The organism is Acinetobacter sp. AKBS16 (assembly GCF_002899995.1).
GTDB lineage: Bacteria > Pseudomonadota > Gammaproteobacteria > Pseudomonadales > Moraxellaceae > Acinetobacter > Acinetobacter baumannii.
In genome coordinates, this window is sequence record NZ_POYH01000062.1 from 1 (window position 1) to 43,088 (window position 43,088).

The window sequence follows — 43,088 nt, forward strand, 5'->3', positions numbered from 1 at the left end:
TAATATATTCAGGGTTAAAACTATTTTTTACTGCACCGTATGGAGAGCGAACACCAACCAGCCCCGTTGCAAACTGATCGAGGTTGGTTTTACCAACCACAATCGCCCCTGCTTTTTTTAGCTTGGCAACTACGGCAGCATCTTGTGTCGCTAAATATTGAATCTCTTTACAGGCAGCAGTAGTGTGAAATCCAGCAACATCTATATTATCTTTAACTGCAAATGGCACACCGTATAGTGGTAAGTCAGCAATATTCTGGTCTTTTAAAATATCAATTTGCGATTGAATCTGCTCGTTCGATGCAATTTCAATCCATGCATGGTCATCATTTTTAGTTTCTGCAACGTAACTAATCAAATCTTCAAGATAGATTTGCCCGTTTTGATATGCTGTTTTCCAGTCTTGAATTGTCCATAAATTTTTCAACACGCTACTCCTCATTTAGTCATTTTGCTGTATAGGCGGCATGACGGCATCCATCAGTTCTAGATGTCCTTTGATTACCCCTTTCAGCACAATAAATTGCTGGCTAATTTGTCTAAGCTCAGAACTCGCGCCCTGCATTAACATGACTTGCAATATCTTTTGTTGGTCGAGCTGAATATGAAGTGAACTAATCACCTGTGCTAAAAACTGTTGTTGTAAATCAACCAATTGATTACGCAAGGTCATTTGGCAAGCGTCATAAAGCAGCGTCAATGTGCCCACCATGACTTCATTGGCCTGTGCTTGCTCTGCAATCAGGTGTTTATTAATCATGTCGACAATGGCTTGCGAGCGACTTTCATAGTTCTGCTCGACAATTTTTTGGTCGAGCGCGTTGAGGGTCGATTCAGGTACGGTAATACTGATTCGAGCAAGCTTTTGTTTTGCCACAGTCTTATCCTTTTGTTTTAGGCAGCTGATTGTTTTGTTTGATATATACGCCTGCGCGTACGCTGAGTAATTCGACTAAAAAGGCTTTTAAAGTTTGCTTTGGTTGAACCACAGGTTTTACATCGTTCATATCACACCTCTAGCTTGGTATTACCAAATTCAGTTTTTGTATTACTAATAAGAGATGCAGAAAATGTGCCAGTTTTTAAGCGTGGTTTTGATGGGCTTGGTAGGAATTTATGAGTGATTTTTGGGCAAGAAAAAGCCCCATGCACAGGGATGGGGCTATCTCTTTTAATCCTTAGTTATGTTTCAATAAATCATTCTGATTAAAAAGGAATCCATCTTTAGGAGCCTCTATCTTTATATTATTTATTAAACTTTTAAAATCATTAATCGCTTTATTTGTATCATTACCTTCACCTTCATATGTCACTAAGATAACTCCAGCATTAGTACCTGATGAAGCACTAATAAGAAAACGTTTATCAAAGTTGGTTGTAAATACATTAGCTTGATAATTCATACCATTACTCAATGGAATATTAATATCCTCATTAACTAATGTTACCCCTTTCATTTTGACTAGTCCTTGTTTAGGAATTTGTAGAGAAGCAACCAGATATTGCATACCCTCTTCTATACCTTTAGGATAATATATTGAAATTATAATTGCCTGTTTACTCGCTTGTTTTATTGCAATTAACTCTTCATTTTTCCCTTTGCTAATATCCCACTGATCTTTTAGGTTAACTACAATATTTTTATATTTTACTTCTTGAGCATAAGTCGGAGTAAGTAAATAAAAAAACATAAATGTTAGTAATAAAATTCTTTTCATAATAATTCCATTTTTGTTCTTGAAGTATCATATTAAATATCATTCATGGAGTCGAATCTATTCCATAATTTAATTTTGTCTTTAATCTTATGACTGCTGAATCATCGTATGCGCCCATACCGATAAAGACTTTAAAACAGGTTTAAAAGACTGGCCTAGTTCGGTCATTTCATAAACCACCTTAATCGGTGCTTTTTCACCATAAACGGTTCGAGAGATTAAGCCACTTTGCTCTAATTGCTTGAGTTGAAGGCTTAAAGTCATTTCTGTGATAGTTGGCATTAATTGATTGATTTCATTAAAGCGTTTTGGCCCATCTTTTAGATAATACAAAATCACACATTTCCATTTTCCACCGACTATATCCATAGCCATACTGATATGGCATGGATACGTTTTTCCATTTACCGTAACTTCACATTTATTTTCAGTTTTTGCCATTTTTAAACGCTACCTATCAACTTTGATAGTTATTGTACGCCCATACTATAAAAATTATAGTGACTATTATTTTTATAGTTTAAAGGCACTCTCATGGCTTTACTGATTTTAGCTCATCCCTACTACGCTCAATCAATTGCAAATAAAACGATAGTGAATGCACTTATAAAAACCTATCCGGACCTTGAAGTGCGAGATATTTTCCAGCTTTATCCAGACTATAAAATTGACGTGAGTGCTGAACAAGAAGCGTTGTTACGCCACGACACCATCATTCTGCAATATCCAATGTTCTGGTTTAATATGCCGGCAATTTTGAAGTTATGGTTTGATGAAGTTTTTACTTATCAGTTTGCTTATGGCTCTCAAGGCGATAAATTAAAAGACAAAAAAGTCATTATTAGTATGACGGTCGGGCAAAAAGAAGCGAACATGGTGAACGACCAAGAAAACTTAATCGATAGCTTTTTAAAAGCGGTTCAACATTCAATTCAATATACGCAAATGCAGTTAAGCGGCACATTTTTGCTTTATGACGTATCGCCTTTATCCGGTAACCCAGAGTCAAAAATTAAATTAGAAGCTGTTGAACATAGCCATAAAGTATTAAAACATTTAACCGAAGCATAATAAAAAAGAGAGCATCAATATCGATGCTCTCTTTTGGTTTAAGCGACTGGTGCCAAAGTAAATAGCACTTGTCCTGTTTTTACGGTTTGCCCTTTTTCAATGGTAATGGTTTCTACTTTCATGCGTTCCGGCGCAATAATTGGAATTTCAATTTTCATTGCCTCAATCACTGCAAGAGTTGCACCTTCTTCAACAATATCTCCTGATGCACATTCGATTTTCCAGATTGACCCCGGCATGTGCGATTCGACTGCACAGCCTCCTTCAGGAATAACCACGGTTTCACCTTCATCAACAGTATCTAGGCTTTCAGAGATATATTCTTGTAAGCCCGCTTCGTGCCAACGGCGGCGCTCAGCCTCAAAGTTAGCTTGTTGCATGTCTTTAAAGGCTTGAATGCTGTCTTGATGTGTTTTTAAAAACTCGTTGTATTCTTTTAAGTTAAGCACACCATCTTCAATACGAAGTTGTAGTCGGCCCGCCTTAAAGTCTTCACGCATTTGTAGAAGTTCATTCTCAGAAACTTCATAAAACTTAACTTGGTCAAAAAAGCGCAGTAACCACGGTTTACCTTCTTCGAAGTTGGCATTTTTACGGTAACGGCTCCACATTTGGGTCGTGCGACCAACAAACTGGTAACCACCCGGCCCTTCCATACCATACACACACATATAAGCCCCACCAATGCCGACCGCATTTTCAGGTGTCCAAGTTCGCGCAGGGTTATATTTTGTGGTCACTAAACGTTGGCGTGGATCGAGTGGCGTTGCAACGGGTGCACCTAAATACACATCGCCTAAACCCATCACTAAATAGTTTGCACTATAGACAACATCTTTAACCGCTTGCTTTGAAGCTAAGCCATTAATACGGCGTATAAACTCGACGTTATCTGGGCACCATGGCGCATCTGGACGAACAATTTGTGTGTAGCGTTCGGTAGCAAGTTGAGTTTGCGAATCTTCCCAAGCCAAAGGTAAATAGACAGTCCGTGAAGGCACCTGCATATTTTGAATATCGGGTAATTCGGCTTCTGCCTGTTGAAGTTTCTGTAGAAGCTCCAGTTGATCAAGCTGGATTGAATCAAAGTGAATTTGTAGTGAACGAATACCTGGTGTTAAGTCAATAATACCCTGAATGTTTTGATCTTTGACCCATTGCATGAGTGCATGAATACGGAAACGTAAGTTTAGGTCGAGTACTAACTCGCCATATTCCACCAACAAATAGCTATTTCCTGCTGGTCGATAGGTCACGCTTGGTAAGTCAGCTTCACCTTCTAAAGTTGCTAAAACCGCATCTTTTAAAGTGTCATGTTCTGCTTGAATAGCTGGATTAAAATCGATCTGAGTTGTATCAGTCGCGGTTAAACTTTGATGATATTTTTGATCGAGTACTTTTGCTTGCGCATAACTCACGGGTACAAATTTGACCTTATCGCCTGCTTTTAGCTGCCCGATTTTCCAAAGTTCGGAATGAATGACTACCGCAGGGCAAACAAAGCCGCCTAAGCTTGGACCATCTGGACCCAAAATAATTGGCATATCGCCAGTAAAATCAATTGCGCCAATAGCATAAGCATTGTCGTGAATATTGGAAGGATGTAAGCCTGCCTCACCACCGTCTTCACGTGCCCACTCTGGTTTTGGGCCAATTAAACGAATGCCTGTCCGGCTTGAGTTGTAGTGAATTTCGAACTCATTGGCAAAGAACGTATCAATATCTTGTTTGATGAAAAAATCTGGTGCGCCATGTGGGCCATACATCACGGCAATTTCCCAGTTTTGGGTAAAGCTAGGAATTTGCGCTTGAGCTAAAGCTGTGGTCGTCTGAGCGGAATATTCAGTAATCGGCAGCATATCGCCAATTAATAAATTACGGCCTGCATGCCCACCAAACTGCCCTAAAGTGAAAGTCGCCTGTGACCCTAAATACTCAGGAACATCGAAACCACCTTTCCTATATAGCTACGGCAACCTGAACGGATAATCCCACATTTTAAAACTTGGCCTTTTTTTACATTGACGGTTTGCCACATCGGCACAAGTTCGCCATCAAGTTTTGAAGGCATGTCACCGCCTGTAATGACAATTTGGCTGTCGCAGTGAAACTTTAAAGTTGGCCCTTGCAAGGTACATTCAAGCCCTGCGGTATTTGGCTCATTGGCTAGAAGCTGGTTTGCCACAGTTAAACTGAGTGGATCAATCGCACCTGATGGCGGCACACCAACATCCCAATAACCTAATCGCCCTGTTACGTCTTGTGGCAGTTTGAATACCAGCCTGCAACACCTCAATTTTTTGAGTTTTCCATTCAAACGTATTTAAAAATCGGGTGGTTTGAGTACCCAAAGCAAACACATCGCAAGCAATAATGTTTTGTAAATATTCTAAATTGGTTTCAATGCCTGCGACTTGCGTGTTGGCAAGACTAGCGCTCATTGCCTGTATGGCTTGGTCCCGTGTTGCAGCAGTTACAATAATTTTGGCAATCATTGGGTCATAAAAAGACGACACCGTTGAACCTGTTTCAACCCATGTTTCTACTCGGGCTTGCGGGTCAAATTTAACATGTGTAAGCAGGCCTGCACTCGGCTGGAACTGTTTAATTGGGTCTTCGGCATAAAGACGAACTTGAATGGAATGTCCTGTTGGCTCTAACTTTTCTGTTGGTGCTGACCAGTCACCGCTTGCCAAAGTAACCATCCACTCGACTAAATCGACACCAAATACCTGCTCGGTCACGCCGTGCTCGACTTGCAAACGCGTGTTGACCTCTAAGAAATAAAATTCTTGCGTTTCGGTGTCCATGACAAACTCAACCGTGCCTGCCGAGCGGTAGTTCACCGACTGCATGAGTTGAATCGCAACTTTTTGAAGGTAGTCGCGTTGCTGTTCATTTAAATGTGGCGCGGGTGTTTCTTCAATGACTTTCTGATTACGGCGTTGTACCGAACAATCACGCTCACCCAACGCTAAAACTTGCCCTTTCCCATCACCAAAAATTTGCACTTCGATATGGCGTGCATGTTGTACAAATTTTTCTAAATATAAACCTGCATCTTTAAAATTGACCTGCGCTAAATAAGACACTGTTTGATAGGCATCTTTTAACTCTGTTTCATTCCAGACCAAACGCATGCCAATACCACCACCGCCCGCGGTACTTTTCAGCATGACTGGATAACCAATATGGACCGCTTCAGTTAAGGCCTCAGCTTCATCGGCAAGTAGCGAACTGCCCGGAAGTAAAGGTACATTGCTTTTAATAGCCAGCTCACGTGCAGTATGTTTTAAACCAAAATCGAGCATTTGGCTTGAAGTTGGCCCAATAAAGGCAATTCCTTGGCTTTCGCACAAATCACAAAACTCGGCATTTTCAGCCAAAAAACCATAACCGGGATGAATGGCTTCTGCTCCCGACTGTTTAGCAACCTCAAGGATTTTTTCAATATTTAAATAACTTTGATGGGCAGGTGCGGGACCAATCAAGAAAGCTTCATCGGCCAAAGTCACATGTAACGAGTCACGGTCGGCTTCGGAGTAAACTGCTACCGAAGCGATCCCGAGTTTTTTAAGGGTACGAATTACGCGACAGGCAATTGCACCGCGGTTAGCAATCAGAACTTTTTTAAACATGCTTACACCCCTTCCGCTTCACGGACAACCAGTTGAATTTTGGTTGGGTTATAGGCATTACATGGGTTATTGAGCTGCGGACAATTTGAAATTAAAACAATCAAATCCATTTCCGCCCGAACTTCTACATATTTTCCCGGACCTGAAATTCCATCATCAAATTTAAGCTGACCGTCTGGTGTAACAGGCACATTCATAAAGAAGTTAATGTTTGGGCCGATGTGACGGACATTTAAGCCATGCTTTTTTGCAATCGGGTGTTTTGCCAAGGCATACATAAAGTTGTTACGGCAACTATGCATAGGGTACGTTTCATGTGCATAGCGAACTGTATTACTTTCACATGAGCAAGCACCGCCAATGGTGTCATGACGCCCACAGTTATCATCATGAATAACCGCAATTGGACGACCCAAGTTACTATAGAGTTTAGTGCCCTTTTCTAAATAGATTTGTTGGTTGATAGCCAAGGTATCCATTGCGCTATAACGCTCAGTCGGGTTTTCTGCACTCATAAATAAAGTATCGACTGCTTGGTTTCCCTCAAGGTCAATAATTCGAAAATATTGGCCCTTTTTAACCTCGCACATCCACGCTTCGCCAGCAGGACAAACTTCATTTAAAACTGCTTTTTCAAATGATTGTAAAACTGTCATGATGCTTCTCCTGATTTAAATATTGCTAAGTGCGTAGTAGCGGGCTGTGTTTTGGAACGCACGCTGATTTTGCGAACATGCATCACGACAAATATCGCTGTCTGTTAGAGAATTGGCTTTAAATAAACTGAGTTGAATATCGGCAGGTTGATAGCTTGGGCTGGTGTCTAAACCATGCGGCGCAGCAGATAAAAATACTAAGCAGTCCATTTCAAAGCGCAGTTCAATGCTTTGATTGGTGTTGTCAGAACTGACATAAGACAAAGCACCGTTTTCATCTGGTGCAACTTTAGAAAATAGATTAACGGTGGCACTCAGGTCTTGGCTGGCAAGCCCGTATTTACACATTTCAATCAATAAGCTGTCTAAGCCATTTTGGTACATATCATTGCGGGCATCTTGAAATGTACGCGTACCGAATTGCTTTTCAATTTGTTCTGGTCGGCTTGGGCCACAAAGTGCATCATTCCAACCATGATCATCATGAACAATGGAAGCCATGACACGGCCAAGGTCTGAGTACAATACGTTGGAAGCTTTTAAATAGGCAGTGTGTTGCCCTTTTAAACTGTCGGGCATGTTGAAACGTTCAAGCACATCGGCAGCATTTACACAAAACAAAGAAACATTTGCCTGAGCGCCAAGCGATGTAAATCTAAGAATAGTTCCTTTTTGAATACGACCCGACCAGTGATGTCCGCTGGGTAAAAGTTCGGTCCAAATCGCCTGATTGTTATGATAACTTGCAGTGTTCATAGCTACTCCTGTCGGATAGTTTTAGACTTCCTCCCGGGCTTTTATCCCTCCGTGTAGTTCGCTAGGAACCGTGAACTCTCGGTCCAGTCATACATAAAGTATCGGAACCCTAGATCACTTTTGATTGGTTATGACTATGCAAAGGACATGCCAGCTTAGTATTACGTTTTTGGTGAAAAGTAATACTAAACTTGAGCCGTTTAGGTGCGATTTAAGTTCAAAAATAAAAAACTGCATTCAAAATTGTGCATCTTGAAAATAAAAAAAGCCCCTTTTATTAAGAGGCTCTAGAGTGAAATTATAAGGCTGAGATTTTTAAGGAAGCAGAATCACCTTACGGCAGTCCTCTTCTCTTTCATTAAAAATGCGATAACCTTCTGCGGCATCTTCTAATTTCATTCGGTGGGTAATAATCGTTTCAGGTGTTAATTCACCACGCTCAATCAATTCTAAGAGTTGCGGTAAATATTGATGCACATGAGTTTGGCCCATTTTAAAAGTTAGCCCTTTATCAAAAGCATCACCAAATAAAAAACCATGAATCGGGCCTGCATAGACACCTGGTACGCTGACTACTCCACCACGGCGAACCGCGGCTATACATTGACGAAGCGCTGCGCCACTTGAACCTTCAAGTTTTAAATTGGTCAGGACTGTTTCAATCACACTGCCTTTTGCCTCGAAACCAATCGCATCAATCACAGCATCGACACCGCGATAATTGTCAGTATTTTGAATAATAAATTCGGCTGCATCGACTTCATCAAAATTAACCGGAATAGCGTCATAGGTTGCCGCCGCATAGTTCAATCGATATTCATTGTGATCGACCATAAATATTTTTTCAGCGCCAAGCATCTTGGCACAAGCAGCACTTAATAGCCCGACTGGACCAGCACCATAAATTGCAACGGTTGAGCCACGTTTCACTTGGGCATTATTCACTGCCTGCCAAGCCGTAGGCAAAATATCGGTCAAGAAAAGCACTTTTTCATCTGACAGTGAGCCGGGTACTTTAAAAGGTCCTTTATTGGCTTTTGGCACGCGAACATATTCTGCTTGCCCGCCCGGTACACCCCCATATAAATGGCTATAGCCAAATAAAGCTGCACCCGGTGGAATCTGCTTTTTATTGATAATCGCGCCGCGCCCTGTATTGGTGGTCTCACATGCAGCAGTTAAGTCGAGTTGGCAAAAGAAACATTCACCACAGGCAATCACAAATGGCACAATCACACGGTCGCCCTTTTTGACTGCGGTGACGGCTGGAACCTCTTCAACAATGCCCATGAACTCATGACCAAAGATATCGCCATGTTCAGTCTTTGGGATTTTGCCTCGATATAAATGTAAGTCGGACCCACATATCGCTGTGGCAGTCACACGTAAAATAATGTCATCTGGTTCTTGAATAATCGGATCTGCAACCGTTTCTACTCGAACGTCTTCTGCACCGTGGTAAGTAAGAGCGCGCATTTGTTATTCCTCTATTTCCTATAATTGTCATTTGATTATGAGGAGGCTTTCTTTACGGTTTGCAACGATTGTTATTTTTCACGTAAGGCATATTGCTTAAATGCAAATGAGTTAAGGCTCCACTCCTACCAAAAAACGTGCAATATAGAGATGAAATCACGCCGACGAACTAGAATTCCACCCTAGTGAAAAGCATGCTAATATCCAAATTCTGACAATTACTCATGTCAAATTTACTTTAGAGGGAACAAGATGTTAAAAACTCAAAAAATCAACATCGTACAAGAATTTGATGCACCCGTAGACAAGGTCTTTGCCGCCTTAAGTGAACACGAAAATCTAAGTAAACTTTTTGCCCCTGCTAAAGTCACTCGCATTAGTAATGGAAAGGATGCACGTAACGGCGTTGGCTCTGCACGCAAGATGTCTATTCCGTTTACACCTTCATTTGTTGAAACAAATTTAGTCTACAAAGAAAATGAACTGATCGAGTACGCAATTACAAGCGGCATTAGCCCAATTAAGGCACACCGTGGTGTGATGCAATTTACTGACTTGGGAAATAACCGAACTCGTTTAAATTACACCATTAGCTTTAAAGGTCGCGTTCCTTTTATTGGCCCAATTATTAAAGCGGCTTTACAAAATGGCGTGAGTCGTGGCCTTAAAAAACTTAAGTTTTAATAGCCTCATACCCACTAAAAAAGCCCAGTGATGGGCTTTTTTATTTTACTGTTTCTAAACTTAACACTCAGACAGCTTTCTTAAAAAATAATCTAATAATTTATCTCGTTCATCTGTTTCCTCTTTACTTAAAAGCTGAACCATTGCCCCATCAATCAAAAACAAAAACATGTGAGCATCTTCCATTAAAGCTGTGGATTTGACGGTTAAAAGTAGGCCATGTATTTGAGTCAATAACCAGTTTCTATAATCAACCACCACTTTATAGGCAGTGGGATAAAACTTTTCAATTTCAAAAATGGCCTTAAAAGGCAAACGGTACAGCCCTTCGAGGTTGGCATGGAGATAAAATATTTTTCTCAGCTTATCAAACACCATAAGTTCACGATAAGAATGAATAATAGAAAATACCTCTTCTTTTAACCCATCTTTTTGAAAGGTTAAGCACATTTCAATGAGCCTTTCTTTTGAATGAAAATGGTTATAAAACGTGGCTTTGGTCATCTTAGATTCGGCAATAATTCGGTCAATACCGACTTTATGAAATCCATATAGGTTAAATAAATCTTTTGCTGTATGAAGCACTCTAAGTGCTCTAAATGAAGCTTCTAAATTTGGCATAGTTATACCGTTTAAAATAATTTTTTGTTGTATGTAAAAGAGATAGAAATACCGTCACTCTTAAATTGAGTGCTAAAAACGGGCATGCAAAAGCCGCACAATAAAGATGTGCTCGCCTATCTCGGGTTTATTGTTGCTATGATTTTTTAGTCGTAACGATGTTTAGGTGTAAAAACCTAGAGTCGATTAAACCGATTTAGAAAGTATTTAAACGGTATAAATAGAGAGATTTTGGCAAAGGCCAAAAATTGAGAAGAATTAGTACGCATAGCGGACTCCTAGATGAAATAGAAGCTCTACCAGATCACTGCTAAATGATTATGGTGGCAGAACGAAGAAGGGTTAGCAGACCAGTCATCTAGGAACTGGCACGCCCGAAGGCGTCCCTCCTCCGTCCTACCGCTACGAAGGGAGACGAACGAGTTCACCACCAAAAAATTACTTTTTTGATGATCTAGATGAAAACGGTCTGCTAAAACCGACTGGCAATGTAGGCCAGCACGCAAAGGATAGTATTCGCTTTTGTTGGCGTCAAGCGTAGGAAATGACATTTGTTTTAAAATAGATCATTAAAAAGTAAGGGGAAATAAAATAGTTTCTTTGTTATTTATTTCTTATTTAAATTAATATTTATATATTTATCTTAAATTTACAGACAATATAATTCAATAGTCTATTTTCAATAAATGATAGTCTTCTAATATTTCTATATTTAATTACTCATTGTATAAAAAATAGTTTTATAAGGAGGCTAACAATTATTTAGGTTTTATCTATTAAATAACTAAAAATCTAGAAATAAGAAGTTCTCCCGTTTTTACTTTAATATTCAATTTTAATAATTAAATATTTTAACTAATAAGGAGGGTTTAGCCCCCCCTTATATAAAACAATAAAATTTATTTCTAAATATTACTTCACTTTAAACGAGTTAAAAATTGGGTTAGAAATTTCTTGAGATTCACTCAAGTCATTACACCAATAATCCATGAAAGTGACCTTAACAAAAAACCGCTCAAATACAATTACTTTAATTGCTATACGAAACAAATTAAACTCTTGTTGATCGATTTGGTCTAAATAAACTTCTGAATATTCCTCAAAATGATCAACTTTACTTTCTACATTTGACCATTCTGATTGCGCTAATGGGTAATTACTAGCTAATACATGAAGTATGGATTCAGCATACTTCTGACGGCTCATTGTTTCTTGCTCTGGTCGATCCCACGCTCCAATAAATAGTTCCTTTTCTATAGGAGCGTCATATCCATCTGGTTTATAAAAAAACTCTATTTCACTTACCTCACCATGACTATAAACATCCTCAACACCATAACCAAGTGCTATAGGATCAAACATGCGTAATAACCATGCTTGAGACAATTGAATAATCCATTGATCGGTACCAAATTCCTTTATTTCCTTCAAATATGTATAAATATTTTCCGGCGGTACTTCTGCTTGCATATAAGCATCTGATATTAAATTAAAATGAGGCACACGGAAGACATCAGTATAATTAGTCTGCAAAGGAATATGAATTACATTATGTTCAGATAAGCCTTTTAAAACTCTATAATCCGTGTTTATTACATAAGCCTTTTCTGGTGACCAAAAGGCATCAGAACCCAAATGATGTTTAACTATTTCACGCTGTTCATCCACATGTTCTGTTTTTTCAAATATATCTTGTACTTGCTCAGTTAATTGAATGTAAACAGCATCATCTGATAACTTTTCTACTTTATACGCGGGGGTAGACAATAAACACTCTAAGCCAAATAAATCGACATAAGGTTTACCAAATACCGTTCCCCAATACATATCTGGTAACCAATGTTTTAGTTCATGGGAAAAAGGTGTTACCCCACGCCATCCTTCTTTAATTCCTAACTGTGGTTCCGAATGACGATTTGCATCAATAATTGCTAAGTCCGCATTAAATTGTAAGGTAGTAGTTTTCAGATAATTTATCAATTTATGCTGATCAATTTGAGTAAACTCTGAGGTAAGATATTCCTCACTATGCGTCTCTCCATGCAATGAAGGCCAAAAACTTCCTTGATAACGAGGCTTTTTTAAACGTTGGCACAATAATCGATCAGCGGCTCCCCCTTTGTCATTAGGAACTAATTTTTCTATTATCTCAGGTGAAAATGGGGTTTTTAATGGTTCCCAAAAACCACACTTCTCTGGAAGCATTTCTGGGAAAAAGTTACAGTAATTATGTACTCTTTTAAAAAAATCTTGGGGCTCTCTCAACATATTTGGAGTAAAAATTTTACTATGAATAGGGCGTTTAAACTTCATTTGATAATTTCCTAATATGGGTGGAGTGTCTGTTTAATAGGATCAAATCTTTGAATTGTTCCCTTATTAGATAAAATATTATTCTTTACTGTTTCGGATATTTTTGTGTTCATATTCACAACCAAACTAACTGGTTTTCCTGTTGCAGCATAGCCTCTAAGCTGTTTAGTATCTGTAAGATATTGAACATTCTTGAACTCAACTAATGTGCCGCCATTACCGAATGCATCTGGAATAATATTAATTTGCCCATCTCTCTCTGTTTTTATAGTAATCATTTGTCGATCGGTATTTCGCTTTACTCCCAATTTACTTGCAACACTGGTTTCAAACTCCTTTCCATTCATCCTATTGCGTGTAACAACATCTACTCTATTTTGATAAACTGTTTGAACATAAGAGCGATCTATTTTTAATTTATCTAGCTCACTCTTTGCAAGTTTTAATGACTCTCCCTTGCCTGGTTTTAAATCAGTGCCAACAACCAAATCTATTGCAGCCATTGCCCGATCAAATGGAGAGGTGCTTCGGCCAAATACAGTCAATAAATCATCAGCAATACCTATTAGCTCATCAGCACTCTGCTCCTTTAAGGATGCTACGATGTCATCTTTTGTGACTTGTTTCCCTGTTTTTCTTAAAGCATTATATTTATCCAAAGTTTTCACTAAAACTTTGCCTGTAGTTGTTGCTAATCGAACTAAAGAGTTATTCTGGATTGCAGTATCAGCACTGTTCGCAGCAGTATTAACATCATAACCTGTATATGCTGCAACCGTTCCAGAAACTAATTTACCAATATTCCGGATTTTTAGTTTTTCTGCATCAGTATATTCAATACCATTGGCTGGTTCTGGCATTAACCCTGCCACTATTTCACCTACGCCAGCGCCAATCGCACCTGCCTCACAGCTAGACTTCGTTGCAGCTGCTGTTGCACATCCAACAGCGGCGTGAGCAATTTTATGAATTGTATATTCAAATATATTCGGATCAACTTTATCTAAACTTGTTCCAATCTGACTAGCTAACTCTCCTTGTAATGCCCCCGCTAGACCTGCTAGTAAAGCAACCTGTAAATTATCGCCAAGATTCCCACCATTAATGGCAGTTTGTACCAAGGTGGATCCTACAGAGGTGGTAAAATTATTCATTAAACGATCAGGAAATAAAGTACTATCAGGTTTAAGATTCAATGCCGTACTTACCTGACTTAATAATCCAGCAGTTACAACACTTGCTGCTAAATTTCGGATCGACTCTTTACTACCCAAATCGTTTAGAGTTTTACCAATATCTCCCCCATTATTGATCAAACTGATACTAGCCTGAGAAGCTATAGTCGTAATTGCTGCTTGACTCATTGCAACAGCAGAGCCACCTAGAGTCGATGCTGTTCCACCTAGTGCACCGACTACTGTCGCCCCCGCTCCAGCAGTTGCTGCTACGACGATAATAGCAATAATCGCTGCCCCTGCTCCAGTTAAACCTTGTGATTTATAATCCCAATCCTTTTGAGTAAGGAGAACCTTCTGCCAATCCACATCATTACGATTGACTAAATCTTTAAGGTAAGTATTTCCAGATTGGTTTGCTAATTTTAAAATTTCATCCCGAAGTACTATTTTATTGGCATCTTTTTCGCTTATCGGTATTTGTACGCTCAGCCCACCAGTGGCTTTAAAGATCGGTGGTGTGGGACCATTAAAACTTGGAAGTTTGGCTGTTTCTGTAATAGAGCCTTTATCCTGCATAGATTGCCAGACAACTGAGTTAGAATCTCTTTTTTTAGTTTCGGTTATCTTAGTAACAATATCTTGTAGAATAATTTGCGCCCCCTCAACTGCATTTTCACCAACACCAGCTTTAATTTCAGCATGACCAAGTTTATTTTCAAACTCGGATCCTCTAATCCATGTGGTATTTCCTGAACTTAAATTGGTATTTCGCTGAGCAACCAATACAGCTGGCAACTCAGATTCAACAGAACGAGTTGAACTCACTGTACTTGTATTATATTTCACCCCAAAAAGCTTAGACTTTTTGGACACGTCAATTTGACTGAACTGGCTTGTCGGTTTAGTCCAGAGCCTTAAATAACCCCCTGCATTTAAGTTAATATTTCCATCATGACTCTGTAAATCTGTGGATACCAATGTGAGGCTTCCATTCGAAGAGATTTTAATATCCCTATTTGAAATTATAGAAGTAGGTGTAGGTGTATTGGTATTATAAGTTTCCGTTTCTGTAACCGTTTTACGTTTATACCAATTGCCAGTTTTATAAGTTTTTGTGGAGTATTTATATAATTCTTCTTGAGTTGCTTCTAAACGTAAATCTCCAGAAGCAGCTAAATTTACTCCATCAATTCCACCATTTAAGGAAGAAGAAACTATTGTTAAGCCATTATTTCCCCCAAGCGTTTCTATTTTTACCGATTTTGAACCATTAATATAACTTGGAGTATTAAAACTGGCATACCCATAATTATTTGCTCCAGCCACTCCATATTCAAACTCATCTAACAGTCCAGCAATATAAATACTGGTAGGCGATTTTTGTATAACGACATTATTGGGTAAAATTTCTGTTTTATTTCCAACATCTGGATCTTGGGATAACAGTCCTTTTGCCCTTATTAATACACTAAGTCCATCAACTTGAGTCCCCTCCAGTTTGATACCGCTATTAGACAATATATTGACATTACCTTTCGCCCAATAGGGAGTACCTGTACCGATAGCCGCAGCCTTTGTCCATGGTAATATTTCTGCATATGAATGCTCGATTGCCTTCCCTTTGGTTTTTAACATTTCTAAACCTTGAGACATGATATTTCTTTGCTGCACCATAGACTCAAAAGTTTGTGCTTTATAATTAGCTTGATCTTGTTTATATCGTTCAATTTGCGCATCTAAAGCAGACAGTTCTATGCCAATTTCTTGAATACGTTTTTGTGTAACGTAATCAACTGCCGTATTCTTAACACCACTAATGACAACATCACCATCTGTTGCTGTAATGTTAATATCTCTTGGTATAAAAGCGTTACTGGAGCTAGCTTGTAACTTTGCTCCATTAATATGCACTTTTGTTCCAATTAAATTAATATTGCCATCAGTCGTTTGTATTTTTACAACTTGCTCTGATCCATTTCCATTTTTTCCTCCATACCCATTCAGGTTTAATGCTCCATTTTTTGAAATAAGCTGGACATCACCTTTAGCATTCAACGTGTGGATCTTTGGGTCAATCGTTAAAGCACCATTGGTCTGGATGGTAAGATCACCATTTAAATCTTTGAGAACAGGATCACTTCTGAGAAAAGCACTATCAACTGCATTTAAGGTTAATGTTGCATTAGAAGGTGTAGTCAAAACATTGCCAGCCTCTAATGATATTGCCCCACCAGTATAGGTAGTATTTTGAGCAGCGTGGCTACCGCCACTTGTCATTGACAAAATACCCTTGGCTGTTAAATTACTTTCAACATAGGGTGTCCAAACTGTAGTTGTACCATATTCACCATTAATATAAATATTTTTCTTGCTACTTAAGGCTAGATGCTTATCAGAATTAGCTGTAACACCTAACAAAGTTAAATGATCTTTAGACGATATTTCAGTGTTACCTTTAGAGTTTAAAATACTATTTTTAAAATTTAATTTTCCTTCGCTATTAATTTTCAACTCATTAGCAGCTATAAAACTTGTTCCATTATCAACAACTAAATCATTCTTCTTATTATTGATATTAATATTCTGTGCTGTAATAGTCGTAGGACTTAAAACTGATCGGCCATTATCATCATTATGCATACTTACATCATTATTCGCCAAGATTTTAAGGCCATTATTACTTATAAGTTGAACATCACCTTGATTGGCCATTATATCTGTTGCTGAGATACTTAAAGCACCTTCACCTGTTGAACCAACAACAACGCCTTTAGCTCCGTTAATATTAGTTTTATCAGTAGTGATTACATCATAAGAAGCCATTGAATCAAAATGTTGCATAGATGATAAGTTAACATCTTTGTTCGCAAGCAGTGAAATCTTTCCAGCTATTGAATTAGCTTTTAAGCTGAAAGTTTTTAAATTACCCGCTAGAGCTGTAACGTTAATATCATTTTGAGCAGTCAATGCATTATCTAAAACCAAATCAGCAATTTCTGCGGTTAAACTAATATTGTTTTGAGAAGTAAGAGCAGTATTTAATGTTAATTGATCTGCTTGTAGCTGAATACCACCTTTACTAGAGAACCCTTGTGATGAAAGACTTAAATTATTCTCGGCATCCAATGCAACTTTCCCTGTAATCTGGGGTAGAACTTTTGTTGCATTGTTCCAGACCAAGTTACGCCCACTGTGAGCATTAATGTTCTTGACTCGTGTTACAGAATTTTCAAGTGCAAATCCAAGATTCTGTAAATTTACATCTCCTGAACTATATAAGTTTAAATCTTTACCCCCATAAATAGTCCCACCTCGAATATCAATTAAACCATCTGTATTTGAAGAATCTACTTGTAGGTTTATTGAACCCAAGGATGCCTGTATCTGATTTTCGTTTAGTGAGAGCTTACCTCGCCCAGATACATTTAAATTTTGTGCTGCTATTAATTTTGCACCTTGTGCTGCAACCACATCTTTTTGTGACTGAATATAAGCAGAACCACGATTACTGGTTATGCCTGCGTTAGTTGCCAGATTGATGTTCGCTGCATCAACATATAACTCCCCACTCTGCGCATCATTAAAAATTCGACTATTTGCTGCTAAATTTAAATTCCCTTTAGTATTGATGATTAAAGGAGAGGAAGCCAAGCTACCATTATTAATAATAATTTCTTTAGCATTTACATTCAGATTATTACCTGAATCAATATTGAGCATGCCATTACTATTGATACTACCTGATGAATTGATATCTGCAGCTACACCAACACCCGTTGTTTGCACACTGACTAAACCTTGGGTTTTACTGGTTGAACTGATAGTACCGCTATGCTCAATTTTCCCTGCACTGGTAATCACCAGATTGTTGACTGCTTGAAGTGTCCCCGCATTGGTAACGCCCAAGCCCTTTTCTGTACCCATCAGATATATGTTATTGGCATACATCCCACCTAGAGCTTTAACATCCACAGCCAATGTCGGTGCAGTTCCAGTACCTGTTTTAGCTGTAACATCCTGCAAATCTGTACTGACATTATTTGCCCCGGCAATCACCTGAATATCATTTTTGGCACGTAGTTCAGCACTAAGTTCTAATGCACGAGCATAGAGGTCCACATAGTTTGCATCATTATTATTTCCCCCTAATCCAAACTTCGAGTTAGGATTTGCTGAAACCGTAATTCTTCCTTGATCAACTGTGAACTGTTTGATACTGCCATCAGCATTTAACTGGGGCTTACCTGTAGTAAAAATTGCTTTATTGGCATTAATAAAGCCACCGCCTTTAATATTAATACCAGACGGGTTGGCAATAATCACATCTGCCATTTGCCCTGCAACTTCCAAATTCCCTTCAAAGCGTGAAGCGACTGTTGAATTTACTTCATTGAGGATGACACGAGCTTCACCAGTCGCTAAAAATGGGTTCGCCCCCACGCCCCCTACCGTTTTGGTGATAGCTCCTGTTCGGCTATTATTTAAAACAGCGCCTTCAGCCAATACATCAAACTGTTTATAGATATTGTGGGAAATACCATTTTTAGGAGTCTGGATATTAACCACTGGAACTGTTGTGCCTGCTGAGTTCTTGCCAGCAGCAATGACAGCTCGGTTTGCAGCATTTGCTGCACTATCTGCAATGATATCAGCATAGACTGGAGCAAAAGGTACCATTAAGCTCATACTTGTTACTAATGCCTTGACATGCCACAGTTGATGAAATGATTTTTCTTGTACCAGTAATTGCCCAGAACTCACTATTTCTGAGGATGTGGATTGTCCTGTCGCCTTGCTCTGACTCCTGACATTCTCAGCAACTGCCATAAACATGTTACGCGCTTTGTTAAAAACAATTCGATAAAGATTTTTATTCATAAGTCAGTTTTCTCTAATTAAAATTAATCTTTTTTCATAAGGAAACTTAATAAAAAGTATTTAGGCTAAATCCAAATATCCAGTCTTTTTTTATACTTTGCGGAGCGATTAGACCGCGCCCTGTAAAGGCATCCATATAAAAATGGTTCAGGTAACTACGCACCCCCACGACACTCCCCATCAGATGGCGCTGCCCAGCAATACTGTTCTCACCGTTCACCCACCCCTGATCTACAGCCATGTAAAATTGAGTATTAGGAATTTGTGTATTTACGCTGATTTCCTGTTGTAAATACTGTCCGTTATCGCCTGATAGCATCAGTTCTCCATCAAAACCTCGGACGCTGTAACGACCACCGATATAAAAACGATCATTAGGCACTAAAACTCGTGGGGCATATTGTCCACGCCAATTCAGACGGTATTGGGCTGACACATCTAAAAGCTGAAATGGCATTTGAAAACGTAAATCGGCACTCCAGATCGGTGCACGGGAATACCCTTCTGACGGTAATGGATTTTTATCAATGTCCTTAATTTGTTCTTCTGGTGCTAACAACGCATCAAAGGCGCCTGTACCATGCCGATAATCCAAACCCGCATCTAATACAGCATCCCCCAGATATTGCCGATGTTGGATCCCGGCATTCCAGCCTGACGTTCTTCTACGTTGGACTTCAATTTCAATATCATCAATAAAGTTTGAGTTTTGCTTATGGTAGAGCTTGCCATAGAGACTGGTTTTATGTTGCCCACTTCGGCTAAGGACTCGAGATACATTCAAGTTACCCTGCTCACTTAAGCCGTGATAACGTAGTACACTATTTGCACCCAATACATTTTGCTCGTATTGATAACGGCTATAGCTAGTACTGAAATCATAGTTTCCTAACGGAAGCTGATAACTTACAAAGTAGTTTTTATTTAAGTCTCGATGTAAGTTATCTAATGAATGACTAAAATTAAAAGAAAGAGAATCGCTTAAGTAGAATGGATTGGTAATACTGACTCCTAAGCTACCGATGTATTTACCAGTATCTTTACTACCTGAATTATCCAGGCCTAAATTTAAACTGATCTTTGAATGTGCCTGTAACTTAATAACCAGATCGCTATAACCTTGAGTTTCCTGAACAGACTCGTTTGACGGCAAAATTTGTATATCTACCGTATAAGCTCGTTTTAAGTTTTCTAGCCCCTGATCAAGTTGTTGTAAATTCAGGACATCACCTTCTTTAAAGGGTAAAGCTGCTTTAAGTTGTAATAAGGAGAGTTGCTCACCTTCTACGATGATTTTACGTAAACGCCCAATCTGCACACCAAGTCGCAAAGAACCTTGCTGGATATCTTGAGGGTCAACAGTAACCTGACTGGTAATAAATCCTTTTTTAATCAACTCATTTTGGGCAAAATTAACGAGGTTATGTAAGCTTTGCGTACCGATACATTTGCCAATGATCTTCTGGGGATGGTTCCAGATTGCCCGAAGCATAAAGTGAAATTTATAATATTCAGGGTCCTGTAACGTTTTGCTATCAAAATTAATATTCTTGACCTGAACACATGGCTCTTCCGGAACAACTATAGTTTTAAAATCCTGCAATTGGGTAGTGTCAGGTTTAGGTGGAAGTTGAGTGATTTGCGCTTCTAATTGTTGATTAAGCTCTTTTAAACGTTGTTCCTGACGTATACGATCTGGTAAAGAAATATCATCGATAGCATAAGCATGCGTAGCTAACCCATATAAAAGAAAAAAAGCGTGAGTAAAAAAAATTTTGTTTTGCATAAAATATTATTTTTAATTTACCAAATAGATAAAAAATCAAACAAAAACTACATGAATCATTCATAATCAACAATAAATGTCATAAAAAATTCATAATTGAAACATTTTGGAAATTTTTTAAATATTTTTAATTTTTATTAATGTATACCCATGATTTAAATATTTAGAAAACAATAATTGTTCATTAAAATTAATTTCCATCTTCTTTTATAAGATATAAATTCAATTCTTTTTATATTTTTAGAAGTATTTTACTTACTAGGCTAATTTTTATCATTATTATTAAAAAAGAAGATTTAATAGGAATTAAGCAATCTAAAACCACTCAACTCCTTACAAAGCCTTAATCAATCCATCAACTTTTTACGGCGATACAATCCACAGTTCCCAGAAAACAACGCTGCCAACAAACAAGTAATAATCGCATAAGTCGCAACATTCATTCCAAATAGCTCAACAGCTAAAATAATAGACGTTAATGGTGCCTTACTCGCCCCTGAAAACAAACTGACTAACCCTAATCCTGCAAGCAATGAAATTGGTAGGTTTAAAACTGCGCCTAAAGCATTACCTAATGTCGCGCCTACATAAAACAACGGCGTAATTTCACCACCTTTAAAGCCTGAACCTAAAGTGATAGCGGTAAAAATGGTCTTGTTAAAAAAGTCGTAGAACTCAATCGGCACATAAAAAGATGAAATAATTTTATCGGTACCCAAACCATTGTATTGCTGATGCGCAGTGAACAAAGTAAGTAGCATAATGACAATACCGCCCACCATCGTTCTTAAAGGCAAATACCGAACATATTTATAAAAAACGTCACTCGCAAAATGAATAGCTGCAATAAAGAAACGCGCAACTAAACCAAAGATCAACCCTGCCGCAATCAGGCTCATGAGCGTTCCAAAATGAATGGCTGGAAACTCGCTAATTACATAAAAAACATGCGGATGAACAATTTCGAATAGCTCAGGGATGGCCGAAGCAATCAGCGCCGACACAAAACATGGAAAAATGGCTGAGTATCTTAAATTACCTAAGGCAGTAATTTCTAAACCATAGATTGCACCTGCCAGAGGCAAGCCAAATACCCCCGCAAAGCCCGCGCCAATACTGGCGATTAAGCAAATTTTTCGGTTATCTTCCGAGATTTTTAATATATGGCTTAAGTGGTCAATTAAAGCACCCGAAAGTTGAACTGCTGGCGCCTCTCGCCCTGCCGAACCACCAAACAACTGCGTTAAAATTGAGGTAATAAAAATGATAGGGCTCATTCGTTTAGGAATAAACGACTTCGGCTGGTGAATTTCATCTATGAGTAAATGAGTTCCGCGTTCAATCGGTGAACCATATTTTTTAATGAGATAACCAATACCAAAACCCACAAAAGGCAAGAAATAAATAAGCCAGTGATGCAGGCTTCTCACTTTATTTGAAATATCAAAAGCCACAAAAATTAAAGTCGATGCCAACCCTGCAACGACTCCAATCACAATCGAAATGACGAGCCAGTAGACACTGTATTTTAGAATTTGATCATATTCAGATGAAGGTAGAATTTTCATTCGCTTTCTTCAATTCGCCTTTGAGTGAGTGCCAAATTCTCAAATTGTTTTTATGCTGCCAGCTCATTAAGTGAGAAATGCTTAAACTGGGCTAAAAATTAAAGCCCGCATATGCGAGCTTTCAATACAGTGATTAATTTTTAGTATCACCAAACTGTGACAAATATCTCATAATTACTGTATTTTTTCAAGACGAAATTCGTTAACGACAACGTAGAAAAAATTCCTCACCAACTTGATAGATAAAGGTTATGTTGAGTCTTAGCGAACTAAGACTCAATCAATTTAAAACTGTTCAAAGCTTAGTGAATACTCGCAATAGCAGTTTCTGCATGACAGGTCGCCCCTTTCTCGGCACTAAGCTGAATAACGCCACTGCGGTGTGCCAGTACCTGAACTTCCATTTTCATGGCTTCCATAATGGCAACCACTTGCCCCTCGGTGACCTGCTCACCATTTTCAACTTTCCAAGCACTAATCACACCATTGATGGGTGCCAGTAAATGCTCGGCACTGACTTCTGGCTCGGCTGTTTGGGCTTGAACGGCGGTTGCTGGCCCTTGTGCAAACATGCCCGCAGGTAAACCTAGACGGTGTAACTTGCCATCAATTTCAATGTAGCTGAGCAGCATTGGTTGTTGATGGTTTGGAATGCCGCGTTTGGTTGGCTTTAACTCTTGTTTAAAGTCATTTTCGATCCAGCGTGTATGTACATTAAATTCATCGGTAAAGCCAGGTTCATTGAGTACCGCACGGTGGAAGTCTAAAACCGAAGCTACACCTTCAATTTTAAATTGCTTTAAAGCACGTTTCGCACGGGCAATTGCAACTTCGCGGGTTGGACCAGTGACAATCAGTTTTGCCATGAGTGAGTCAAAGTGGCTAGATACCAATGAACCAGTTCGAACGCCAGTGTCCACGCGTACACCGTTACCAAACGGCGCTTCAAACAAACTCAACATACCAAAGGCCGGAATAAACCCACGTGCTGGGTCTTCGGCATTAATGCGAAACTCAATGGCATGACCTTGAGCTTTCGGTGTTTCTTTAATAGAAAGCTTATGGCCTTGAGCCACGCGAATTTGCTCAACGACCAAATCGACTTTGGAAGTTTCTTCAGTCACTGGGTGTTCAACTTGCAAACGTGTGTTTACTTCTAAGAAAGAAAGCTTGCCGTCACGACTCAGTAAATATTCAACTGTTCCCGCACCCACATAGTTTGCAGCCTGACAAATATTTTTTGCCGAGCTTAAAATTTGCTGATAAATCTCATCGCTAATAAATGGCGCGGGCGCTTCTTCGACTAACTTTTGGTTACGGCGTTGCAAAGAACAATCACGTGTACCAAGTACCACAATATTGCCATGTTGGTCGGCTATTACTTGCGCTTCTACATGGCGCGGTTTATCAAGATATTGCTCGACAAAACATTCACCACGGCCAAAGGCCGCTTTTGCTTCACGTACTGCCGACTCATAAAGCTCTTTGACTTCTTCGAGTTTCCACGCGACTTTTAAGCCACGCCCACCACCACCAAACGCGGCTTTAATGGCAATTGGTAAACCATATTGTTTGGCAAACTCTAAAGCTTCATCTGCATTGTTGAGTGGGTCTTGCGTACCCTGAACCAACGGCGCACCGACTGAAGCAGCAATTTTACGTGCTTCGATTTTATCACCTAGTTTTTCAATAGCGCTTGGAGATGGTCCTACCCACTTTAAACCTGCATCAATCACAGCTTGGGCAAATTCGGCACGTTCAGATAAAAAGCCATAACCCGGATGCACCATCGTCGCTTTTGATTTTTTTGCAACTTCGATAATGGCTGGAATATTTAAATAGGTTTCACTGGCAGTCGCACCAGCCAAGCCCCATGCTTCATCTGCAAGTTCGACGTGCATGCTACCAATATCGTCATCTGCATATAACGCGACTGACGAAATTCCCATGTCACGGCAAGCATGAATAATACGAACGGCAATTTCACCACGGTTAGCAATCAATAATTTTTCTGTATTCATCATTCATTCTCAAAATCTGTAAATTCGGCAATTTTTTTAAATTTGATGCGGCAACCTGCCGGAATCTGTGCCACCAAATCCCAATGGTGTTTAGCAACAGAGGCAATGACCGGATATCCGCCCGTTAAAGGGTGATCATTCATAAACAAAACGGGTTGGCCACTCGGTGGAATCTGCAAAGCACCAATACATGTACCTTCACTTTCCAGTTCATGGGTAATTTTGCGAGTTAGAGGCTGTTCACCTGAAAGTCTTAGCCCGACGCGGTTACTTTCATTGGTCACGAGCCATTCTTGCTGACAGAGCAGCTCAATACTGTCTTGTTCAAACCAATCAGTACGCGGTCCCATCACAATATCTAGCTCAACGACTTCGCCAGCTTTTGGCAAATCACTTTTACCCACTTCATTTACACTAATGTTGGTCGCCTTCACCTGTCCTTGATAAATGGTATCTCTAAGCTTTAATGGTTCTGGCCCTAATACCGCCAAGCTGTCAAACGAAGCACTATTGAGTACTGGTTCAACGTCTATACCACCACGAACGGCCAGATAGTTTCTTAAGCCTGCTGTTGGTGGTTGAATGTGAAATTCATCGCCTTCATCCAAATCAATCGGTTGATAGCTTGCAAAGTCTGCGGTTTGACCGTCAGCAAATTTCACACGAATGTTTGAGATTGCGCCTGCTACCGCAATAACGCCTGCATGCTGCATTTTGGCTTTTAGGCCGCCATTTAAAACTTCAATGACAGGTGTATCGGTTGGGTTACCCACAATACGGTTGGCACTATGCATGGCAGGTAAATCCATTGCACCAGCCACGCCAACACCAATATTGGTCTGGTTTAAACGCCCTTCGTCTTGAATAAGCATTTGTAAACTTGGCGCAGTAATTGTAAATAGTGGCACCGATTGTTTCGGCTCAGCCTTACGTGTGATTTGCTGCGGTACAGTCACCGTAGTTGGACGATGCGTGACATCTTCAAAATGTACAGTCATGCCCGGTAACAGCAATTTTTACGCTCTAAATCCCACATTTTTTCTGTTGTTGTACCAATCAGCTGCCAACCACCCGGACTGTCTTTTGGGTAAATACCAGAGTATTTTCCAGCCAACCCCAAAGAGCCTGACGGTATTTTTTTACGGGGAACCGTTAAGCGTGGAATATCGGTAAAAGGCTTATCGGGACTGCTCATATACGCAAAGCCCGGCGCAAAACCAATAAAAGCCACATTCCACACGCTTTGGTGATGTTTTCTAATCACATCAGTAACAGTCAGCCCTTGTAACTCGGCAACTTGCGCAAGGTCTTCGCCGTTATAGCAAATCGGCACAATCACTTCTTGGCCGCTACGCTCAAATCCAGAATCAATTTTGAGGCTCTGAATTGAAACAACTAGCGTTTTAAAATTGGTTTCGATCTCATTAAAAAAAACCAAAATTGTTTTTGCAGCGGGGACTAAGTCTTTAATTCCATTCAATTGCGTATTTTGCAATTTATTGTACAACGCCAATGTTTCTTCTAAGCTCGCAAGCTCAATCAGAAAACAATCGGCGTTTACCGATAAAAAACGCATTTGCTTATCCTTTTTAATTCTTCTTTAGCTATTTAGCCCATCCAAGCACGGTCAGGAATATCGGTAATAAACATGTAACCCGGAGCATGACTAATGGCAAAAGGAATTTTCGAGTTCATGACTGCTGCTTGCGGTGTTACCCCACATGCCCAAAATACTGGAATTTCACCCGCTTCTATGCGTGAAGCATCACCAAAGTCAGGTTTATTTACATCCTTAATACCTAAGCTTTCAGGGTGCCCGATATGTACAGGTGCCCCATGTACACTTGGCATACGCGCTGTAATTTTTACCGCTTCACTAATTTGATGAGATGGAATTGGTCGCATGGAAACCACCATATTTCCTGAAATACGCCCTGCCGGTTCGCACTTTATATTGCTTAGATACATCGGCACATTGGTGTCATCATGAATATGACGAACTTCAATACCCGCTTCTTGCAAAGCGGTTTCAAACGAAAAACTGCAACCAATCAAGAAAGTCACCAAATCAGGATGAGCATTATAAATCTCTCTCGCATCGGTCACTTCATCGACCATTTCCCCATCTTTCCAAATGCGATAGCGAGGGAAATCGGTTCGGATGTCTGAGTCTGCGGCAAGCTTAGTTGCATAGATGCCTTCTTCGAGCACATCAAGCACTGGACAGCTTTGCGGGTTACGGTGCGCATAGAGTAAAAAGTCATATGCCCACTCTTTTGGCACCGAAATCATGTTGACCTGCGTCATGCCAGCCGCCATGCCTGCCGTTGGTTTATCGAAACCAGCACGAATTTTTAAACGCGCATTTAACGCGGCTTCAAGCTGAGCTGGGTCGACTTTAATATCCTTATACATTGCGCTCTTCCTTATGCTTTATTTACAAACGGGCGGATTTCAATATTATTTTTTACAAGCTCGGCTTTAATGGCAGCCGACATTTCTAGTGCACCTTCGGTGTCACCATGTAGGCAAATCGTGTCAGCCTGAATTGGGGTAAATACACCATCAATTGACTCAACTCCACCATTTTTAAGCATAGACACTACACGGCTCGCAACAAATGCCGAGTCGTGTAAAACCGCACCTTCTAGACGGCGGGAAACTAATGAACCATCACTGTTATAGGCACGGTCTGCAAAAGCTTCTGATACAACTTTTAAACCAGCAGCTCGTGCTTGCTCGACTAAGTTTGAACCCGCCAAAGCCACTAAAACCAGTTCAGGGTTATACATTTTAATGGCATCAATCACTGCTGCTGCCTGAGCTTGGTCATGTGCAATGGTGTTATAGAGCGCGCCATGTGGTTTAACGTATTGCACTTTTGAGTTTGCCACTTTCGCTAAACCATCGAGCGCAGAAATTTGGTAAAGCACGTCGGCAATCAGTTCGTCACGTGACAAATCCATATTACGACGGCCAAATCCAACAAGGTCTGGGTAAGACACATGAGCACCGATGGTCACGCCAAGTTCAACCGCTTTACGAACTGTTTTTAAAATGCCGAGCGGATCACCAGCATGAAAACCACAAGCAATGTTCGCACTGGTCACGACAGGTAAAATCTGGTCATCGTTACCCATTTTCCATGAGCCAAAGCTTTCGCCCAAATCACTATTTAAATCTACAAACATGGCATTATTCCTTTATCAATTCATGTCGTCTGGCTTAAAGTTTGGTCAAATAATTAAATACTGTCGTAAATGACATATAGCCCATCCACCACGTTAACAGACATGTTAATCCACCTAAAATAAGCAACCACTTTGGATAGTTATAATTACCCATTAAATCTTTACGGCATGCAGCCACATACACAAAAATTGTAAGACCAATTGGCAACACCAATCCGTTAAAACCACCTACGAAAATGAGTAAGCCTGCCGGAGTTGCACCCAATAACACATAGAGCAATAACGCTAATGCGATAAAGGTAATGGTCGTATAGTTGATCTGTTTTGGTGTTAAGTTCTTTTTAAATGCAGTAAAGAATGAAACTGAGGTATATGCTGCGCCGATCGTGCTACTAATACCAGCTGCCCAGAAAATTAAACCAAATAATTTAAAACCAAATGTGCCTGCCGCATATTGGAATGCTTGGGCTGCCGGATTGGCATCGTGACTGGCTAAATCAATATGAGCACCGCTTACTACCACACCTAAAAAAGCCAAGAACAACACATAACGCATGATGCCGACTACAACAATGCCCTTGGTCGCAGCTTTGGCAACTTCATTAATATTTTCAGGTCCAACAGCGCCTTTATCGAGTAAGCGATGCGCACCTGCGTAACAGATATAACCACCAACTGTACCGCCAACAATGGTGGTAATAATGGCAAAGTCGATTTGGTCTGGAGCAAAGGTTTGCTGAACTGCTTGCCCAACAGGAGGCATTACAATGACGGCCACAATAATAATCAGTAAGATTTTAAGCAATCCCAACACGATCATGCTTTTATCCATGGCAAGCGTTGCTTTTTTAGAAGCAAAAATCAAAATGGCTAAGGCGCCACTTAAAATACCACCCCACTTTGTGTCTAGGCCAAAAAGTGCATTTAAACCTAAAGCCGCACCTGCAATGTTACCGACACTAAAGAAAAACCCACCCAATATCACCAGAAACGCCAGTAAATAACCACTACCCGGTAAGGCTTTATTGGCAATGTCTGATGCACGCATCTGGGTAAGTGTCACCACTCGCCAGATATTTTGTTGGACGACATAATCAATCAAAATAGAAATTAAAATTGCAAAGCCAAATGCAGCACCTAACTTAACTGTAAATACAGCAGTTTGGGTTAAAAATCCTGGCCCCATTGCAGAGGTCGCCATCATAAAAATTGAGGCAACAATGGCCCATTGGCGATCTGATAAAAAAGAAGATTTCAGTAAAGACATATTAATGCGTTCCTCATCCATTTGAGCTTAACAACGCTATTTTCAAATTGAATCAAGAACATCATTTTTTGTCCCAAACGATATTCTTTAATCCTTTTAAATGACAAAGATTCCCTGTTCCCCAATTAACATAATCGGTGATCAAATCTTGTGTTTAAAATAAAAACATAGCTAATCCCTACGAACAATAAGACTTTTTACAGAAATTTAAAATTTTAAACTTTTGATTTTTATAAACTTATCTTCAAAATAAAGAGTAGGATAAATTTTACTTATTGAAGTACATAAGCTGCTTTTATCGTTTTACCTACAAAACAGCTTTTTTTAATAAGAAAAAATAAGGATAAAAAGCATTCAAGAAATATCTTATTTTTTAATTTGTTCATTGAGTCTTTTCATGGCACTTTCTGAAACCTGAACCGCTACTTCAGTTAATTTTTCTTTCAAAGCAACGTCATTACCATGAATATAAATAGACGTGAAATGAAAGGTTTTTAAACGGATGGGCGTATTTAATATTTCCAATCGTCCGTCGGTAATTTCCTTTAATGCCGTTAAGGTCGGCACGACCGCAATACCCAAACCTTGCTCTGCTAGACGCAATAACGTCGCTAAAGAATAACTGGTAATAGAAAGTGGTTCATCAATCCCCTTTTCTTTCATTTTTGCCTTTAATTCTTTATAGGGATAGGTAATTTTTGGATAGGTTAAAATGGTATGCGACATTAAGGTTTTAAAAGACATTTGCCCAATTCCACCTTTAAAAGATGGCGCCGCCAAGAAACTCAGTTCAAAGTTACAAAGCGACTGCTCAATACATTCAAAAGCCAAAGTTGGCCCAAGCAAAAAGGCCATGTCCAAGTCGCCTGTACGTACCCCTTCTTGCAAGTTAGGGGTCAGATCTACCACAATTTCAACCGAAACTTTTGGGAATTCCTGTTGAACTTTTTCGATATATTCAACCAACCACGTATACACGATAGTCTCAGAAACGCCTAAACGTATGGTTCCGGTCAGGTGCTGATTTTCGGTAAGTTCTGCGACCAAATCAGTTTCTAAACGCATAAACTTTTCGGCATATTTAAATAAGGTCATGCCTTTATGGGTCAGTTTAAACTGCCGTAAGCTTCGGTCTAAAACTTTAAAACCTAATTCATTTTCAAGAGATGTGATTTTTTGAGATACCGCAGGCTGCGTGGTTTGTAATTTAGTTGCTGCCTTATTGAAGCTATTTAAAGTCACCACCCAGTAAAATGCTTCAAGATTCTTTAAATTCACGTTTCGTCCTGTCTTAAAAATTCCTTTACTTTTATAGTATGTAAGCTTTTAGCTGAGTTAGGCTACCCATTTATTCGTTTTTATTTGAATTTGGCTTATTTCACTCTCACAAAAATAATATCCAAATCTTTTTTAGGCACAAACTTGGTTTTGATCATTTGAAATTGAGTTGGGCTAATCTTTTTGACTGGTCCATCCCAACAAAATGACACTAATTCATTTTTATCTCGCTCAATAGTGAGCTTAAAATTTTCAATCGGCTTTGCCCAATTTGCACCCGTCGTCAAAATATAGCCCAAAGCACTAAACGGCGAATTTTCTGCACTGGCTTTTTTTAAGCCTTGCTTAAATTGTTTATCCATACAAAATTGCTGGTTATATTCATCTGGATAGAGAGCAACTGAACCGCCCACCAAGGGTTTATATTCATGGTGAATTTTAGTCAAACTATTAGCTTTGAAGGTTTGCTTCCAGCTATAAATGACTTGAGATGACCACGAGATTACATCATCTCTTAGAAATTGAGCTAAAATTTTCTGCATTTGTGGTTTATTGCATTGTCTTAACCTATCTAGATAAGATTCATAATTATAGAAAATAATGTTGTTTTATATATAATAAATTATTTTACATATAAAACTTTAGCTCTACCAAATTTAAGATCATTTGGTGAGATGAGATTATGGAAAGATTAAATTACGATACAGTTATTGGTGCAGACGGTATCCATTCGCCAGTTCGTACAGCCCTTTTTGGTGCAGAGTCACCTAGATTTACAGGAATTGTTTCTTTTAGATCTGTAGTATCTACAGAAAAAGTTAAACATATCCCAGAAATAGAAGCATTTATTAAATGGTGGGGTGATACTCCACAAAAACAAATTGTCACTTTCCCATTAAATCAACGTAAAGAAACTTTTATATTTGCAACAATCGGGCAAGAAAGTTGGACTGAGAAATCTTGGACTAGTGCGGGGGGATCTTCAAGAACTCCTTAATTTTTATAAAGATGCAAGGGCATTACTTCAAGCTTGTGAAACCACTTTCAAAAGTGCTCTATATGAACGAGATCCTTTATTAAAATGGTCTGTTGATAATGTCACATTATTAGGCGATGCCTGTCATCCAATGCTACCTTTTTTATGGCTCAAGGGGCAGGAATGGCTATCGAAGATGCAGTTATTTTAGTTCGAAGTTTATCTAATATATCTTCAAAGTTAGAAGCAAAAATTGCCTTACAAACTTATGAGAATTCTCGCAAGGAATGTACGGCAAAAATACAGATAGGTTCGAGAGGCAATCAATGGGTGAAAGCCCAAGAAAATGCTGACTGGGTTTACAGTTATGATGCATGGACTACAGAATTAATTACTTGAATATTTTTATAGCATAAGCATTTGGTTTTTATAAACTGCTCACTACTTTTTAAATGCTCAGATAGAAACTCCGACTTCATTTAAAAAACCGTCCTAGAGGGCGGTTGCTGAATATAAAATCAACAGCATATAGAAGTATAATGGATCAATACTTCTATACTTTTTTAGGTGACTTTTTATCGGTTTTCATAAAAACTGGCTTAATCCAACTCTAATTTTTGTCTCAATTTTAAAATATCGACCAATCCTTTATCCCTTTTCTGAGATAAATTGACATCTTTATAATGTGTTAAAAGTTCTTTAGTTTGTTCTTCTAGCAACTCAGTAGTTTCTTCAGAGTGCTGAAAATTTTGCATATCATTCCACCATTCGGTCATAGGCGGTCCTAAATGGTGAATTGCCTCTTTAAATCCCTTCTGATTGGCAAGTTCCATATTTATGTAGGGGCCAAATAAAGCCCATCTCAGCCCAGGCCCACTGGTGATTGCGATATCAACATCTTCTGCTGAACACACCCCTTCGTTAACCAGTGAAAATGCCTCTCGCCACAAAGCAGCTTGTAAACGATTTGCTACATGTCCTTTAACTTCTTTATTTAAAACAATCGGATGCTTACCCAAACTTTGATAAAACTCGGAAGCTTTCTTTAAAATTTGCGGATCTGTTAATTTTCCACCCACAATTTCAACCAAAGGTAACAGATGAGGTGGGTTAAATGGATGACCTAAAAAAATACGCTCGGGATGAGTTGCATCTTTTTGAAAGTCAGAAACTTTTAGACCTGAAGAACTTGAAGCAATTAGTGTTTTTTCAGGGCAATATGAAGTGATTTCTTGATATAAATTTTGCTTTAAATCTAACCGTTCCGGTGCATTTTCTTGAATAAAATCGACATCAATCACCGCATCTTTTAAGTTGTTATAAAGCTCTAAATTTAGAAAAATATCTTGTAAATGATGAATTGAATCTGTTTGCTGATCTAAAGCGAGCAAATCACTAAGATTTGCCTGTATTCTCTTTTTAAATAATTCTTCGTCTATTGGATAAGGGTCATATACCTTTACCTTAAAGCCTTTATATAAAAATAATGCTGTCCAGCTTGCACCAATGACACCGACACCAACCACACCGATTGTTTTAATTCCTTCCATATCTTCCTCGTGACCTTATTACTTCAAAACTTTTCTTATTCCTTGCATGACTATAAAAATAGTCGACTTCTTACCTTTTCTCAGTTATTCAAAGCCAATTTATAATAAGCACGCCTAACCAAAACTTCATACCATTATTGTACTTTTCTTGCATTACCTTCATTTTTTAAGCAAATTTTGGCTACTGCTTGCAGCCCTATAAGCACTAAGGGTGTATGATTGGCAAGATTTTGAGCCATTTAACTTTAATATGACAAATACATTTTCTGACCACAAGCAAGTTGAAGTGGTATCTACTTTTGCTGAACTTGTGAATACACATTTTCAGGGAAATAAGAATGCTATTTGTTGGTACAGAAATTTGGTGGGCGACTTTAAAGAAATTGTGGCTAAACTTGAGTTAAAAGAAAATATTACCGAAATTTCTACTGAAGACCTGTTAGCACTTGAGCTTTCAGAACAAGGTGATTTGGCTCGAGATATTATTTTAAAAGACATGCAGCTCTTAACTGATATGGGTGCATCACCTGTACTTAATTTACTTAAGCATTATGAACGTGATGAAGAGCTCAATTTTATTTCAACAGATGTCTATTCATTTCATGTTGATCGTTCCCCTATTGAAACCGACACATTCTTATGTACTTATCACGGCGCTGCTAGCGATATTGTGCCGAATGATCAGGTTGAACAAAAAGTTTTAATTCCTGAAATTAGAGAAAAGCTCAAAGCTTTACATGACGGCCCAGAAGCCGAATTTGAAAGCTTTTTAGCAGAGTATTTTTTTGATTTACATTATCAGCCTAAACCCGATGCACAATCTATAAATTTAGGTATTGGAAATATTTGGCGTTTAGCGGTAGATCATCCAACTCAAAAGGTTTTACCGTGTGTTCATAGAGCACCTGTTGAAAAAGATGGCGAGTATCGATTGCTGTTGATTTGTTAAATATATTGCCACTCCATGACTGAAATGACTTGAAGTCATTTTTATTCAAAAAAACTGGCTTACCTAATCTTGCTTAAGATACTCCAACAATGAATAAAATAAATTTGAAGAGTGAATAAAGAAAAAATAATGAAAAATTATGATTTAAAGTAGTTGACCCTTACGTAACGTAAGCCTCTAGCATAAAACACGCCTAAGGAATAAGGAGCTAAAAAGATGCTGTTAAAAGTTGGTGAATTGGCTAAGCAAACAGGACTTACTGTCCGTGCTCTTCATCACTATGACGATATCGGTTTGCTCCAGCCTTCGGTCCGTTCCGATGCTGGTTATCGACTATACACCCCTAAAGACATTGCTCGTTTGCATCAGATTCAAGCACTACGAGGACTGGGAATGTCGTTAGCCGAAATCCATACGGTTCTTGAAGACCCCAATCTTGCGCTTTTACCGATTATTGATCAGCAGATTCAAGCAATTGATCAAAGACTGGCAGAGCAGAAAAAATTGCGAAATCAGCTTGGACAATTGAAATCTCAGCTCATCAATGGTGAAGGACTTGATTTGGAGGATTGGCTAAATATGCTGGAGCTTATAGCAATGTACGAGAAATACTTTACGCAAGAAGAACTTGAAAAGCTTACATTTTTACAATCAGGTACTAAAAGCCACCAAGAATGGCAAGAGTTAACTCAAGCAGCAAATGCACTATTTAATGCTGGAGAATCATCTAGCAGTGAAACCGCTCAAAAGCTCGCCCATAAGTGGATGAAAACACTTGAGCAGAATACGCGCACCAATCCAGAATGGCTTGTTAAATTAAATAACATCAATTCAGCAGAACCTGAATTTCAGGAAAAATTAGGAGTAATGCCTGAAGTTGTTGAGTTTTTACTTAAGGCCTTTTCAGAGAGTAAGCTGAGTATTTTTGCTCGTTATTTATCTGATAATGAGTTTGCTTTTTTAAAGGAAAATTATGTTCGCAAAATGAAAAAATGGCCTCAACTATTAGTCGATATTGAGAAATTGATTGACGCTGAGGTTAAACCGAATAGTGAAGGAGCAAAGCGTTTGGCACAGCAATGGCTCTCTATGCTACAAGGTTATACTGGCCAAAATCCAAGTACTCAAGAAAAGATCCGTACAGCAATGCAAAATGAACCAAGCCTTGCTGACGGTACTTGGCTCAAACCAGTTACCCTACACTTTCTAGAAAAAGCAGTAGCAGCACTAATGCGTGGTGCTTAGTTCTATCTATCAATTTAAATGGCTCTTTTTTTCAGGAAGAGCCATTTACCCGTAAATATGATTAAAGTAAAGAAACAGTTTCAGGATTTTTTGTCATAAAACTGAATATTGCAGACTGTGATTCAATACTAACTAAATGACTTTGAAATTCTTTTTATAATTCTGTCCATTCTCGCAATTGCATAAGTAATGTATTCAAAATAATATTCAGACAAATAGATTATAACTTTACATATTGTTTAGCTTATAGATCAATACTAAGAAGACTGTGAAGTTAAATTTAAAATGAATCATTTTGGCAGTTAAAGCCATCCATATTTAATTAGAGAAACATTTGATATGAAAAAATATTTATTATTAATTTTATTCAGCTTTTATTCGGTTCATTCATTTGCTTCGGACAAACTACATGGCAGTGTTTGGAAAACTATTGATGATGCCACCAATCAACCGAGAGCGCTAGTAAGATTTAGCCAAGACAAAAATGGAGTTCTATCCGCAAATATTGAAAAAATCCTTGTTCCAAGCGAAGCCAATAAATGTACGATGTGTGAAGGGACTTATAAAAATAAATCTTTAATTGGTTTAACCATTGTCAAAAATTTAAAAAACGTAGGTCAAAATAAATATGACAAAGGATCTATTCTCGACCCACAGTCAGACAAAACTTATCGTTTTAGTGTAACAGTATCACCAGATGGGGAAAAACTTACCGCTCGCGGCTACATTGGTATTTCTGCAATTGGCCGAAACCAAACATGGTATCGAGTTAAATAAGCTTTAATCGCTTTAAAGTGCTGTTTATAAAATTGCATGGTTTTTTTGAAGTCATCATTTTCCTCAAAAGCCATGTAATTTTTTAAATATCCTTAAGTTAATTAATAACTTTAATTATGTACTCAACCTATAAATAAGTAATTTTAAAAAGCTCTATTTTTTTTCATGCCCCAATTTCAACTCAAAAGATAACTACCAATTTTAAGTGATAAATAATTCTTTTTTATTCATAAACATAAACTCATCTTTGCATATATCCATTCCATTTTTTCATATTTTTATTAATCATAAATTTTCACTAAGATCGAATAAATTTCGAAAACTACTGGAAATATAATGTTGTTTGGAACACATTTTCACTTAAAAAATGCTGTCTTATCAGTAGGGGTTCTCAGCTTTGCACTTTTAACTGGTTGTGGAAATAATTCACAGCAGAATAATGAAACTAAGGCAGAAGCTTCTCAAACTGCGCCTGCTGCTGAACTACCGAAAGAAGTACGTTTTGCTTGGGGTGGCGGTCCCCGAGTTTGGGTTCTTGGTAAAGCTGATGGAGATTTTGAAAAAGCTTTAGGTACAAAAATTAAGTGGGTTGAATTTGCTTCGGGTGCAGATGTAATTAATTACTTCGCCGCAAATGAAATTGACATTGCACGTTTTGGCTCAAGCCCAGCTGTTGCAGGTATTACTCGCGGATTACCCATTGAAATCATTGGTTTGGAAGGTCTAATTTCTAGTGCAGAACGTTTAATTGTTCGTCCTGATATTAAAAACCTGCAAGACATAGTTGGTAAAAAAGTTGCCTTCCCTGCCAACTCCACTGCACAATATGCTTTAGAACAAGCCCTTGCATTAAATAAAATTGATAAATCAAAAATCAAATTAATTCCACTTAAGCCTGCTGAAATTGTTTCTGCATGGACACGTGGTGATATTGATGCAGCCTATGTTTGGGGACCATTTACTCAACAGCTAGAGAAAGAAGGCGGTAAAGAAATTTATCGTACAACAACGCTGAATGAAAAAGGTATTTTGGTTTATAACAACTTCGCTGTCCGTAAAGAGTTTGCAGAAAAACACCCTGACCTTGTTATTAAATTTTTGAAAGCTTACCAAGATCAAGTTGATGAATATAAACGTGATCCTAAAGCTGCTTCTGAAAAAATCTCTAAATACTTAAGTCTTCCCTATGACCAAGTCGAAACTACACTTGCTGGTATCGAATATATTCCCCTAAAAGATCAAGCCTCTGAAAAATATTTAGGTGCGACATCAAATGATGAAAACTCAGGCTTGGCTAAAGCCACCCAAGATATTGCTAAATTTTTAGTCAGTATTGGCGAGCTAAAACAATCTGATGTTCCAAAGAGTTATGCGCCTAATATCGACAGTAAATACCTTATTGAAGCGACAAAATAAGGTTATGAGATGATTCAGTTGAACCCGTTTAAAGTAAAAGTGATTAGTACATTATCGCTAATCACTTTTGTGATTATTTGGCAGCTTGTGTGTACATATAAACTTGTCTCACCAATTTTGTTGCCCTCTCCTCTACAAATTTTAGATACAGTTTTAGATTTATTTAAAAACGGTTACCGAGATGCTCCTTTTTATCAACACATTTTAGTCAGCACGGCGCGTGCCTTCTTTGCATTCTTCGTTGCAATCGTTATTGGTGTGCCTTTGGGATTATTAATGGGCCGTAGTCCTGTACTTAATGCCGTTTTAGATCCATTTGTACAATTCTTACGCCCTGTTCCCAAAATTGCCTTAATCCCCTTAGTTGTAGTGTGGCTAGGGATTGGCGAGGAATCTAAATTTTTCCTTATTTTTATTGCAACTTTTCTTAGCGTCATTGTGGGTGCAACCGCAGCAAGCCAAAACGTTCCATATGGTTTGATTCAAGCAGCACAAACGATGGGCTTAGGAAAAACAGCAATCTTATTCCGTGTCATTTTACCCTCTTCACTTCCTGAAATTTTCACTATTCGTTTATCTATTGGTATCGGCTGGACATCATTAATTGCAGCAGAAATGGTTGCAGCGACTTCTGGTTTAGGGTGGATGATTATTAATGCAGGTTCTTATTTACGTACAGATGTTGTCATTGTCGGGATTATTTTACTTGGAACAATTGGCTTTATTTTAGATTGGCTCATTGTGAAAGCACAGCAAAAATGGGCCCCTTGGACAGGAAAAGCATAATGACTCAACCATTTATTGAGCTAAATAATGTTCAGAAAATATTTAAACAGAACAAAACGGAAAATACGGTCTTAGAAGATATTAATCTGAAAATTCCTGAAGGTCAGTTTGTTTGCTTACTTGGGCCTTCTGGCTGTGGTAAATCAACTATTTTGAACTTACTTGCTGGTTTTGAAAAACCAACTTCAGGTGACATTTATGTAGATGGTCAAACCATCTCAGCTCCGGGCATTGACCGAGCTGTTGTATTCCAACAGGCTCAGTTATTTCCTTGGCTCACAGTAAAAGAAAATATTCAATTTCCACTTAAGCAATCAAAAGCTGAGCCTAAATATATTACCGAGCAAACTGAATATTATTTAGAAAAAACGGGTTTAAAGAAGTTTGAAAACCATCGCATTTGGCAAATCTCAGGCGGTATGAAGCAACGTGTTGCGCTTGCCCGTGCTTGGGTTATGAAGCCAAAGATTTTATTGATGGACGAACCTTTCGGAGCTTTAGATGCCCAAACACGTATTTTGATGCAGGAAACACTGACTCAGCTTTGGCAAGACAATAAAACTACCGTTTTATTTGTTACTCACGATATTGATGAATCTCTACTTTTAGCAGATCGCATTATCTTAATGGCAGGTCACCCTGGCCGCATCGCCGAAGATATTCAAGTAAATTTACCTCGTGACCGCACCATTGAAAATATTGCGCCACAGCAGGAATTTATTGAAACCAAAAAACATATTTTAGAAATTATGCGTAAAGAAGTAAGTCGCATGATTGATTACATACACTAAAATTTTAGGACATTATTATGTTATTAAGTCATTTGCCGCGCGTTCAACTGGTTCATGCGCCTACTCCTCTAGAGTTTTTACCTAACTTAACTAAAGCGTTAAATGGTCCGCAGATTTACATCAAACGAGACGATGCTACAGGGTTAGCTACAGGTGGCAATAAAACCCGAAAATTAGAATTTTTAATTGGTGATGCACTTGCAAAAGGTGCCACACATGTACTCACTCAAGGTGCAACTCAATCTAACCATGTTCGCCAAACGATTGCAGCAGCCAATAAATTTGGCCTAAAGGCATCTGTTTTACTCGAACAACGCGTTAGTGATGGTACAGAGGAATATTACAATAACGGCAACTTATTACTCGATGAGATTTTAGGCGCAACATCAATTGAGGTTGTTCCGGGTGGCACAGACATGGCGGCGGCTTTAGAAGCCAAAGCAAAAGAATTAGAACTACAAGGTGAGCGTCCGTACATTATCCCGGGCGGTGGCTCAAACGCTATTGGTGCTTTAGGTTATGTCTCAACAGCAATTGAATTAATTAACCAACTTAACCAGATTCAACTCGCACCAACTTATCTTGTACATGCAACAGGTAGTACGGGTACTCAAGCTGGCCTTTTAGCAGGTATTGCGGCAACTCACTCAAACTTACCAGTCTTGGGTATTAGTGTTCGTGCTGAAAAATCTAAACAAGAAGAAAATGTTTATAAACTTACTCGCGCAACATTAGAACATCTTGGTTTAAACGCAGATCTTATTGCTCGTGAAAAAGTGATTGCAAATAGTGACTATGTTGGCGATGGCTACGGTATTCCAACTGATAGCATGGTTGAAGCAGTTGAACTTCTGGCTCGAACTGAAGGTATTTTGCTTGACCCTGTTTACTCAGGTAAAGGTTTTGCGGGCTTAGTTGATCTCATTCGTCAGGGCCATTTCACTAAAGATGACAAAGTGATTTTCCTTCATACAGGCGGTGCCGTAGGCTTATTCGGTTATCGTAAAACCTTCTCTAGCAAAGATGCATACCGTTTATAAGATGACAGAATTTTCACAACTCCCCACTCTTGGAATTTTGGGTGGCATGGGACCGGGCGCTGCTGTTGATTTTCAACAGCGTCTGCTCGATACAAGCCCTGCCACTAAAGATCAGGAACATATTCCAACAATCGTTTGGAATCACGGCGGTATTCCTGACCGACAACTTGCACTTAAAAACCTAGGTGAAAGTCCTTTAAATGCCATGTTACATGGACTAAAAATTTTAGAGCGTAGCGGTGTTTCTAAAATCGCAATTCCGTGTAATACCGCACACTTTTGGCATTCTGACTTACAGCAACACACCCATATTCAAATCTTAAATATGGTTGAAATTACGGTGCAACAGATTTTAAAGAATTATCAATCTGGTGATAAAGTCGGAATATTGGCAACCAAAGGTGCCCTTTCTACTCAGTTGTATCAAATTGAGTTAAGCAAACATAGCATCCCTTTTATTATTAATTCAGATGAAGAAATTGAACAGGAATTTATGCCCGCTGTTTATGCTGTAAAACGCAACGAAACGGCAAAAGCGGGTATCGTTTTTCAAGAGTTAAGCCAAAGACTCATAGATAAAGGTGCGGGTTCGATTATTTTAGCCTGTACAGAAATTCCCATTGGGTTACATGCAATCCAGTCTCCAATTTTAGATGTGAGCTTTGATACCACACAAATTTTGGCAGATGCTTGTGTAAATTGGTTTTATCGAGATACACAGCTCTAAAATGATGTTCTTCAAATCTAAAAGCTAAATAATTGGCCGAAACCAAACATGGTATCGAGTTAAATAATCAATGAGTAGCTTGTGACCAACTCTCTTTAGCTACTCACCGATCATAATTACGGTCTATATGTGCACTATGTAAATTCTGTATGTAGACCGTATTATGACCGATACTTGGCCTGAATCATCAGCATGATAATGACGAATAGCGAAGGTATGGCAGCAATCACAAATAAATGGGTAATGACCAGAAATTGAGAGAGATAACCGCCAAATAACGGCCCAATGACAGAACCCAAACGAGCAATTCCAATACTCCAGCCCACCCCTGTAGTACGAAGTGAAACTGGGTAATAACTGGCCGACAAAGCATTAATGGCAGGTTGCCCACCAACAATGGCAAAGCCGGCAATAAAAATGATAATAAACAATAAAACGATATGACTAACAGAATAGCCAATTAAAGCAACACTAATTACTGCAACCAAAAAAACAGGAATTAATACTTTATAAAATCCTGTCTTATCAATTTTAAGACCCATCACCACACTACCAATCGTACCGCCTAATTGTAGAGTGGAGCCGATCAACAATGCCTGATTTAATGAAAGCCCGGACTCTTTGGCCAAAGTCGGTAGCCAATTTGCCAGAAAATATAAACTGATCATATTTAAAATACTGATGATCCAGATGGAATAGGTAAAAAACGCACGCTGATTTTTAAATAACTCAAGCGGTGACTTTTTAACCTGAACCTCAGTATTATTGATGATTTTTATCTCTGCATTGAATGTTAATGCTGGATAAAACTTCTTTAACCAAAACAAAATTTTGGAGCTATTTTTGCTATTTTCACTTAAAAAATATAAAGATTCTGGCAACTTAAAGAATGTGATAAAGAAAATAATTAAAGGGATAATACCGCCAAAATAAAAAATCGCCTGCCATCCTCCCCAAGGAACTAGTAAGGCTGATATTCCGCCCCCCAACATTGCCCCTACCGTATAGCCACAAGAAATGACCATCATGGTAAAAATACGAGATTGATATGGAACAATTTCGGAGCTATAAGCCATCACATTTGGCATGATACCGCCTAAAAAAATTCCTGTAACAAAGCGGATTACGGTCAATTGCTCAATATTGCCTACATGTGGTGTTAACAGCATCAATATGGAGAATATAAAGGTCGAGATCAGTAGTATCGGACGGCGACCAAAACGATCAGAAAGTGAACTTAATAAAAATGATCCAACAAACAAACCAAACAAGCTTGCACTAAACACCACTCCCAACATGGATTTTTGAACACCCCATTCTTCTATAATCAGTGGGGCTGCGTAAGCCATGGACTGAATGTCATACCCATCCATAATCATTAGTAATAAGCAGGTAACCAAAATAAACTTTTGATAAGGTCCAACTTTCTGCTGATTGATCAAATCACTTAATACAATTTCTTTCATGGTATTCCTTTCTCCATGACTCGCTTTAAATTAATTCCATTTTAATTATGATATACGTAATCTATTTACGATTAGCGTAAAAATAAAATAGCAATATTATCGCCACAAAGTCAAAAATATTAATTTTTATAATATAAACATTATGTTACATCTAATTATTTGATCTAACCTGAGTAATGAGCTCACATCATTGCAGGGTGTATATGGTCTGCTCATCTAATAAAAATCAAGCAAACCATACATCCTTTTATTTAAATAACTCATTTACCTCAAACAAGTTGGCTTAAAAAAATACTCCACCACCACATCCCTTTCATCCAAACTCTTTGTACTCAAAAACCCGAACATCAAGCCATCTATTAAGTTTAAAACCATGTTGGCATCGGGTTTTAAGGCACGTGTTTCTAAGCTAAAAATCAGTTCAAAAATTTCACGAGTCAGCCATTTTCTATACTCAATTGCCATACGGTAAGCCTGCTGGTAAGCCACTTTAATTTCAAACAAAGCTTTAAGTAGCAAGTGATACAGACTGTTAGAGTTAACATGTAAAACTACTATTTCCTTGAGCTTATCGGTTGGCGTGCAATAACGGCTTGAATAGATAATCGCAAGCACTTCTTCTTTAAGTAGACTTTTTTGGAAAGCTATACACATTTCAATAAGTCGTTCTTTTGAGTGAAAATAGTTATACAAGGTGGCTTTCGGTATTTCTGATTCTTTGACAATCAGGTCTACGCCTGTTGTATGGAATCCATGTGTGGTAAACAAACGAATAGCGGTACGAATAATGTGTAATTTTTTGGAAGAGGTTTCTAAATTTGGCATAGTTTTACCGTTATAAATTCTTGTTGTATGTACAGAGATAGAAATGCCGTCACTCTTAAAATGAGTGCTAAATACAGGCATGCAAAAGCCGCACAAGTGGTGTGCTCGCCTATCTCGAGTTTTGTTGTTGATATGATTTTTTAGTCGTGACGATTCTTAAGGTGTAGAAAACCTAGAGCCGTTTTAAAGACTGTTCCGGCGGTATAAATAAAGAGAATTTGGCAAAAGCCAATAAATAAGAAATAGTACGCATGTGCGAACTCCTTTGGGTAAGAAAGAAGTTTCGCCACATCACTGCTAAATGATTATGGTGGCGAAACGAAAAGGGGTTAGCAGACTGATTTACCCAAAAATCAGCACATCCGAAGATGTCCCCCTCCCGTTCTGAACTGCACCCCATAAGTTAGACTTTTTAAACTTATGAGGTGTGCCCTATGCCA

The 43,088-nt window shown here is 38.6% G+C and carries 33 protein-coding genes, 3 pseudogenes and 1 riboswitch; of the genes and pseudogenes, 12 read left to right on the forward strand and 24 right to left on the reverse strand.

The window, feature by feature from the left end; all coding sequences use genetic code 11:
• The 5 genes from C1642_RS10900 to C1642_RS10920 form a co-directional block, all read right to left on the reverse strand.
• A partial coding sequence (locus tag C1642_RS10900) for an amidase family protein (protein ID WP_265734994.1) occupies positions 1-430 on the reverse strand: 430 nt, incomplete at its 3' end.
• 12 nt (positions 431-442) lie between these two features.
• Positions 443-877 (reverse strand): CopG family ribbon-helix-helix protein, encoded by a 435-nt coding sequence (locus C1642_RS10905; RefSeq protein ID WP_103236324.1) that lies wholly within the window; start codon positions 875-877, stop codon positions 443-445.
• A 4-nt stretch (positions 878-881) separates the two neighbouring features.
• Positions 882-1,007: a hypothetical protein gene (locus C1642_RS10910; RefSeq protein ID WP_001000629.1), complete on the reverse strand. Its 126-nt coding sequence runs from the start codon at positions 1,005-1,007 to the stop codon at positions 882-884.
• 171 nt (positions 1,008-1,178) lie between these two features.
• Entirely contained in the window at positions 1,179-1,718 is a 540-nt protein-coding gene (locus C1642_RS10915; protein ID WP_000821713.1) for a hypothetical protein, read from the reverse strand.
• A gap of 87 nt (positions 1,719-1,805) precedes the next feature.
• The gene (locus tag C1642_RS10920; RefSeq protein ID WP_103236325.1) at positions 1,806-2,159 is read right to left on the reverse strand and encodes a winged helix-turn-helix transcriptional regulator; all 354 of its coding nucleotides are present in this window, start codon (positions 2,157-2,159) and stop codon (positions 1,806-1,808) included.
• A 93-nt stretch (positions 2,160-2,252) separates the two neighbouring features.
• Between C1642_RS10920 and C1642_RS10925 the strand changes: the two genes are divergently transcribed.
• Entirely contained in the window at positions 2,253-2,789 is a 537-nt protein-coding gene (locus C1642_RS10925) for an NAD(P)H-dependent oxidoreductase (RefSeq protein WP_103236326.1), read from the forward strand.
• Positions 2,790-2,827: 38 nt separating this feature from the next.
• On the opposite strand, the pseudogene uca reads toward C1642_RS10925, so the two are convergent.
• The 4 genes and pseudogenes from uca to C1642_RS10945 all read right to left on the reverse strand — a co-directional run bounded on the left by uca (position 2,828) and on the right by C1642_RS10945 (position 9,315).
• A pseudogene (uca, locus tag C1642_RS10930) lies at positions 2,828-6,427 on the reverse strand (urea carboxylase).
• Positions 6,428-6,429: 2 nt separating this feature from the next.
• Complete coding sequence (locus C1642_RS10935; protein WP_000217385.1) at positions 6,430-7,083, reverse strand: urea amidolyase associated protein UAAP2; 654 nt, start codon at positions 7,081-7,083, stop codon at positions 6,430-6,432.
• 15 nt (positions 7,084-7,098) lie between these two features.
• Positions 7,099-7,839, reverse strand: a complete 741-nt coding sequence (locus C1642_RS10940; RefSeq protein ID WP_103236327.1) for an urea amidolyase associated protein UAAP1 — start codon at positions 7,837-7,839, stop codon at positions 7,099-7,101.
• Between the two features lie 28 nt (positions 7,840-7,867).
• Positions 7,868-7,963: riboswitch (guanidine-I (ykkC/yxkD leader) on the reverse strand.
• Positions 7,964-8,154: 191 nt separating this feature from the next.
• Entirely contained in the window at positions 8,155-9,315 is a 1,161-nt protein-coding gene (locus tag C1642_RS10945; RefSeq protein ID WP_103236328.1) for a zinc-dependent alcohol dehydrogenase, read from the reverse strand.
• 252 nt (positions 9,316-9,567) lie between these two features.
• Here C1642_RS10945 and C1642_RS10950 point away from each other — a divergent pair, with 252 nt between their 5' ends.
• Complete coding sequence (locus tag C1642_RS10950) at positions 9,568-9,999, forward strand: SRPBCC family protein (RefSeq protein WP_000921226.1); 432 nt, start codon at positions 9,568-9,570, stop codon at positions 9,997-9,999.
• 60 nt (positions 10,000-10,059) lie between these two features.
• Here C1642_RS10950 and C1642_RS10955 read toward each other — a convergent pair whose 3' ends face one another.
• The 12 genes and pseudogenes from C1642_RS10955 to C1642_RS11015 all read right to left on the reverse strand — a co-directional run.
• The gene (locus tag C1642_RS10955; protein ID WP_103236329.1) at positions 10,060-10,620 is read right to left on the reverse strand and encodes a TetR/AcrR family transcriptional regulator; all 561 of its coding nucleotides are present in this window, start codon (positions 10,618-10,620) and stop codon (positions 10,060-10,062) included.
• Positions 10,621-11,532: 912 nt separating this feature from the next.
• Positions 11,533-12,933 (reverse strand): hypothetical protein, encoded by a 1,401-nt coding sequence (locus C1642_RS10965; protein ID WP_103236330.1) that lies wholly within the window; start codon positions 12,931-12,933, stop codon positions 11,533-11,535.
• Between the two features lie 11 nt (positions 12,934-12,944).
• Positions 12,945-18,989 carry a DUF637 domain-containing protein gene (locus tag C1642_RS10970; protein WP_103236331.1) on the reverse strand — a complete coding sequence of 2,015 codons (6,045 nt, stop codon included), beginning with the start codon at positions 18,987-18,989 and terminating at the stop codon, positions 12,945-12,947.
• Positions 18,990-19,035: 46 nt separating this feature from the next.
• A complete protein-coding gene (locus C1642_RS10975; protein WP_103236332.1) occupies positions 19,036-20,775 on the reverse strand; it encodes a ShlB/FhaC/HecB family hemolysin secretion/activation protein in 1,740 nt (579 codons plus the stop codon).
• Between the two features lie 347 nt (positions 20,776-21,122).
• Positions 21,123-22,343 (reverse strand): chloride channel protein, encoded by a 1,221-nt coding sequence (locus tag C1642_RS10980; RefSeq protein WP_000698630.1) that lies wholly within the window; start codon positions 22,341-22,343, stop codon positions 21,123-21,125.
• A 302-nt stretch (positions 22,344-22,645) separates the two neighbouring features.
• A complete protein-coding gene (locus C1642_RS10985) occupies positions 22,646-24,364 on the reverse strand; it encodes an acetyl/propionyl/methylcrotonyl-CoA carboxylase subunit alpha (RefSeq protein WP_103236333.1) in 1,719 nt (572 codons plus the stop codon).
• Positions 24,364-25,940: pseudogene (locus C1642_RS10990) on the reverse strand (5-oxoprolinase/urea amidolyase family protein). Before C1642_RS10990 ends, C1642_RS10985 begins: the two are co-directional and overlap by 1 nt.
• A 32-nt stretch (positions 25,941-25,972) precedes the next feature.
• A complete protein-coding gene (locus tag C1642_RS10995; RefSeq protein WP_103236334.1) occupies positions 25,973-26,779 on the reverse strand; it encodes a putative hydro-lyase in 807 nt (268 codons plus the stop codon).
• An 11-nt stretch (positions 26,780-26,790) separates the two neighbouring features.
• Positions 26,791-27,555, reverse strand: a complete 765-nt coding sequence (locus tag C1642_RS11000) for a LamB/YcsF family protein (RefSeq protein ID WP_103236335.1) — start codon at positions 27,553-27,555, stop codon at positions 26,791-26,793.
• Positions 27,556-27,589: 34 nt separating this feature from the next.
• Entirely contained in the window at positions 27,590-28,843 is a 1,254-nt protein-coding gene (locus C1642_RS11005; protein ID WP_103236336.1) for an NRAMP family divalent metal transporter, read from the reverse strand.
• A 345-nt stretch (positions 28,844-29,188) separates the two neighbouring features.
• The gene (mumR, locus tag C1642_RS11010) at positions 29,189-30,100 is read right to left on the reverse strand and encodes a LysR family transcriptional regulator MumR (RefSeq protein ID WP_001049897.1); all 912 of its coding nucleotides are present in this window, start codon (positions 30,098-30,100) and stop codon (positions 29,189-29,191) included.
• A 95-nt stretch (positions 30,101-30,195) separates the two neighbouring features.
• A pseudogene (locus tag C1642_RS11015) lies at positions 30,196-30,693 on the reverse strand (DUF4424 family protein); the annotation flags it as partial.
• 89 nt (positions 30,694-30,782) lie between these two features.
• Here C1642_RS11015 and C1642_RS11020 point away from each other — a divergent pair.
• Both C1642_RS11020 and C1642_RS11025 read left to right on the forward strand, forming a co-directional pair.
• Positions 30,783-31,097, forward strand: coding sequence for an FAD-dependent monooxygenase (locus C1642_RS11020; protein WP_002011334.1), 315 nt, complete (start codon positions 30,783-30,785; stop codon positions 31,095-31,097).
• Between the two features lie 162 nt (positions 31,098-31,259).
• A complete protein-coding gene (locus C1642_RS11025; RefSeq protein ID WP_228153835.1) occupies positions 31,260-31,475 on the forward strand; it encodes a hypothetical protein in 216 nt (71 codons plus the stop codon).
• A 200-nt stretch (positions 31,476-31,675) separates the two neighbouring features.
• Here C1642_RS11025 and C1642_RS11030 read toward each other — a convergent pair whose 3' ends face one another.
• Positions 31,676-32,626: a 3-hydroxyacyl-CoA dehydrogenase NAD-binding domain-containing protein gene (locus C1642_RS11030; protein ID WP_103236338.1), complete on the reverse strand. Its 951-nt coding sequence runs from the start codon at positions 32,624-32,626 to the stop codon at positions 31,676-31,678.
• Positions 32,627-32,876: 250 nt separating this feature from the next.
• Here C1642_RS11030 and C1642_RS11035 point away from each other — a divergent pair, with 250 nt between their 5' ends.
• The 8 genes from C1642_RS11035 to C1642_RS11070 all read left to right on the forward strand — a co-directional run bounded on the left by C1642_RS11035 (position 32,877) and on the right by C1642_RS11070 (position 40,357).
• Complete coding sequence (locus C1642_RS11035) at positions 32,877-33,575, forward strand: DUF1826 domain-containing protein (protein WP_103236342.1); 699 nt, start codon at positions 32,877-32,879, stop codon at positions 33,573-33,575.
• A 216-nt stretch (positions 33,576-33,791) separates the two neighbouring features.
• Positions 33,792-34,820: a MerR family transcriptional regulator gene (locus C1642_RS11040; RefSeq protein ID WP_103236339.1), complete on the forward strand. Its 1,029-nt coding sequence runs from the start codon at positions 33,792-33,794 to the stop codon at positions 34,818-34,820.
• 339 nt (positions 34,821-35,159) lie between these two features.
• A complete protein-coding gene (locus tag C1642_RS11045; RefSeq protein ID WP_000760391.1) occupies positions 35,160-35,597 on the forward strand; it encodes a DUF2147 domain-containing protein in 438 nt (145 codons plus the stop codon).
• A gap of 336 nt (positions 35,598-35,933) precedes the next feature.
• Complete coding sequence (locus C1642_RS11050; RefSeq protein WP_103236340.1) at positions 35,934-37,013, forward strand: ABC transporter substrate-binding protein; 1,080 nt, start codon at positions 35,934-35,936, stop codon at positions 37,011-37,013.
• 9 nt (positions 37,014-37,022) lie between these two features.
• Complete coding sequence (locus tag C1642_RS11055; RefSeq protein WP_103236341.1) at positions 37,023-37,799, forward strand: ABC transporter permease; 777 nt, start codon at positions 37,023-37,025, stop codon at positions 37,797-37,799.
• Positions 37,799-38,590: an ABC transporter ATP-binding protein gene (locus C1642_RS11060; protein ID WP_000193340.1), complete on the forward strand. Its 792-nt coding sequence runs from the start codon at positions 37,799-37,801 to the stop codon at positions 38,588-38,590. Before C1642_RS11055 ends, C1642_RS11060 begins: the two co-directional genes overlap by 1 nt.
• Before the next feature lie 17 nt (positions 38,591-38,607).
• On the forward strand, positions 38,608-39,630 hold the full coding sequence (locus C1642_RS11065; protein ID WP_000926997.1) for a D-cysteine desulfhydrase: 1,023 nt from the start codon (positions 38,608-38,610) through the stop codon (positions 39,628-39,630).
• A gap of 1 nt (position 39,631) precedes the next feature.
• Positions 39,632-40,357 (forward strand): aspartate/glutamate racemase family protein, encoded by a 726-nt coding sequence (locus tag C1642_RS11070; protein WP_025466915.1) that lies wholly within the window; start codon positions 39,632-39,634, stop codon positions 40,355-40,357.
• A 161-nt stretch (positions 40,358-40,518) separates the two neighbouring features.
• Here C1642_RS11070 and C1642_RS11075 read toward each other — a convergent pair whose 3' ends face one another.
• Positions 40,519-41,823 carry an MFS transporter gene (locus tag C1642_RS11075; protein ID WP_078202305.1) on the reverse strand — a complete coding sequence of 435 codons (1,305 nt, stop codon included), beginning with the start codon at positions 41,821-41,823 and terminating at the stop codon, positions 40,519-40,521.
• A 264-nt stretch (positions 41,824-42,087) separates the two neighbouring features.
• Positions 42,088-42,648 (reverse strand): TetR/AcrR family transcriptional regulator, encoded by a 561-nt coding sequence (locus C1642_RS11080; protein WP_002070076.1) that lies wholly within the window; start codon positions 42,646-42,648, stop codon positions 42,088-42,090.
• Between the last annotated feature and the right edge of the window lie 440 nt (positions 42,649-43,088).

Coding starts and splice junctions, on each gene's coding strand:
- C1642_RS10910 (WP_001000629.1), bottom strand. CDS start 1,007: ATGAACGATGTAAAACCTGTGGTTCAACCAAAGCAAACTTTAAAAGCC.
- C1642_RS10915 (WP_000821713.1), bottom strand. CDS start 1,718: ATGAAAAGAATTTTATTACTAACATTTATGTTTTTTTATTTACTTACT.
- C1642_RS10920 (WP_103236325.1), bottom strand. CDS start 2,159: ATGGCAAAAACTGAAAATAAATGTGAAGTTACGGTAAATGGAAAAACG.
- C1642_RS10925 (WP_103236326.1), top strand. CDS start 2,253: ATGGCTTTACTGATTTTAGCTCATCCCTACTACGCTCAATCAATTGCA.
- C1642_RS10935 (WP_000217385.1), bottom strand. CDS start 7,083: ATGACAGTTTTACAATCATTTGAAAAAGCAGTTTTAAATGAAGTTTGT.
- C1642_RS10940 (WP_103236327.1), bottom strand. CDS start 7,839: ATGAACACTGCAAGTTATCATAACAATCAGGCGATTTGGACCGAACTT.
- C1642_RS10945 (WP_103236328.1), bottom strand. CDS start 9,315: ATGCGCGCTCTTACTTACCACGGTGCAGAAGACGTTCGAGTAGAAACG.
- C1642_RS10950 (WP_000921226.1), top strand. CDS start 9,568: ATGTTAAAAACTCAAAAAATCAACATCGTACAAGAATTTGATGCACCC.
- C1642_RS10955 (WP_103236329.1), bottom strand. CDS start 10,620: ATGCCAAATTTAGAAGCTTCATTTAGAGCACTTAGAGTGCTTCATACA.
- C1642_RS10965 (WP_103236330.1), bottom strand. CDS start 12,933: ATGAAGTTTAAACGCCCTATTCATAGTAAAATTTTTACTCCAAATATG.
- C1642_RS10970 (WP_103236331.1), bottom strand. CDS start 18,989: ATGAATAAAAATCTTTATCGAATTGTTTTTAACAAAGCGCGTAACATG.
- C1642_RS10975 (WP_103236332.1), bottom strand. CDS start 20,775: ATGCAAAACAAAATTTTTTTTACTCACGCTTTTTTTCTTTTATATGGG.
- C1642_RS10980 (WP_000698630.1), bottom strand. CDS start 22,343: ATGAAAATTCTACCTTCATCTGAATATGATCAAATTCTAAAATACAGT.
- C1642_RS10985 (WP_103236333.1), bottom strand. CDS start 24,364: ATGAATACAGAAAAATTATTGATTGCTAACCGTGGTGAAATTGCCGTT.
- C1642_RS10995 (WP_103236334.1), bottom strand. CDS start 26,779: ATGTATAAGGATATTAAAGTCGACCCAGCTCAGCTTGAAGCCGCGTTA.
- C1642_RS11000 (WP_103236335.1), bottom strand. CDS start 27,555: ATGTTTGTAGATTTAAATAGTGATTTGGGCGAAAGCTTTGGCTCATGG.
- C1642_RS11005 (WP_103236336.1), bottom strand. CDS start 28,843: ATGGATGAGGAACGCATTAATATGTCTTTACTGAAATCTTCTTTTTTA.
- C1642_RS11020 (WP_002011334.1), top strand. CDS start 30,783: ATGGAAAGATTAAATTACGATACAGTTATTGGTGCAGACGGTATCCAT.
- C1642_RS11025 (WP_228153835.1), top strand. CDS start 31,260: ATGGCTATCGAAGATGCAGTTATTTTAGTTCGAAGTTTATCTAATATA.
- C1642_RS11030 (WP_103236338.1), bottom strand. CDS start 32,626: ATGGAAGGAATTAAAACAATCGGTGTGGTTGGTGTCGGTGTCATTGGT.
- C1642_RS11035 (WP_103236342.1), top strand. CDS start 32,877: ATGACAAATACATTTTCTGACCACAAGCAAGTTGAAGTGGTATCTACT.
- C1642_RS11040 (WP_103236339.1), top strand. CDS start 33,792: ATGCTGTTAAAAGTTGGTGAATTGGCTAAGCAAACAGGACTTACTGTC.
- C1642_RS11045 (WP_000760391.1), top strand. CDS start 35,160: ATGAAAAAATATTTATTATTAATTTTATTCAGCTTTTATTCGGTTCAT.
- C1642_RS11050 (WP_103236340.1), top strand. CDS start 35,934: ATGTTGTTTGGAACACATTTTCACTTAAAAAATGCTGTCTTATCAGTA.
- C1642_RS11055 (WP_103236341.1), top strand. CDS start 37,023: ATGATTCAGTTGAACCCGTTTAAAGTAAAAGTGATTAGTACATTATCG.
- C1642_RS11060 (WP_000193340.1), top strand. CDS start 37,799: ATGACTCAACCATTTATTGAGCTAAATAATGTTCAGAAAATATTTAAA.
- C1642_RS11065 (WP_000926997.1), top strand. CDS start 38,608: ATGTTATTAAGTCATTTGCCGCGCGTTCAACTGGTTCATGCGCCTACT.
- C1642_RS11070 (WP_025466915.1), top strand. CDS start 39,632: ATGACAGAATTTTCACAACTCCCCACTCTTGGAATTTTGGGTGGCATG.
- C1642_RS11075 (WP_078202305.1), bottom strand. CDS start 41,823: ATGAAAGAAATTGTATTAAGTGATTTGATCAATCAGCAGAAAGTTGGA.
- C1642_RS11080 (WP_002070076.1), bottom strand. CDS start 42,648: ATGCCAAATTTAGAAACCTCTTCCAAAAAATTACACATTATTCGTACC.